A 55,826-nucleotide genomic window follows, 5' to 3' on the forward strand; every position below is an offset into this window, starting at 1 on the left:
CTTCCGGCGCTCCCGGACCCAAACGTCCGCTGCGCGCCGGTTCTCGAAACCACCGCCAGCCGACTCACACCAGCGCACTTCCAAACGGTCTCAGAGCGCGCCGGCCCATTGTTGTCCGCGGCGCGACGAATTGTTGTGCGATCGGCGGCTTGACCGCGGATCGCAAAAGCAACTCAATCGCAACGCTGCCACCGGGCCCGGAACGCGCCCACCGGGCCCGGCGCAGCGGGTGCAAGCCCCCGCGGCACCCTTCCCTCCCCTTTGATCCGGAGACGATCATGGCTGACCTGAACGACCAGCTCGACCGTACCTGGGCGCCGCGCGTGCTCAGCATCCTGCGCATCGCCACTGCCCTGTTCTTCCTGCAGCATGGCATGGCCAAGCTGTTCGGCTTCCCGCATGTCGCCTTTTTCGACGGGCTGCAGCTGTTCTCGCTGATCGGCCTGGCCGGCGTGCTGGAGATCGTCGGCAGCCTGCTGCTGCTGATCGGGCTGTTCACCCGCCCGGTCGCCTTCATCCTGTCCGGCCAGATGGCGGTGGCCTATTTCATGGCCCATGCGTCGAGCAGCTTCTTCCCGATCCTGAACCAGGGCGAGCTGGCGGCACTGTACAGCTTCGTCTTCCTGTACCTCGCTGCCGCCGGCGGTGGGGCCTGGAGCCTGGATGCCGTGCGCAACCCGCGCCTGGCGACGGCCTGATCCTTGGCAACGGCCGGCGTTACGCCGCCGGCTGCTGCTGGGTGATGCAGTGGATGCCGCCGCCGCCGAGGAAGATGTCGCGGGCATGGACCTGGACCACGCGGCGGTTCGGGAAGGCGTCGCGGATGATGCGGAAGGCGCGCTCGTCCTCGGCCACGTCAAAGGCCGGCATCACCACGCCGCCATTGGCGATGTAGAAGTTGACGTAGGACAGGCTCAGCCGCTTGCCGTTGTGCTCCTGCCGCGCCGGCTGGGGCACCTCGATCACCTGCAGCGGCCGGCCCTTGGCGTCCTTGGCCGAGCGCAGGATGTCGAGATTGGTCTGCAGCGTGTCGAAATTGCCGTCGCTCTTGTCGTCGGTCGACAGCGCCAGCACCACGCCCGGCCGCACGAAGCAGGCGATCTCGTCGACATGGCCGTCGGTCTCGTCGTCCTCGATCCCCTCGGGCAGCCAGATCACGGTGGAGATTCCGAGCCAGTCGCGCAGGTTCTGCTCGACCTGGGCCTTGGTGATGTCCGGGTTGCGGTTCGGGTTCAGCAGGCACTGCTCGGTGGTCAGCACCGTGCCTTCGCCGTCGACATGGATGGCCCCGCCCTCGAGCACGAAGGGCGCGCGGAAGCGCCGGGCGCCGACATGCTTCAGGATCCGCTTCGCCACCACCGCGTCGCGGCTGTAGGGCTGGTATTTCTGGCCCCAGGCGTTGAAGCGCCAATGCGCGCCGGCGAGGTGGCCGTTGCGGTCGAGCAGGAAGGTCGGCCCCGAATCGCGCAGCCAGCTGTCGTCGATCTCCATCGACACCACGTCGATCGCAGTGCCGTTGCCCAGGGTCAGCGACGCCTCGGCCACGTCCGACGGGTTGCAGACCAAGGTCACCGGCTCGAAATCGGCGATGGCCCGGGCGACGTCGGCATAGGCGGTGCGGGCGGCATCCATCTGCTCGCCCCAGACCTCGTCGCGGCAGGGCCAGGCCATCCAGCAGCGGCTGTGGGGCTCCCATTCCGCGGGCATGACGTAGCCGAGGGATGCAGGGACAGTCACAATGGGGTTCCGCTGTGGTTTAGGCTCAAGCGCCAGAGGCTAGCGTCCGCCGCGTCCGGATGAAAGAGCCGGTTTTCAGACCCCGGATATGGAACGGGCCCGACCAACCGGCCAGGCCCGAGAAACCGATCGTCCCGAAGGACTATGATGACAGCGCGACAATCAAATGCGGCGCTGAGAGATCGACTTTTCCCGCTTCGTCAAACGGCGGCCGAACGGCGCCAGACGAATGGTTCCAAAGATCGACAGAAACGACATGAGAAACTCATTTAATTGTTCTCGAACGCCGTAGATATAGTCGATCGGCCTGATTTTTGCTCTGGGGGCAAACGCCGAGGGTCACCTGCGCGCCGCGCATGACTCAGAGTCCTGCGCGGCGCAGCTTGAAATCGGCAGAAAACACCGTTTCGGCCGGGTCCGCCCTACGTTCCCGCAGCGAAAGCGAGCTGCTCGTCCCGCCGCCGCTTCTTCTCGTGCCGCACCAGGAGGGCGCCGGCAATCACCACACCGGTGGTGACGATGACGACGATGATGGTGGCCAGCGCGTTGATCTCCGGCGTCACCCCGAGCTTCACCTTGGAGAAGATGTAGACCGGCAGCGTGGTCGAGCCGGGACCGGAGACGAAGCTGGTGATCACCAGCGTGTCCAGCGACAGGGTGAAGGACAGGAGCCAGCCCGCGATCACCGCCGGCGAGATGATCGGCAGGGTGATCCAGAAGAACACGGTCAGCGGCCGGGCGCCGAGATCCATCGCCGCCTCCTCGATCGATTCGTCGAGGCTGACCAGCCGCGACTGCACGACCACCGCGACATAGGCCAGGCAGAAGGTGATGTGGGCGATGGTGATCGTCACCATGCCGCGGCCCTGCGGAAAGCCGAGCAGTCCCTCCATCGCCACGAACAGCAGCAGCAGCGACAGGCCGGTGATCACCTCGGGCATCACCAACGGTGCCGTGACCATGCCGGAGAACAGGGTGCGGCCGCGGAACCGGCCGAACCGGGCCAGCACCAGCCCGGCGACGGTGCCGAGAACGCAGGCGACGGTGGCGGCGATCGCCGCTATCTCCAGCGACCGCCGCGCCGCGTCCATCATCTGCGCATTGTCCAGCAGCGTGCCGTACCACTTGGTCGAGAAGCCGCCCCAGACCGTGACCAGCCGGCTCTCGTTGAAGGAGTAGATCATCAACAGGATGATCGGCACGTACAAGAAGGCGTAGCCGAACACCAGGCAGGTGAACAGGAACCAGGGCCGCCTCATCGTTCCGCCTCCTGCTGCTTCGCCTGGACGTACTGGAAGACCATGATCGGGATCACCAGCACCAGCAGCAGCACGATCGCCACCGCCGAGGCCACCGGCCAGTCGGTGTTCTGGAAGAACTCGTTCGACAGCACCTTGCCGATCATCAGCGTGTCGATGCCGCCGAGCAGCTCGGGGATGACGTATTCGCCGACCGCCGGGATGAACACCAGCAGCGAGCCGGCGATGATGCCAGGCAGCGACAGCGGCAGGGTGATCAGCAGGAACGCCTTCCACGGCCGGCAGCCGAGATCCTCCGCCGCCTCGAGCAGCGACCCGTCGAGCTTCTCCAGCGTCGCGTAGAGCGGCAGGATCATGAAGGGCAGGTAGGAATAGACGATGCCGATATAGACGGCGACGTCGGTGTGCAGGATCTCCAGCGGCTGGTCGATGATGCCGAGCCAGATCAGCAGGTTGTTGAGCAATCCCTGGCTCTGGAGGATGCCGATCCAGGCGTAGACCCTGATCAGGAACGAGGTCCAGAACGGCAGGATCACCAGCATCAGCAGCGGCACCCGCCACTGCTGGCTCGACCGGGCGATGGCATAGGCCATGGGGTAGCCGATCAGCAGGCTCAGCACCGTCGAGATCGCCGCGATCTTGATCGAGCTGAGATAGGCGCTGACATACAGCGGGTCGTCGAGCAGGAACTGGAAATTGCCGAGGGCGAGCGAGATGCCGAGATGGGCGTCGTCGATCCAGCTGAACAGCGGCGTGTAGGGCGGCTGGCCGATGATCTTGTCGGCGAAGGCGATCTTCAGGACGATGATGAACGGGACGAGGAAGAACAGGAACAGCCAGACATAGGGCAGCGCGATGACGCAGCTGCGGCCCAGCCGGCCGCTCAGCCGCCGCAGCAGCGACGGCCCCGCCGCGGCTTTCGGTGCGGCGGCGTCTGCCGCGTCGCTCGCCGTCACGGCGGTCATTGCGTCAGCACCACGCCGGCGAAGGGCTGCCAGGACAGCCAGACCTCGTCTTCCCAGGTGATCGGCATCTCGGTCAGGCGCGACACGTTCGGCGCCGTGACCCGCACCGTCTTCCCGTTCGGCAGCGCGATCAGATAGATCGAGAGGTTGCCGAGATAGGCGATCTCCTTGACCGCGCCTCGGGTGCTGTTGGTGCCGTCCTCGCCAGGCGGCTGCTTCGAGATGGCGATCTTCTCCGGCCGAACGGCGACCCAGACTTGGGTTCCGACCGGCACCGGCAGGCCATGGCTGATGTAGAGCCGGCAGCCGGCCTCCGGGCTGTCGATGATGACATGCTCCGGGTGGTCCTCGGCGATCCGGCCCTCGAACAGGTTCACCGAGCCGATGAAGTCGGCCACGAATTTCGATTGCGGGTACTCGTAGATCTCGGCCGGGGTGCCGAGCTGCGAGATGTAGCCGGAGTTCATCACCGCGATGCGGCTGGACATCGTCATCGCCTCCTCCTGGTCGTGGGTCACGACCACGAAGGTGATGCCGACCTTCTCCTGGATGTTGACCAGCTCGAACTGGGTCTGCTCGCGCAGCTTCTTGTCGAGCGCGCCCAGCGGCTCATCCAGCAGCAGGATCTTGGGCTTCTTGACCAGGCTGCGCGCCAGGGCGACGCGCTGGCGCTGGCCGCCCGAGAGCTGGTGCGGCTTGCGCTTCGAGAACCGGCCGAGCTGCACCAGCTCCAGCACCTCGGCGACGCGGGTCTTGATCTCGGCCGACGGCACCCGGTCCTGGCGCAGGCCGAAGGCGACGTTCTGCTCCACCGTCATATGCGGGAACAGCGCATAGGACTGGAACATCATGTTGACCGGCCGGTCGTAGGGCGGCACGGCGGTCATGTCGACGCCGTCGATGAAGATCTTGCCCTCGGTCGGCCGCTCGAACCCCGCCATCATCCGCAACAGCGTGGTCTTGCCGCAGCCCGACCCGCCCAGCAGGGCGAAGAACTCGCCGCGGTAGATCGACAGGCTGACATCGTCGACGGCGGTGAAGTCGCCGAACTTCTTGGTCACCTTCTCGATCCGGACGTAAGGCTTCTCGTCCGGATTGCGCCATGGCTGCGGCGCCGTCTGCTGCTTCGGCTTAGCTTGGCCCATCCGGCCCTCCGCCCCCTGTCCCATGCGGAACGGCCGCCGCCCCTCTCGGGTGCGGCGGCCGCGCGATTTACTGGCCGGTGCGGATCCGCGTCCAGGTCCGCGTCCGCAGTCGCTCGTAGCTGGGCGACGCCTCGGTGATCGCGAACAGGCGCTTCATCACATCCTCTGGCGGGAAGACGCGCGGATCGTTGGCGATCTCGGGGTCCATCAGCTCGCGGGCGCCCAGCACCGCATTGCCGTAGCCGACGAAATCGTCGATCCCGGCCATCACCTTGGGATCGAGGATGTAGTTGATGAAGGCATAGGCTTCGTCCGGATGCGGGGCATCCTTGGGAATGCCGATCATGTCGAACCACACCAAGGTCGATTCCTTGGGGATGATGTAGTCGATGTTGACGCCGTTCTTGGCTTCCTCGGCCCGGGCCCTGGCGATGCTGACGTCACCCGACCAGCCGATCGAGACGCAGACGTTGCCGCCGGCCAGGTCGTTGATGTATTGCGACGAACTTAGGTACTTCAGATAGGGCCGGAACTTCATGATCGCCTCTTCGGCGGCCTTCAGATCCTCCGGCTTCTGGCTGTTCGGGTCGAGCTTCAGATAGTTCAGCACCACCGGGATGATGTCGGTCGGGCTGTCCAGCGTGGTGATGCCGCAATCGGCCAGCTTCTTGGCGTTCTCGGGGTTGAACACCAGGTCGAAGCTGTCGAGCGGCACGTCGCCGAGCCGCTTCTTCACCTGGTCGACGTTGTAGCCGATGCCGACCGTGCCCCACTGGTAGATGGCGGCGTATTTGTTGCCGGGATCGGCGCCCTCCGCCGACTTCAGCAGCGCCGGGTCGAGATTCTTCCAGTTCGGGATCTTCGACTTGTCGAGCTCGAGATAGACCCCCGCCTTGATCTGACGCGACAGGAAGGGCTGCGCGGTCGGCACGACGAGGTCGTAGCCGGAGCTGCCGGCCAGCAGCTTGGCCTCCAGCACCTCGTTGTTGTCGTAGGTGTCGTAGACGGTCTTGATCCCGGTCGCGGCGGTGAAGTCGGCCAGGGTGGTCTCGCCGATATAGTCGGACCAGTTGTAGATGTTGACGACCTTGTCCTGCGCCAGGGCCGGCGCCGCCGCGGCGCACAGCGCGACGGTTGCAAGGAGGCTTTGCACGAGACGCTTCATGTAACCATTCCCTGTCTGTGATCGTTCGAGACCCGTCGAGCCGGCCCCATTCCTATTCATTGCACTCCAGCGCCGCGAAACCTGTCAATCGCGCCGATGGCGCAGCGCACAGGACGGGGCTCGAACCCGACCTCCCTGTGCCCTGCCTTCATGACATTCTCAATCCCGTCATCCCCAACGAAGAAGGGCGGCCGCATCACGACCGCCCTGCCCTTCACATCTTGCCGACGTCCCGCGCCGTGGCGTCGATCGCGAGCTTGGCCCGCCGGACCAGCTCGTCGACCTCGTCGCGCGCGATCACCAGCGGCGGCGACAGCACCATGGCGTCGCGCACCCCGCGCATCACCAGGTCGTTGGCGAAGCAATGGTTGCGGCACTGGGAGCCGACCGAGCCGTAGTTCGGGAAGCGGCGGCGGGTGGCCTTGTCCTGAACCAGCTCGATCGCCGCGATCAGGCCGACGCCGCGCACCTCGCCGACGATCGGATGGTCGGCGAAGGCTTCGCGCAGCCGGTCCTGGAAATACGGGCCGATGTCGGTCCGGGTGCGGTCAACCAGCCCTTCCCGCTCCAGGATCCGGATGTTGGCCAGCGCCACGGCGCAGGCCACCGGGTGACCGGAATAGGTGAAGCCGTGATAGAACTCACCGCCTTCCTCGATCAGCGTCTCGGCCACCCGGTCGCCGACCATGACGGCGGACAGCGGCAGGTAGCCCGAGGTGATGCCCTTGGCCAGGGTCATCAGGTCCGGCTTGATGCCGAACAGGTCGGAGCCGAACCATTCGCCGGTGCGGCCGAAGCCGGTGATCACCTCGTCGGCGATCAGCAGCACGTCGTGCTCGCGGCAGATGCGCTGCAGCTCCGGGAAGTAGCTGGCGGGCGGAATGATGACGCCGCCGGCGCCCTGGATCGGCTCGGCGATCACCGCGGCGACGCTGTCGGCGCCGAGCTCCTTGATCCGGTCCTCGACCGCCTTGGCGGCCAGCTTGCCGAAGGCCTCCGGCTCCAGGTCGCCGCCATTGTCGTACCAGTAGGGCGCCATGACGTGGTGGAAGCCCGGAAACGGCAGGTCGGCCTGGCGGTGCATCGCCCCCATGCCGGAGAGCGACACGGCGGCCATGGTCGAGCCGTGATAGCCGTATTGCCGGCCGATGATCGTCTTCTTGCGGTGCTTGCCCTTCAGGTCCCAGAAGTGCCGGACCATGCGGACGATGGTGTCGTTCGCCTCCGACCCGCTGTTGGCATAGAAGACGCGGCTGAGGCCGGCCGGCGTGATCTCGGCCAGCTTGGCCGACAGCTCGGCCGCGGCCGGCGTCGTGGTCTTGAAGAAGGTGTTGTAGAAGGGCAGCTCGAGCATCTGCTCATGGGCGACGTCGGCCAGCTCCTTGCGGCCGTAGCCGACATTGACGCACCACAGCCCGGCCATGCCGTCGATCAGCTGGCGGCCTTCGGAATCCCACAGCCAGACGCCCTCGGCGCGGGTGATGACGCGGCTGCCGCCTTCGGCGGCGAGCGATTTGTAGTCGGTGAAAGGGTGCAGGTGATGGGCGGTGTCCAGCGCCTTCCACTCGGCGGTGGTGCGGCTGGCGGCAAAACTGTTCATGACGCGACCTCGCGTGAATCCGGACGAGAAATGCGGAAACCGGGCCGCCTGTTGCAGCGGGCCCGTGGCAAACTCAGGCCCGCGGCGGGTTGTAGCCGATGCGCGCGCACAGCAGCATCAGCTGCTGCTTGCGCGATTGACGACTGCGATGGGGCCGTGGCCGTGTCATGGTGCCGCAAGCATATCGCTGCCGGCGCGCGGCGTCACTAGCCGAGCGACTCGGCCCCCGCTAGCTCATCGGCGCGCTGCGGTCGAACACGGCCAGGATCGGGCCGACCCGGATGCCCCAGCCGACCGACAGCCCGTCCGGCGCCGACAGGGCCGAGACCGAGCCGTCGAGATAGAGCGCGTTGCGGCAGCCCAGCGCGTCGCGGAACAGCCGGGCGAAGCTGCCGAAGCTGACCCCGTCGCGCGAGATGGCGAAGACCACGGTGTGGTCGTCGCGGATGCCGATTCCGTTGCGGGTCTTGCGCGACGGGCCGTCGTCGCTGAACAGCGGGTGCAGGGTGCCGTCGGCCACCAGCAGCGGGCCGGACTGGGTGGCGATGCCGGCGGCCGGGGCCTGGCGTAGAAAGGCCCCGGTCTCCAGGATCCCGGCGCGCTCGCCATCGGCATAGAAGACGCCGTTCGGCTTCATGAAGAAGTTGCCATCGCCATCCGCCTCGTTGGCCGGGTTCAGCTGCCGCCCGCCGGAGACGAACAGGCCGACCGGCGACAGGTCCTCGTGGTACATGCCGGCATTCATCGCCACCAGCGGCGGGTCGCCCGCCGCCGCCATCGCCCGCTTGAAGGCGTAGAGCGAGCCATAGGCCCGGCCGTCGCCGCCCTGCCAGAACAGGCCCAGGCGATAGCGGCGCAGGTCGACCTCGCAGACGGTGTAGTCGACCGCCTCGAAGGACGCCGGCCGGCACAGCGCCGCGGCGGTAGCCTCGGGCGCCGGAACCGGAGCGGCCTGGGCCGCGGGCGGCGGCGCGTGCTCGGAGACCGGGGCGGGCCGCGGCGTGCTGACGGCCGCGCCGCAGGCGGCGGTCAGCAGCAGCACCAGCAAGGAGAAAAGTCTCGCCATGTGACGTCGATCATGGGGCCGTTGACATATCAGCTTCATACAGACCGCCTAGCCTGCCGCGCATTCGCATCATTCATGCCGGGGGATTCGCACCAAATGATGACATGGCTTCGCCTCGGGCTGATCGGCTTCTTGGTGGCCGCAGCGGGCACCACGCAGGCCGCCGACCCGCTGACGGGCAAGGAATACAAGGTCCTGCTCGATCCGGCAAAGTTCCAGGCGCAGCCGGTCGCCACGGCCAACAGCTTCCTGTCCGAGCTGCGGACCAGGCTGACCGCCGCCGGCTTCGACCGCACCGTCGACGGCAGCTTCGCGGTCGATAAGGTCCGCACCGTCCGCTACTACGATTCGCCGGGCACCTGCCGGCTGAACAATCTCGGCTACAGCTTCCGCGAGCGGGTCGAGGGCACCGAGCGCGAGATCAACCTGATCTTCCGTTAGGTCTCGAAACCGGCAGAAAGCCTAGGGTTTCGCGAGGGTTTGTAAAAGGTTTGTAAAATCGGTGTCCGCTAGATGTTCCGTTTGTAAGGCCTGGGCAAAGCCGAATTAAGCGGCGTCGGCCTCTTCCGCTTCCCGCCGGAAGTGCTCCCGCATCTTGCGAGCCACGTTGCCGGAAAGCCGAAGCTGGTCGGCCATCTTGCAGTAGCGCTCGACTTCGCGGAGCGTCTTGTGCCCCGTGATCGACATGATCTCGTTTGCCGAGCAACCGGCCTCCGCGAGACGCCGGCAAGCCGCCTTCCGGAGGCCGTGCGGGACGCAACGGTCCGGGAGCTTGGCGTCGTCGATGAGGTTCGCCATCCAGTCGCCGAACGACTTCGCGATATAGTCGCCGCCAATCTCGGTCGTGATGATCGTCTGCTTGAGCGAGACCGGACGTTTCTCGACGAGGCACGTCGCCTTCCAGGCGGCGAGCGCGGCGGCGAGATCCGGATTGCAGACGATCTCAAGCGAGGTGTCGTTCTGCTCGGCTTGGGCCTTCGCCTGGGCGACGGTGATCGTCCCGCGCTCTTCGTTGAAGTGCCGCCAGGACATCTTGCAAACGTCGGATACCCGCTGGCCGGTATGGAGGAAGAGCTCGAAGGCGGTCCGCTCGCGCGTCCCGATCTCGAAGCGCTTCTCGAAGAGCTCAATCTCTTCCTCGTTCCAGGTATGCCACGTGCCGAGCTTCATCGGCTTAACCCGCTTGCTCGGATCGGTCTGCCGCCAGCCGAGATCGATCGCAAACTGGATCAGGATCCGGAACCGGCTGAGGAGATTGTTGTGGGCGCCGGGACGATCCTTCATCTTGCCGAACACCTCGGTAACGCAATCGTCGACGGACATCCGGACGACCGATTTCGTCCCGTGTTTCGCGACGAAGCGATCGAGGATCCCGGTAACGGTCTTCTTGCTCCGCGCGGCGTTGATGCTCGGGATCTCGGTCTCTTTGTACTTCGCGACGAGCGCGGCGAAGGTCCGATCGGACGCGGCGAATTTGGTCCGATCCGGCGCCGCCTCGATCTGCGGCGCGAAGCCGAGCGCGACGTTGTAGGCGGTCATGAAGTCCGGCGATCCGGGACGGCCGGGCAGGGAAACGGCCTTCTGGCCGGGAAACCGGAAATAAGACCGCAGCTTGCCGTGCCGGTCGGGGAAGGTGTTGACGTGTTTCAACTTGACGGCTGCCATCTGTTCGCTCCCTTCGAGGGCCTGAATTCAGGCCCTTCCAAGGAAGTCTTTACGGTGGCGAAAGATCGACTTCCAGCCCTCAACCCGGCAGGATGCCTAGGTTTGTAAATCCTACTCGTCGCCAGATCACCAGCCGCCGCCCTTGATCTCGCCACTCTTCGGCCGGTGGTCGCCGGAGTGCGGGAAGGTGGCGAAGGATCCAAAGTCTGGCTCTTTCGTCGAGTCTGCCAAGAACGGCCAGCAGTGTCAACAAAGGCGCAAGTTGCGTTCCCTTTGCCGAGATCGGTGCTTCTTCGGGCGTGCAATAATCGGACAAGGCGACCTAAGATCTCTCTGTACTTTTATTGCTCGATCTGTCGTCACTCTGTTCGGATGATCTTGCGATGGCGCTCCGGTCGATTGCCGATCGGCGCCGGGGAGCGCTGGGATCTCAATGGGTTAACTGTTGGGTCGTTTGCCCCGATTCCGAGTTTCGCGGCGCCCAAAGCGACTGTTCCCGCGCCGATCCCCAGCCGGGGGCGCCCAACTTTATTACCCCCGCCCCCCTGCGGCCGACCCGCTGTTGAGAATCAGTCTCGGGGCCGCTAAAATCCTCGGTTTCCCTGGGGTCCGCAGGGTCGATGGGGGTCGATCCTGCTCGGTCAGCCCCGCACGTCCTTGCCGTCCTTGCCCCGCTTGACCGCCAGCCGCCAGGGGGTCGGACCATCGCCGGGTCGGGCAGCGGTGTTCTCGGCCGCGATCCACACGCTGCCGTCGTGTGTGATCCACGTTCCGGCGGCGTAGCTCTGGCCAGACTTCCACGTGCCGGCGTAGGGGATCGCCTTTGCCTCCGCCAGGTCGTCGACCCGGACCTTGAGCTCGACGAGCTCACGCCGGAGCGCGCAAACCTCGCTTGCCACGGTACGGAGCGCCTGCGTGACCGCCAGCCCTAGCGCTTCGACGGCCACGCCGGCACCGGCGGCGGCATTCGGCCGGCTGCGGATCGCCTCGCGGAGGATGCCCTGCACGCTCGTCTCCGGCGCGGCCGTGGCCGCCGCGATCGTCCTGCTCGGCGTCGTCATGCCGGATCGCCTCCGCGTCGCCGTTCGAGTTCGCCGAGCCGCCGGATCATGTCCCGGTGGTCCCTCGACATTTTGTCGAGCTCCAGCCTGATGAGGCTCTGGACCGCCAGCAGGTCGCCCAGTCGTCGCTGGATTGCGATCAGCGCCTCCGAGTGAGGGTCGAGGCCGTCGTCGTCCATGTCGAGATCGTCGATCACGGCCACACCAACCCGCTCAGCTTCGCCGCGCCGTTCGCCCGGATCCGCTCCAGGGCGAACCACGTCTCGCAACGCAGGCCGACCAGATCCTGCTGAAACAACGAGGTCAGCGTCCCGGCGCCGGGCGGATCGGCCGGGTTGTCGTCCATCTCGATGGTCGCCGCCGTCGTGCCGTCCAATACGGCCAAGTCGATCATGCCGGCGAGGGCCGAGCCGTCGACCAATACCAGCTCGTCCGCCGCCAGACCGTCGCTGACCAGGAACGGCGTATTCAACAACTCGCCACCTGATGGCGACATAGTCGGGTAGGTGAAATCGCCGGCCGAAGAGACCGCGGTCGCGAAGCCGTTGGCCATTACGGCGGCGCCAATCCAGTAAAGCTTGCCGGCACCGCTCACATTGACGGTTGTCAACATCGACTTCAGATCGGCCGCGACTTGGGCAGGGCTGACGCCGGTCGACGCGATCGGCACCACGCCTTCGGTCGCGGTGGCCAGGAAGGCGCCGTCCAGCGCACTCGCACAGGCGCCCCGCAGCTCGGTGGCGAGCAAGGCGCCAGCGCCAGGCAAGAGCGACCGTGCCAGCTCGTTAGACACGATCAGGATCGCGCTGGTCTTCCGCGGCTCGGTCCGGTCGGCGGTCAGGCTCAGGCGGGAGATGAGCTTCGGCTTGTTCTCGGGTATCGCCGCGCCGACTGCGGCACCGGTGACGATGGCGATGGCGATGCCGATCGGGATCGGATGCAGGGCACCGTCTTCCGCGAGCCTGACGAAGACGGAATTCGGCCGCATCGACGCGATGAAGGCGTCGCTGACGGTTCGATACCCACTCAGCGCCGACGCCCAGCTCGGATCGGTCGTGGTGCCGGCGGCGATGGCGGCGCGCAAGATCATCGCGGCCTTCGACTGCGGCTGCCGGCCCTCCGCAAACAGGGCGCTGCCGAGCGGGTCGCCTCTGGCGGCCAAGATGGCGCGGGCCACCAAGAGAAACTCGGCGGCGATTGGGATGGGCACCATGCTCGGCCTCCGGTGGTCAAGGTTGAGCCAGGATGCGCCGGGCGCGGCGGCCGGTCATGTCGAGACCAACCCCATTCCATCCGTCGGCCCGCCGTTCTCGAAACGAGCGCTCTCGATCCAGGTGCCGAGGTCGCTCAGCCGATACGTCACGCGCGCCGAGCCCATGCCACGGGCGTAGTGGGCCGGGCCGAGATTATCCCGGCGCCAGCGGTCGAGCGTCGCGGTAGTCACGCCCAAGAGCCGCGCGGCGGTCGCCGCGTCGACCCTGTCGTCGCCGGTCAGTTCCACCCCACTCTCGCGCAGCGACCGGCGCAGCAGCGCGACAGTCTCGGCACCGCGCTCCGCCCGGCTGACCATCACCGGCTCCTTCTCCATGTTGCTCATATCGCTTCCCGCACGGCCAGGACGGCATCGACCAGCCGGCGCTCGTCGATCTCGCTCAGGCGCGCCTTGCCGGCCGCGACGGCGCGGACGCTGGCGCGGTCAAGGCCGGATGCGGCGCCGACCGCATCGATATCGATGCCGGCGGCCAGCTCGGCGTTCAGCCACCTGGCGAGGACCGTGACTTCCGGAACGTCGTCATGCTGGCATGAAAAACATTCATCCTGCCGGCCGGATGAGCCAAGCGAAGACGGAACATCGACGGCCAAGCAAAGCGCAGGCCGTCCGTCCGAACGTAGTGAGGACGGAATAGGTCCATTCGAGGGGTTATGGCTCAAGGGGTTCGGGTGGTCGCCGGAGCCATCCTTAAGGATGGCCGCAGGAGCCACCTCCCGGTGGTCGCCAGAGCCACTCTTAGCGTCGCTCTGACCCGGCACGTCATCGTCGCTAAGGGTGGTCGCAGGAGCCACCCTTGTGCTCTGCCCGTCGCCATACCGTTTGCGGTCCCACGCCCCAAGTCGGCCCGTCTCCATCAGCTTCAGCCAAGTCCCATTGATCCAGTCTCCGTTGAAGCCGTAGACGGTCGTACTGTGCGGCCCTTGGCCTCCGCCCGCAGCGACGTAGATGACGCCCTTCTGCACCAGCGCCTGGCGGATGCGTTTGACGGTACGCAGATCATAGCCGGTGACGCTGCCGAGGGTTGCGACGCTGAGCCAGCTTTCAAACAGTTCAGCCTCGGTCCAAGTCTTGCGATGGGTGCGCTCGACCATGAGAAGGGCGAGGCGCCGCTCCCGATCGGTCAGGTCAGGCGTCATCAGGATCGCCAAACGCAAATGCTCAAGCGCCTGACGGAAGCGCTTCTCCGTGTCTCCGCTCATGACCGCAGCGCCCGATCGAGTTGCGCCGCATCGACTTCGAATTCGGCATTGGCCAGGGCCGCGGCCTCGGCCTCGGCCTCGGCCAGCGTGCCACTCCATCCGCTGGCATGGTCAATCATCCAGCCGGCAGAGCGACCGCGTATGACGACCTCGACCCAGCCCTCCTGGAAGATTGCGATGCGGCCATCGAGCGCGACGCAGAGCGCGGTGCCGAAGAGCCGAACCGCCTCTGCCAGGACCGGGTTGCTCGGCGGGCAGTGGCGCCCGGCTTGTATGACCGGGTCAGCCCCCTTATCCTGTTGCTGACGTTCGCTCGCGTCGTCGTTCGTTTCGGTTCCCGCCGTCCGGCGCTCCCACGCCGGGCGGCTCTCGTTATGGGTCATCTCACACCTCCGCCGGCAACGGGTGCTTCCGCCGGCTGCCCCGCCTCCGTTTCGGCGGAGTCTCGAGCTGCGGCGTCTTGGTCCGTGCGGCCTGCTCTTCCGGCGACAGCATCCGCCCCATGTACCGGGCCGGGACATACGGCCTCCGCTCCGATCGGGACCCGTCGGGGTTGAGCCCCAGCATCCGCAGAAAGCTGTCGTAGTAGATCAACCGCCTGGCGCCGACCACGGTGGTTTCCAGCGAGCCGTCATTGATCCGGTCGTAGATCGTGACCATGCTCAGGCCGGACTCGGCCTGCGCGCGCTGCACGGTAATCGTGATCGGGATAACCTCGTCGCCCTGTGAAGGCGAGGCGTAGGCGAATTTTGAGGATTCCATTCCGTCACCTGCATTCTCAAAGATCAGATGACTCGGGATAGTATGCAGAACTTCGTCCCACGCAACAATGATGATAGTCGATATTTGATCTTACGTTTCTAGGAAAATCAATGACTTAGACTTACAAACCTCACCGCAACGACCTCATGGGAACTCACTGGCTCTCACGTGAAACAAAAATGCGTATTTTTCGAATTGAGCAAAATCAAGCGGTTACGATAAGGCGGCGGGATTGAGAACGCCGCCTCCGTCCCCTTTGCAGACGTTCGGCCCCTTCCTGAACTCCCCGAAAGCGGACATTCCCCGCGACCCATCCGCGCCGGAAAGCGGCCCCATCGCGTGGAGGTTCGAGTAGAGCACCCCGCAAAGTGATGGGTTTGGCCAATGCCGTGGGAAAGGAGCTTGGCCATGCTAATTGCGGCACGACACTATCGTTCCGTCACTCGAAGCTTCCCTCGTCTGCTTTCTCGCTCTCGCGTTCACGCGCGATCCAATCATCGATCAGCCGCATACTGTCATTCAACCACGCGTCGACGATCGCGTCCGGAAAGTCGGCGAGCTTGGCAAGATGAGTTTTGCGCTGCTCAAGTTGGTGTGCGAGAGAACCGCTCCAGCCATTTGGGTGGAGACGGTCAAAGGGGCTACCGAGGAACATCGCCTTGTCGGGCGCGCGGGCCAGTACCTTGAGGAACAGTGGAGACAGATCGGTCACATTTTCCTGGTTCTGGGTCATGAAGATCGAAAGGCTTTCGCCAAGCTGCGGGTAGCGCATATCTGGGTCACGATCAGCCCAAGCGCAGAGCGTCTCGGCTTCGACATTCTCGACCGGTGAGTCGAGTGCGGAACCGTGCTTGAACAAGCGCTGGCTGCGCCCCGACGGGCGTCTGGCGAGAAAGCAATCCAGCGCGACCTCGGGTTGCATCTCAAACAGTGCATTTAGCAGGTAACGTGCGGCATGTGCGCTCGCCCGGCGCGCTTCGAGCGCATCGCGGAGTCGCGCGCAGACGAATTGTGCGTGCTCGCGCGCCTCGGGTCCATTGAGGCACAGACTCACAATCTTGCCGAGACCGTAGTCGCGCGTAACCTGGAGATCGGTGAAGTCCATGCGCTTGAGCAGGTCGCGGCCATAAGCGATGAGCTTCGCGGGAACCTCCAGGCCATCGCTCCTCGCGCAGTCGAGACGCATATAGAGAATATCGAGCGCTTCGCGGACGCCGTTCTCGATAGCGGCAAGCGCATCGAGCATGGCGATCAGCGACTCTGCCGGCGCATCGCGGATCACACCGGAAGCAAGACAGCCGAATGCCCACGCGTCAATCAGTCCGCGCTTCGTCGCACGTTCCAGCCGATCGAGACCGTGTGCCTCAAGTGCCACCCGCCCCTGGAGATAGGGAAGGCGCGGCACCAGATCCGGGTTGTCTATGGCTGCTTCTAGTGCCGCATCCGCGAACGGCGCATCACGTTTCTGGGCTTCGGCGAGGAAGCCGCCTAGCGCGGTTGCGTTGCGCTCGGTGGCTGCGGCAGCGCTATACGCGTCAGACAGGACACGCCACGACCTGCCGAGATCGACGGTACCTCGGGCCAAGCCCTGCCCAAACTCATAGGCGCGTTCCGGCGGGTTCTGGCGCAGGACCTCGGGCAGGAACACCTTCAACAGCGTTTCGTCTGCCGCGAAAGCCATCCCAATGTCGACCGCCGCTTCGGATGCTCTATGCCACCCTTTTACCGGTTCGTCGTCGTCGTCGCCGTCGGCGACATCATAACCACCGGAGTGTCGCGACAGCACCAACGCCCGCGCACGATCAAGGAGATCGACCGGCTTCACGGCCTCGATTAAGTCGACCAGACGCAAGCGAGCCTCCTCGGCCATGCCACTCCCGTCGAAGCGTAGTGTCGCGCGAAGCCCGATCCATCCGTCGACCCAGCTTCCCGATTGTAGAAAGTGCCGGGCGGCGCGCTCGATGGTGTCTCGGCACGACTCGTTCAGCCACAGTCCGCGAACTTCTCGGCCGACTATTGCCTGAACGTTCTCAAATCGGTCCGAAACGCTCAGGGCAAGGTCGATCGCGCCGTCGAACCAGTCGACGATGTCGCGTCGGGTGGCCGGGTGCCAGCCGAAGTCACGCGAGCGCGCGCCGAAATCAAAGGTGGCACTTGATGAGAAGTGAGACGACTTGACCAGGGCACCGAGCGCCATCTCCCCGGCGACACGCTGGTCAGACGCGGCGCTGTCCATGAGCTCTCGGACAAGGCCACGACGCTGATCTGGGCTCGCCCTCGTGCCCGAGAAATAGAGGTGGAACAACTCTTCGAACGCTTCTCTGGCCTCCTTGAAGCTGAGATCGGCCGGCTCCGCCGCCACGAAACGCGCGAGCAGCCGCGCGGACTTACGAAACATTTCCGGGTCGTAGGCAAGGGCCTTCACGAGCGCGATCCAGCGTCCTCGCAACGCATTGTCCGTCGAGACGATCCTCGTGCCGTCGGGCCCGTCGATCTGGGCCAATATCGACTCGAGCACCATGTCGGGCAAGGCAGGCGCGATGTTGTGGAGGATCTCAAGCCCAGCTCCGCCCAGCTCGAATAGGTTGCCGAAAGGTCCATCCGGTCTAAGCCAGCGCGCGACAACCGCGCGCGCTTCACCGCAGTCGTGCAGATATCCGAGGCGCCGCGACAAGGACTTGATCATGCGCATCGGCAGGGTGCGGCAGAACGTATCGAGTTCGCCCGGCGGAATTCGAGCGAGCGCGCCGGCCGCAAGCCAGTTGGCAATCGCTTGCGGCAGGACGGCCCGCCAGCGCCCCCGCGACTGAATGACACCTCGGCGGCGGAGCTCAGCGACCGAGCCGAACAGATCCCGCACACTACGGCCGGCGAAAGCGGCGAGAATGGCGAGCTCACCTTCCGGTCCTTCGGTTTCGCCATCGAACGAATAAACCAGTGCCAGAATTTCAGCATTGTGAAGCAGCTGGCCATCGCGAACGTTGCGCTGGACGAAGATCCGCTCGAACAGCTCCTGGTTGCGCAGGCGCCCGAGCGTCTCGCCCCGCTTCAGCGTCTCTGCGAGCGCGCGCGCTACGCGGAAATTGCCGTTGCTGAAGTCAGCAATTGTCTTGCGATCGATCTGTGACACGTGAGGGAAGCTGCGCTTGATCCAGTCCTCGATCACGCCGCTCGACGTGCTGGCAAGCCGGAAGACATCCGTCCGCTCGGGCTCGTCGTCACGCACGTCATATTCGACCGTGAGCAGGCTAACCCGGCTCGCTAGCGCGGTGCAGATCGTTGCAAGCTCCGCGTGGATTGCGGGGTTGCAGTTGTCGACGATGAGGATTGCGCGATGTCCGGTGTCGACCAGCTGTCGGGCCATTTCCCGCGCGGACGGCGCAATATCTTCCGAATAGTCCGTGTACACCGAAAGCGCCGGGTCGAGCGGCAAGGCGCTTCCAACGCCGGCTTCAAACAGGGCCTGGACGAAGCGGGTCTTGCCGACGCCCGACATGCCAATCAGTCGAACACTTTTACGGGGAGACGACAGTATCGCGCGCAAACGGTCGAGTCCTGCGGGGATCGCGAGCGTCTCACTATCTCGGGACTGCTCGTCGGCGAGCAGTGCATCGTCGCCGACGAGATAGCCTTGGTCGTCGGCGATATCGGCTCCGGCCCAGTTGCCGATCGGACGCCATCCCGAAAGGATGCGGCCGGTCCGGGCACGTACCCAGGCGGCAGCGCCCGGAAAGTGGTTCGCCCAATTTGCCAGCCGGGCGCGATCGTAGAAATCGGTGTGTAGTTTGTCGGCGTCGGGACAATCGGAGAGTGAGGCACGCATCGCGCGGCGGCGGTTGGTAAGGGCGAGGCGGGAGACAGATCCGTGTCCGCTCACGAGGATATAGGCGCCATGCTTTGCGGCCAGTTCGCCGATCGCCTCTCGTAGCGTGCCTTTCGGGCGCATCTCCTGGCGGATGGCCTTGGGTTGCATGTCCGGCTTCTTGACTTGAAACCCCGTGGTCGATCGCGGGATGAAATCGGGTGCAGGAAGCGTGCCCTCTACCTCGACGTGTACGTCGATGCCCCCGTCCTTGGCATCCTGGTGCCCACCTGCAGTGACTGCCGCTCTGGGAAGACCTTGCGTCGCCAGTTCAGCCAAGGCGAGCCGGGTTACCAGGGTGCGAAGATCGGCGTCGGAAAGGCGGGCGATATCATCGCCAGTGATGTCGAACATCACAGGAACATAGTCGCTTCGGCGTCCGATTGGAAAGTACCTGCCAGCTTGAAAACAGTCGTCGGCTCGCTGCTCTCCATCGTGGCGGAACGGCGCCGACCGCCGACAGCCTCTGGAGGATCGAGGCTAGCAACGCTTCGAGGCGACACAGGATCGAACGCGGTCGGCGGACCATCCGAGCGGAGGATCGGCGCGGCGAGGACGACGAACTCGCCTTCGAGCTCGATTTCCGGCGACGACATGACGGGCGAAGATCCAGGCGAGAACGGCCAGTTCCGGCCTCTAGGGTTTGTAACTCGCCGCGAGAGCCCTTGAGTTCTCCTGAGAGCCCTTTTTCGGTTTGTAACCCCTAAGCCATTGATACACAAAAAAAACGGAAGACCAACCTGAAGTTCCGATCCGACAGCCAGTCGGCCGCGGCCAACACCGATGTCAGCGGCAGCGACGACGACGCCGAGACCAAGCTGGAGGCGGACATCACCCCGCCGTTCAAATGGGTCTACTCGCACTCGACCACCGAGCCGCTGTCGGCGACCAAGAACCTGAACATCCTCGACGACGTCGTCGACCTGTTCCCCCCGACCAAGTCGCTGAACCTGCCGAAGCAGGAGGCGCTGAGCATCGTCGGGGCCCTGTCGATCACCGAGCGCACCTATGACGGGCCGCAGAGCGACCTGGGCCAGCAGGACGCCGAATTCGACCTGACCCTGTGGTACGCTAACGGGTCGTCGACCGTCGCCAGCGCCGAGGTGTCGTTCAAGGTCGAGGACAAGGACGGCGACTTCACCGACAAGGTCGACCAGCGCTCGAAGCTGATGTTCGACACCATCCGCGGCATGACCGGCTGGGTGTCGACCAACCCGACCACCAAGACCCAATGGGTCTACCAATACCAGCCGAACTTCTGCAGCTGACCGAAACGGCGGGCCGGATGCGGAACATCCGGCCCGCTTCGTATCAAATTGTGCGATGCAGCATTCCTGAGACAATTCGCGACAATCCCCGACCGGCCCCGACACAGTTCCGAGACAACCGGCCCGCACTCTGCGCTCCAGGCCATATGGAGCGCAGGCATGGGACGCCCGGTGATTCGGACGTTGGCGGGAGTTGTGGCACTGGCCCTGGTCGGCGGGCTGGCCGGGCTGGGATGGCAGGCGTCGCGGAGCACCGCGGCGACGCCGGCCCAGGCGGCCATGCGGCCGGCCCCCAGCGTGATCGTGTCGCCGCCGCTGCTGCGGCGGGTGGTCGACCAGCGGGAATATGCGGGCCGGTTCGAGCCGACCGCGAGCGTCGAGATCCGCGCCCGGGTCTCCGGCTACCTGCAGACGATCGGCTTCGAGGACGGCCACATCGTGCAGGCCGGCCAGACCCTGTTCACCATCGACCCCCGCCCCTACCAGGCCGCGGTCGCCGAGGCCCAGGCGCAGCTGTCCAGCGCCCGGGCGCAGCGCGACCTGTCCGATCTGGAGCTGCGCCGGGCCGAGCAGCTGGCCGGCACCGCCGCCGTCTCGCGCTCCACGCTGGACCAGCGCCGGCAGCAGAAGCAGGGGGCCGACGCCGCCTTCGAGCTGGCCCAGGCCGGGCTGACCCGGGCGCAGCTGGACCTCGACTTCACCGAGATCAAGGCGCCGATCAGCGGCCGGGTGTCGAACCGGCGGGTCGATGCCGGCAGCCTGGTGTCCGACACCGGCACCCTGCTGACCACCTTGGTCGCGCTCGACCCGATCTACTTCGTCTTCGACATGAGCGAGCGCGACTTCGTCGCCTATGAGCGAGCGGTGAAGTCGGGCGACCTGCGGCCGATCCGGGACCGCGACGTGCCGATCGAGGTGCGGCTGCAGGACGATGAGGGCTGGCCCTATCAGGGCACGATGAGCTTCGTCGACAACCGGCTGGAGAGCGGCGCCGGCACCATCCGCGCCCGCGCCGTGCTGGCCAATGCCGACCTGTTCATCACCCCCGGCCAGTTCGGCCGGCTGCGCCTGGCATCGTCCGGCGAGCGCGACGCCCTGCTGGTGCCGGAGACGGCGCTGCTGACCGACCAGGCCAGCCGCATCGTCATGACGGTGGCCGAGGACGACACGCTGCGGGCCACGCCGGTCCGCCTCGGCGCTCGCCTGCCGGGCGGCCTGCGCGTGGTCGAAAGCGGGCTGCGGCCGCAGGACCGGGTGGTGATCAACGGCCTGCTGCGCGCCCGCGCCGGCCAGAAGGTGGCGCCGCAGCCCGGCGAGATCGCGCCGGCCGCCACCGCGCTGATCAACTGAGCCGACGACCATGCGCCTGCCCCATCTCTGCATCGAGCGGCCGATCCTGGCGACGGTGATGTCCGTCCTGATCGTCCTGATCGGCATCGCCGGCTATCTCACCCTGCCGCTGGCCCAGTACCCCGAGATCACGCCGCCCACCGTCGTCGTCCGCGCCCAGTATCCCGGCGCCTCGGCGGAGGTGGTCAGCAGCACCGTCGCCGTGCCGATCGAGCAGGAGATCAACGGCGTCGAGAACATGCTGTACATGTCGTCGCAGTCCACCGGCGACGGCCAGCTCAGCATCACCGTCACCTTCACCCTCGGCACCGACCTCGACGAGGCGCAGGTGCTGGTGCAGAACCGGGTGGCGGTGGCCGAGCCGCGGCTGCCGGAGGAGGTCCGCCGCCTCGGCGTGACGGTGCGGAAATCGTCGCCGGACATCCTGCTGGTGGTGCAGCTGTTCTCGCCGGATGGCTCGCGCGCGCCGCTTTACCTCTCGAACTACGCCACGCTGCGGATCCGCGACGCGCTGCTGCGGGTCGACGGCGTCGGCGACGTCCGCATGCCCACGGCCCGCGACTATGCCATCCAGGTCTGGCTCGACCCCGACGCGGTGGCCGCCCGCAACCTGACCGCCGGCGAGGTGCTGGCGGCTTTGCGGGCCCAGAACGTCCAGGTCGCGGCCGGCGTGGTGAACCAGCCGCCGGTGGCGTCCGACGGCGCCTTCGAGCTGAATGTCGAGACGCTGGGGCGCCTGTCCGACCCCGCCGAGTTCGAGAACATCATCGTCAAGACCGACGCCGATGGCCGCGTCACCCGGATCCGCGACCTTGCCCGGGTCGAGCTGACGGCGCAGAGCTTCCGCGGCGGCGCCCTGTTCGACGGGCGCATCTCGCAGCCGATCCAGGTGTTCCAGCAGCCCGGGTCGAACGCGCTGGAGACGGCCGACCGCGTGGTCGCGGCGATGGCGCAGCTGGGCCGCAGCCTGCCGGCCGGCGTCGACTACGCCATCCCGTTCAACCCGACCCGGTTCATCGCCGAGTCGGTCAGCGAGGTCTACAAGGCGATCCTCGAGGCCATCGCGCTGGTCGTGCTGGTGGTGATCCTGTTCCTGCACAGCTGGCGGGCGGCGATCATCCCGATCCTGGCGATCCCGATCTCGCTGATCGGCACCTTCGCCGTGATGGCCGGGCTGGGCTATTCGCTGAACAATCTGTCCCTGCTCGGGCTGGTGCTGGCCATCGGCATCGTCGTCGACGACGCCATCGTGGTGGTCGAGAATGTCGAGCGGCACCTGCGCGCCGGCCTGTCGCCGAAGCAGGCGGCGCACAAATCGATGGAGGAGATCAGCGGCGCGCTGATCGCCATCGCCCTGGTGCTGTGCGCGGTGTTCGTGCCGGCGGCGATGATGTCCGGCATCTCCGGCCGGTTCTTCCGCCAGTTCGCGGTGACCATCGCCGCGGCCACCGCGATCTCCGCCTTCGTGTCGCTGACCCTGAGCCCGGCCCTGTGCGCCCTGCTGCTGCGGCCGCACAGCGATCACGCCGCCAGACCGCGCAACCCGTTGCTGCGCGGCCTGGCCGCCGGCGCCCGCGGCTTCAATGCCGGCTTCGACCGGCTGTCGCTCGGCTATGGCGGGTTGACCCGCCGGCTGCTGCGCGTCGGCCTGCTGATGCTGGTCGCCTATGCCGGGCTGCTGGGCCTGACCGGCTGGCAGTTCAGCCGGGCACCGACCGGCTTCATCCCGGTGATGGACCAGGGCTATTTCCTGACCGCGGTGCAGCTGCCGCCCGGCGCCGCCCTGGTCCGCACCGACCTGGCGATGAAGGCCGTCTCCGACCGGCTGGACGCGACCCCGGGCGTGGCCCACACGGTCTCGATCGCCGGGCTGGACGGCGCCACCTTCACCAACGCGTCGAACAGCGGCGTCGTCTTCGCCATCCTCGAGCCCTATGAGGCGCGGGCGGGGCGCGGCCAGACCGTCGACCGGATCATCGCCGACCTGACCGCCCGCCTGGCCGATGTGCCGGAGGCGCGGGTGATCCCGATCAAGCCGCCCTCGGTCCGCGGCATGGGCAACACCGGCGGCTTCAAGCTGATGGTCGAGGACCTGGCCGGCGGCACGCCGGAGGAGCTGGAGGCGGCGGTGCGCCAGGTCGTGGCCGCGGCCGGCCAGTCGCCCGAATTCGCCAATGTGTTCAGCCCGTTCAACACGGCGACGCCGAAGCTGTACGCCGATATCGACCGGGTGAAGGCGGAGATGCTGGGCGTGCCCGCATCCCGGGTGTTCGAGACGCTCGAGATCTATCTCGGCTCGGCCTATGTGAACGACTTCAACCTGCTGGGCCGCACCTTCCAGGTCCGGGCCCAGGCCGACGCCCGGTTCCGCCAGGACCCGGCGGCGCTGGAGGGGCTGAAGACCCGCAGCGACTCCGGCGCCATGGTGCCGATCGGGTCGGTCGCGACCTTCGAGGAGCGGGCCGGCGCCTACCGCATCCCGCGCTACAACCTGTACCCCGCGGCCGAGGTCCAGGGCGCCGCGGCGGCCGGCGTCTCCACCGGCACCGCGCTGGACCGGATGGAGCAGATCGCGGCCGAGGCCCTGCCCGACGGCTACGGCTTCGAATGGACCGAGGTGGCGCTGCAGGAGCGGCTGGCCGACACCAGCGCCCTGCTGATCTTCGCGGCCTCGGCGGTGTTCGTCTTCCTGCTGCTGGCGGCGCTGTACGAAAGCTGGACCCTGCCGCTGTCGGTGGTCCTGATCGTGCCGATGTGCCTGCTGGCGGCGCTGACCGGCCTCCTGGCCGCCGCCATGGACGTCAACATCCTGGCGCAGATCGGCTTCGTGGTGCTGATCGGGCTGGCCGCCAAGAACGCGATCCTGATCGTCGAGTTCGCGCGCCAGGCCGAGGCGGCGGGCGCCGACCGGTTCGCGGCCGCGATCGAGGCGGCGCGGGTGCGGCTGCGGCCGATCGTGATGACCTCGCTGGCCTTCATCCTGGGCGTGGTGCCGCTGGTGCTGGCCACCGGCGCCGGGGCGGAGATGCGCCAGTCGCTGGGCGTGGTGGTGTTCTTCGGGATGATCGGCGTCACCGCCTTCGGCCTGATCTTCACCCCCGCCTTCTATGTCGCCTGCCGCGGGCTGGAGCAGGCGGCCGGGCGCCTGGCCGGCCGCGCCGCCGTGCCGTCGCTGCAGGAGGGCCGTGAATGAGCACGGATGTGATGACCGCCGCCGCGCCCAGGGCCGCCACCGGGCGCTACACCACCCCGGCGCAATGGCTGCACTGGGTCTCCGCGGCGCTGATGCTCGCCGTCCTGGTCCTGGCCTGGGTGATGGAAAGCCTGCCGAACGGCGACGCCTCGCGCGCCACCGTGGTCATGCTGCACAAATCGGTCGGGCTGACGATCCTGGGCCTGACCGCCGTTCGGCTGGTCTGGCGGGCGATCCACCCGCCGCCGCCCACGGCACGGTGGGCGGCCTGGGAGTCGATGGCGGCCACGGCGAGCCATTGGCTGCTGTACCTGGTCCTGCTGGCGATGCCGCTCAGCGGCTATCTGATGTCCGCCGGCCGCGGCCGCGCCATCCCGTATTTCGGCCTGTTCGAGGTGCCGCTGCTGACCCCGGCGACCGACGCGATCTGGCGGATCGGCAGCACCGTGCATTGGGCGGGGCAATGGGCGCTTTACGCCCTCGTCGCCCTGCACATCGCCGCGGCGGTCTGGCACGTCGCCGTCCGACGCGACGGCACGCTGGACCGGATGCTGCCGGAGCAGACCGGCGGGTAATCGGTCGACTTCAAACTGACCTTCGAACTATTGATCCGTCATGGCGAGGAGCGAAGCGACGTGGCCATCCAGGGGCCGGTGCGAGCGGCCCTGGATGGCCACGCCCCTTCGGGGCTCGCCATGACGGAGAGGAACCGGAGAGTCGATCTCGAGGACTGCTGGAATGACCCCGGACCTCAGGGCCCATACCGGCGCCGCGCCTCGATCGCCAGGCCGACCCCGACCGCGCCGAAGCTGTCCCCCTCCACCACCCGGGCGGCCGGCGCCTCGGCCAGCGCCGCTGCGCGGAAGGCCGGCAACAGGGCCGAGCCGCCGGTCAGGAACACGGCGTCGAGCCGGTCCGGGGTGAGGCCGGCCGCCTGGATGCAGCGCCGGATCAGCGCCGACAGCCGGGCGACGGCGTCGCCGATCGCCGCATCCAGCACCGCCCGGCCGGCGCGCAGCCCGAGCTTGGGCTCGACCAGGCGCAGGTCGATCACAGTCGGGTCCTGGCTGCCGAGCGTGATCTTCGCCGCCTCGACCCGCAGCGCCAGGCTGTGGCCGAGATTGCCCTCCAGCACCCGCAGCAGCCGGTCGAATTTCTGGGGATCGCGCGATTCCCGGCGCACGTCGCGCACCTCCGCCACCACCTTGGGGGCGTAGAGCGCGTTGATCCGGCTCCAGGTCGCCAGCATGTGGAAGTAGCGGCTGGGCGCCACCGCACCCTGGCGCTTCATCTTGGTGCCCAGGCCCAGCGCCGGCATCACCGTGGCCAGGCTGAACAGCCGGTCGACATCGGTGCCGCCCAGCCGGATGCCGTCATTGGCCAGGATGTCGGCCGCCCGCTCCGGCAGCGCCTTGCGCAGCGGCCCCAGCCGGACGATCGAGATGTCGGAGGTGCCGCCGCCGATGTCGACGATCAGGGCCACCTCCTCCCGGTCCAGCCCGGCCTCATAGGCGCGCGCGGCGGCGATCGGCTCGTATTCGAAGGACACCTCGGCGAAACCGGCCTCGCGCGCGATCCCCTGCAGCGTATCCTGGGCGGCGCGGTCGCCGGCCGGGTCGTCATCGACGAAATGCACCGGCCGGCCATGCACCACCCGCTCCAGCGCATGGCCGCAGGCGGCCTCGGCGCGCGCCTTCATCTCGGCCAGGAAGATCCCGATCACCTGCTTGAAGCCGATGCGCTCGCGCCCGACCCAGGTGTCCTCCTCGATTAGCGGCGTGCCGAGCACGGATTTGATCGAGCGCATCAGCCGCCCGTCCAGGCTGTCGACATAGGAGTCGATGGCCGAACGGCCGAAGCGCGGCGCGCCGCCGACCAGGTCGAACCAGATGGCGCTGGGCAGCGTGGTCGCCGAGTCCTCGAGCGGCAACAGCCGCGCGCCCTGCGAATCGACGATGCCGAGGGTCGAGTTCGAGGTGCCGAAATCCAGGCCGCAGACCGCCATCTCCGCCTCCGCCGCGCAACGCCGAAAAGCCCCGGGTCCGGTCGGACGGGGCTGGGAAAGGGCGGCGCTTTTAGCGCATGTGGAGATCGAGGGGAAGGGGCCGCGGCGGCGTCACGCCGTCGCGGTGCCCTGCAGGTCGAACGCCTCCGCCACCAGCTCGTAGCTGCGCAGCCGGGCGGCGTGGTCGTGGATCATGCTGGTGATCATCACCTCGCTGGCCACGGTCTCGCCGGCCAGGCGCTCGATCTCGGCCTTCACCGTCTCCGGCGTGCCGACGATCTGGTTGCGGCGCGAGGTCTCGGCGACGCGCTTCTCCTCCGGCGTGTAGGGGTAGGACAGCGCCTCCTCCGGGCTCGGCAGCGGGCTTGGCCGGTTGCTGCGCAGCCGCACCCAGGACAGCTGGTGCGGCGCCGCCAGCCGCTCGGCCTCCGCCGCGTCCTCGGCGCAGTAGACCGAGACGGTCAAGATCGAATGCGGTGCCTGCATCGCCGGCGAGGGCTGGAAGTTCGTCCGGTACAGATGCATCGCCGGCATGGTGTATTGCGGGCTGAAATGATGGGCGAAGGCGAAGCCGACGCCGATATGGGCGGCGAAGCGGGCGCCGAAATCGCTGGAACCGAGCATCCAGACCGGCGGCAGCGGCACATCCTCCGGCACCGCTCGGACGGCCCGGAAAGCGTGGTCCGCCGGGAAGGTGCCGTCGGCGAAGGCGCGCATCTCGGCAAATTGCTCGGTGAAGTCGTCGGCGACGAGGGCGTCGCGCGACCGGCGCATCGCCAGCGCCGTCAGCTGGTCCGAGCCCGGAGCGCGGCCGAGGCCGAGGTCGATCCGGCCCGGATGCAGCGATTCCAGCATCTTGAAGGCCTCGACCACCCGCAGCGGCGCGTGGTTCGGCAGCATCACCCCGCCGGAACCGACGCGGATCCGCTGCGTCACCTGGGCGACATGGCCGATCAGCACCTCCGGCGCGGTCGAGGCGACGCCGGGGATCGAGTGGTGCTCGGCCACCCAGTAGCGGGTGAAGCCCAGCCGATCGGTCAGCCGGGCAAGATCGAGCGAGTTGCGGACGGCCTGGCCGGGCTGGGAGCCGGAGGCGATCGGCGCGAGGTCGAGGACCGAGAGCGGCAATGTCATCTCCTGAACTTTGGCGGCCGCGGCCCCGGTTCAAGGCGCGAGGCGATCCGGCACGGCTGCGCCGGCCGCATGGCGGTCACCCGCAGTGGACGCCCGACGGCTGTGGACACGGGCGAGACTCGGGCCGGGCGCAAAGTCCCGAATTCAATCTTTACGGCCTCTGCGGGTAGGACAGCCGCCGCCCTGGAACCGTAGGAGTGACAGAGATGAAGCCAGAACATGCCCCGCGCCGCGCGATCATCCGGGATTGGATGACACTGCCGCGCGAGCAGCGGCAATCGGTGGAGCAGGCCGCCGCCTTCGCGGCGCGGTCGGCCGCGGCGCGCGACTTCCACTGCGTCGGCGACCGTTCGGCCAGGATCCTGGTCTGGCTGAAGCCCCGCATCGGCCGGTCCTGATCGGGGGCGTCAGGCCCCTGCCCCGCGGCGCGCCGCCACGCCCGGCGCGACCGCGCAGAGCAGTTCGAACATCAGGGTCGCCCCGGTCACGGCGGTCAGGCCCGACGGATCGAAGGGCGGCGCGACCTCGACCAGGTCGGCGCCGACCAGGTCCAGCCCGGCCAGGCGGCGCACCATGCGCTGCGCCTCGCGGGTGGTGATGCCGCCGATCTCCGGCGTGCCGGTGCCCGGCGCCATCGAGGGGTCGATCGCATCGATGTCGAAGGTCGCATAGACGGGCCCGGCGCCGAGGATCTCCAGCGCCTCGTCCATCACGTCGTCGGGGCCGCGGCGGTCGAACTCCTCGATGAAGACCATGCGGATGCCGCAGGCCTTGGCGAAGTCATAGTTGCCGGCATCGGAGATCGAGCCGCGCAGCCCGATCTGGACCATCCGCTTCGGGTCGACCAGCCCCTCCTCGATGGCCCGGCGGAACGGCGTGCCGTGGTTGTAGGGGTTGCCGAAGAAGCTGTCATACGTGTCGGAGTGGGCGTCGAACTGAATCAGCCCGACCGGGTGGCCCGTGGCCAGGCCGCGCAGGATCGGCAGCGACACCAGATGGTCGCCGCCGGCCGAGACCGGCACCGCGCCGGCCTCGCGCAGATCGGCGTAGAAGCCGGCGATCGACTCCAGCGACTTTGCCAGGTTGATCGGGTCGACCGGGGCGTCGCCGCAATCGCCGACCCGCGCCAGGTCGTAGGGCGAGACGCCGGTGACGTGGTGCACCCGGCGCATCAGGCTGGACTGGTTGCGCAGCTCGCGCGGGCCGTGCCGGGCCCCGGCGCGGTTGGTGACGCCGCCGTCGAACGGCACGCCGACCAGGGCGATGTCGACCTCGGCCGGCGTCGCCACCGGCAGGCGCATGAAGGTCGGGATGCCGGCGAAGCGCGGCACCTGGCCCGAATCCAGCGGCTCGAACTTGCCCACCAAGCCCACCTCCCGATCATCCCCGCCCGCCCCGGCGCTGGGCCGGAGCGGGCGGTCCGGCTCAGACGTTCAGCAGCAGGTTCTCGCGTTCCCAGGAGCTGATGACGCGGTGATAGGCGTCGTACTCCTTGTTCTTCACCCACCACACCGCGTCGACCAGCTTCTCGCCCAGCACCTCGCGCAGCGGGCGCGAGGCGGAGAACTTGTTGAGGCTGTCATAGAGGTGGCGCGGCAGGGTGAAGGCCAGGCGCTTGGCCGAGCCCTCGACCGGATTCGACGGCTGCATCTCGTTGACGATGCCGAGATAGCCGCAGGCCAGCGAGGCCGCGAACATCAGATACGGGTTGCAGTCGGCGCCGGCGACCCGGTTCTCGACCCGCTTGGCCTGCGGCTCGTCGATCGGCACGCGGAAGCCGACGGTGCGGTTGTCCATGCCCCAATGGACGTTGATCGGCGCGTCGCTCTCGGGGTCGAGGCGGCGGTACGAGTTCACGTTCGGCGCGAACAGCGGCATCGCCGCCGGCACGAATTTCTGCAGCCCGGCGATATAGGACAGGAACAGGTCGCTGTTGCCGCCGTCCTTGGTGGCGAACAGATTCCGGCCGGTCTTGGCGTCGTTCACGCTCTGGTGCAGATGCATGGCGCTGCCGGGCTCGTTCTGCAACGGCTTGGCCATGAAGGTGGCGTAGACGTCGTGGCGCATCGCCGTCTCGCGCACCGTGCGCTTGAAAATCAGCACCTGGTCGGCGAGGTCGAGCGGGTCGCCATGGTTGAAGTTGATCTCGATCTGCGCCGCCCCGGCCTCATGCGCCAGGGTGTCGACGTCGAGGCCCATCGCCTCGCAGTGATCGTAGATCTCCTCGAAGATCGGGTCGAATTCGTTGACCGCGTCGATGCCGTAGGACTGGCGCCCGGTCTCCGGCCGGCCGGACCGGCCGATCGGCGGCTCCAGCGGGTAGTCCGGGTCGATGTTCTTCTTGACCAGGTAGAATTCGAGCTCCGGCGCCACCAGGGGCTTCCAGCCCTTCGCCTCGTACAGCTTCAGCACCCGCCGCAGCACGTGGCGGCAGGACAGCTCGCAGGGACTGCCGTCGACATATTCCGCGTCGCAGATCACCTGCGCCGTCGGCTCCTCGTACCAGGGCACGATCCGGATCGTCTCTCGGTCGGGCACCATGTAGATGTCGATGTCGGCCGCATTGGTGACGTCGTCGTCGGGGTATTCCCCGGTCACCGTCTGCATGAAGATCGATTCCGGGATTCGCATCCCGCGGGTCTTCAGGCCCTTGATGAACTTCTCGGCGGGCAGGATCTTACCCCGGGCGATCCCGTTGATGTCCGGGACCAGGCACTCGACTTCGGTCACGCCATGGTCGTGAATGAAGTCCACCATTTTTTGCATAGATCATGGCCAGCCCCTTTAGGCGGACCCCGCTTCTCGTTTCAGCCGGGTCACCATAGCCGAGCCCCCCGGGGGGGTGGGAAGCGGAAACGGGCGGCGACATACCCGCCCCGACTCGGCCCGGCTTGACACTTCCAGGCCGCCTGCGAGGATGAAAGCCTCTCGGCAACAATTGCGTGACCAAATGCATGAACACACATCGAACGACATCGTAAGGAATTTCCGCGCGCAATTTCCTGACATCACCCACATCGACGCCCTGGTCTGCGACACGTGCGGCGTCCTGCGCGGCAAGAAGGTTCCCGTCACCGCCCTGGACAGGATCTTCCGTGATGGCCTGACCTTCCCCGGCTCCCTCTTCGCCACCGACATCACCGGCGAAACGGTCGAAGAGACCGGCCTCGGCTTCGCCGATGGCGACGCGGACCGCGACTGCTTCCCCGTCCCGCACACCCTCGACCCCGTGCCCTGGCTGTCGCGCCCGACCGGCCAGGTGCTGCTGGCGATGCAGGACCTCGACGGCTCCCCCTTCTTCGCCGATCCGCGCACCGTCCTGGCCAACATCGTCCAGCGCCTGCGCGACGACGGGCTGCACCCGGTGGTGGCGGTGGAGCTGGAATTCTACCTGGTCGACCGCAAGCGCGGCGAGGACGGGCGGCCGCGGCCGCCGGTGTCGCCGATCAGCGGCAAGCGGCAGGACACCACCCAGGTCTACGGCATCGACGAGCTGTACGATTTCAACGACCTGCTGCACGAGATCTACGACACCTGCGTGGCGCAGGGCATCCCGGTCGACAGCCTGGTCTCGGAATATGCCCCCGGGCAGTACGAGATCAATCTGCGCCATGTCGACGATCCGCTCGAGGCCTGCGACGACGCGGTCCTGTTCAAGCGCGTGGTCAAATCGGTGGCGGCCAAGCACGGGGTCGAGGCGACCTTCATGGCCAAGCCCTACCCGGACCAGGCCGGCAGCGGCTTCCACATCCATATGAGCCTGCTGGACGCGGCCGGCGCGAGCCTGTTCGCCGCCGAGGACCCGCACGGCACCCCGATGCTGCGCCACGCCATCGGCGGGCTCGGCGCCACCATGGCCGAGGGCATGGCGGTGTTCGCCCAGAACCAGAACGCCTTCCGCCGGTTCCAGCCGAACTCCTACGTCCCGCACGCGCCGACCTGGGCCGCCAACAACCGCAGCGTGTCGCTGCGCATCCCGCCGGGCAAGCCGAAGGACCGCCGGGTCGAGCACCGCGTCGCCGGCGCCGACAGCAACCCCTATCTGGTGGTGGCGGCGGTGCTGGCCGGGGCGCATCACGGCATCAAGCGGCAGATCGACCCGGGCCCCCCGGTCCAGGGCAACGCCTACGACAAGATCGAGTCGACCCTGACCCCGTCCTGGATCGTGGCGCTGGAGCAGCTCGACGGCTCGGCCTTCTTCAACGAGTATTTCGGCCGCCGATTCCTCGACGTCTACCTGGCCCTGAAATGGGCCGAGCGGGACAAGTTCTTCTCCCAGATCAGCCAGCTCGAATACGACTGGTACCTGAGCAAGGTCTGAGAATCAGGCGCGGCTGCGACGTTCCTGGCTGGCTTCTGCCGGCCGGGACTGCCGCCGCTTCGGCGCCTCCGGCGGCGGGGCAGCGGCCGGCTCGGCCGGGCGGCGCTGCCGCTTGGCCACAGCAGTCTTGCGGGCGTGCACATAGATCTCGAGCAGCTCCGCCAGCCGCTCCTCATTGCCGGCGGTCATCTCCGCGCGGGTCGCGAAGGCCAGCTCCCGCGCGTCGTGCTCGCCCAGCTGGGTGATCGAATACTTCTTCTGGCGGCGCACGCCGTCCTGCGTCCAATAGGCGGTCCAGAAGGCGGAGGTCCCGCCGGGGCGGACATAGCGCGCGACCCCCGGGATGCCGTGCGGCGTGTTCCGGCGTGGCAGCAGCCGCGTCCGCAGCGACCGGATCTCCTGGTGATCGGGCAGATGCTCCAGCGCGAAGGCCTCGGCGGCGACCTTCGCCTTCTTCGAGGATCCGCCATGGGCCAGGTCGGAAAAGAACCTGCGCGTGTGCCGCCCGGCGACCGAATACCGCACGAGCCAACCGAGCATTCGCTTTGCGGGGTTGTCAATCCGGCTGACGCGCATCGAGATCTCCATGTTGATCATGAGATACTGACACAGCGCGCACCGCTTTTGCAGCAGTTGTCGAGGCATTAACCATTTGTATGATTCCGGCAGCGCCGGATCCGCCGCCCGGGCGGGACTCCCGACCGGAATCCTTCGAGGAGAAGCGAATGCTGGAGCTGCGACCGAACTGCGAATGCTGCGACAAGGATCTGCCGCCCGACTCGCGGGAGGCAATGATCTGCAGTTTCGAATGTACCTTCTGCGCCGGCTGCGCCGAGACGGTGCTGGGCAGCCGCTGTCCGAATTGCGGCGGCGGCTTCGCCCCGCGCCCGATCCGGCCGCCGGCGGCGCTGGCCCGCCACCCCGCCTCGACCGTGCGTGTGCTCAAGCCGGAGGGATGCCGGCCGGCCGGCTGAGTCCGGGATCGATTTCCGGGGTGCGGCAACGACGATCACAACGCCGGTCGACAGGAGGCCTGCGTCCGGGTTTTAATTGTTATGATATAACATTGAAATCATCGGACGAGAGCCATGCCAGACCAGCCGCACCAGACCCTCGAACAGATCGCCCCCGGCGTCCACACCCCGGCCGGCTTCACCCGCGCGACCGGCGAGATCCGCCGCCTGATGGCCGAGTTGGAGGCCGTCGGCCTGTCCCCGGCCGCTTTGGCCTCGGCGCTGTTGACCGAAGCGATGCCGCGCCTGGTGGCCGTGCACGGCACGTCGCGCTGCGCCGAGCTGCTCGGCTCGCTGGCGCTCGGGCTGCGGCTGGACGAGGCCGCGGCCGTCCCCGCCCCGCGCCGGTGGGTGTCGTGACCATGCGGCCGGACGCCCGCCTGCCCGTCACCGTCCTGTCCGGCTTCCTCGGCGCCGGCAAGACGACGCTGCTGAACCACATCCTGCGCAACCGCGAGGGACGCCGGGTCGCCGTCATCGTCAACGACATGAGCGAGGTGAACATCGACGCCGAGCTGGTTCGCGCCGGCGGCGCCGATCTCAGCCGCACCAGCGAGACCCTGGTCGAGATGACCAATGGCTGCATCTGCTGCACCCTGCGCGACGACCTGCTGCGCGAGGTCCGCCACCTGGCCGAGCAGGGCCGCTTCGACTGCCTGGTGATCGAATCGACCGGCATCTCCGAGCCGCTGCCGGTGGCCGCGACCTTCGACTTCCGAGATGAGGACGGCGCCTCGCTGGGCGACGTCGCCCGCGTCGACACCATGGTGACGGTGGTTGACGCCGCCAACCTGCTGGCCGATTTCGGCTCGACCGATTTCCTGCGAGACCGCGGCGAGACCGCCGGCGACGGCGACGGCCGCACCCTGGTCGACCTGCTGGTCGACCAGATCGAGTTCGCCGACGTGGTGGTGATCAACAAGATCGACACGGCGACGCCGGAGCAGCGGCAGATGGTCCGCCGCATCGTCGCCGGGCTGAACCCGGAGGCGGCGATCGTCGAGGCGAATTTCGGCGCCGTCGCGCTCGATTCGATCCTCGGCACCGGCCGCTTCGACTTCGACCGGGCCCGCGAGCATCCGCTCTGGTTCAAGGAGCTGTACCAGTTCGCGGACCACAAGCCGGAGACGCTGGAATACGGTGTCGAGAGCTTTGTCTACCGGGCCCGCCGCCCGTTCCACCCGGCCCGGCTGCATGCCGCCTTCCAGCGGCCCTGGCCCGGGGTGATCCGCTCCAAGGGGCATTTCTGGCTGGCGACCCGGCCCGGCTGGGTCGGCGAGATGAGCCAGGCCGGCGCCGTGCTGCGGCACGAGGCGATCGGCTTCTGGTGGGCGGCGGTGCCGCGGGAGCGCTGGCCCCAGGACCCGGAGATGCGCGGCATGATCGAGGGCCGATGGGACCCGGTGTTCGGCGATCGGCGGCAGGAGCTGGTGTTCATCGGCATCGGCATGGACCAGGCGGCGATCCGGCGCGATCTCGACGCCTGCCTGCTCGACCCACCGGCGGCGGGCGGCTTCGACCCCACGGGCTGGGCCGACCTGCCCGATCCCTTCCCGGCCTGGCGCCGCGCGGCGTAGCCCGATCAGCTAGGCCGAGGCCCGCGACGGCGGCTCCGGCCGCCGGAGCCGTTGCTTCGCCGCGTAGAGCCTGGCGTCGGCCACGGTGGCCAGCCCCTGCTCGTCCTCCGCGTCCCCGGGCAGGAACGCCCAGCCGATGCTGGCACCGACCAAGACCGTGCCGGTGCCCACCGGGATCGGAACGGCCAGGGCCGCCCCGATCCGGCCGGCCAGAGCCTCGATCTCTCCGGCTTTCACCTCGCCGCCGATCACGGCGAATTCGTCGCCGCCGACCCGCGCCACCATCATGTGCGCGGGCAGAACCTGCGTCAGGCGCTCCGACAGGGCGCGCAGCACGGCATCGCCCGCCAGGTGGCCGTGCCCGTCATTGACCGCCTTGAAGCCGTCGAGATCGATCACCATCAGCACCGCGCCCGCCGACCGGCGGCGATAATCCGCGATCCGGTCGCGCAGCGCGGCGTCGAGCGCGTGCCGGTTCGCCAGCCCGGTCAGCGCGTCGTGATTGGCCATGTACTCGATCTTCTGCTCCAGCGCCTTGCGGGCCGAGACGTCCATGAAGGAGCCGACGATGCGCAGCGGCCGCCCGGCCTCGTCGCGCTCGACCGTCCGGCCTCGCGCCAGTTGCCAGATCCAGCCGCCGTCCGGGGCAGGCCAGCGATATTCGGCGACGCAGTCCGGGGACCGGCCGGCCAAGTGCTCCTCCAGCACCGCCACCGCCCTCTCACGGTCATCCGGATGGATCCGGCCCAGATAGTCGTCAAGCGGCCGCTGTGGGGCCTCCGTGGTGCGCTTGGCCAGCGAGCTCGAGTCGAGGGCAGACATCAGGCGGGACGGCACCTCGAGATCCCAGATGCCGTCATTGGTGCCCTCGAAGGCCAGGGCCAGCCGGTTCTCGCTTTCGGCCAGGCGCAGCTCGATCCGGCGGCGCGTCGACATGATGCTGGCGACCAGCACGGCGGCCAGCGCGATCAGGGCGACGGAGAGCCGGGTCGACAGCAGGATCCGCAGCGGGTCCTCGGCCAGCGTCTGCGACGGCAGCCGGTCGAGGCCGAGGCCGAGGGCCGCGAAGATCCACAGCCCGACCAGCGCCGCCATGACCGTGGTCGCGAAGATGCCGGCCCGCATCGCCGACCAGATCAGGGGCAGCAGCAGGTATCCGGTGGTGCCGATGCCGCCGGTGGCCACGCCCAGCGCCGCCATCAGGACCAGCAGGGCCACGGGACCCGCCAGCTCCGGCAGCTCCAGGCGGATGGCGCGGGAGAGCCAGCGGGCCGGCCAGGGCCGCGACGGCAGGGTCAGCGCCACCGGAAGCACCGCCGCCAGGGCGGCGATCTCCGACATCCACCAGGTCCCGGTGTTCAGCAGGATCGCCGGGTCGCCGCGCAGGGCGAAGCCGAGTGCCGAGACGATGCCGCCGGCCAGGGCCGCCACGACGCAGGCGACCCCGACGCGCAGCACCGCGGTGGGATGGGCGAGGTCCCGGTCCTGCGGCCGCAGCGGCGCCAACACGACCAGCCCTGCCGCAATCTCGGCGAGATTGGCCAGCAGCAGCACTGCCGCGAAATCGAGGTCGCGCCCGTAGCACAGGTCGGCCGCGACGAAGGCCACGGCCACCCCGGCCCAGCAGAGCGGGCTGCGGCGGGTGGAGCGGCGCAGGAACCAGCCGATCAAAGCGCCGTTCGCCGGCCAGAACAGGGCGAGCGGCTCCAGCCCCCGGGTGGCGATGCCGAGCACCGCCAGGACGAAGGTCAGGACCGCCGCCTCCACCACCTCGCGAATCTGCATGCGCACCGGCAAGGGCCACACCCCGGGGTCACGGTATATGGTCCTATTTTCACCCTTCGCTCCGGCCGCGACAAGCGAACAGCCGTCGGTGCTGCCTTGGGCTGGCGTCATGCGGGCAGGACATGACGGACCGGGCGTCCGCCCGGCTGGCCGCCCCGGTCCGGCCCGGGCTATTGAAGGCGGCATCCGAGGCCATCAAAACCGTGTCATGCAATTCGCCAGCCCGGGCGGCCATGTCCGCTCCTGGTACGCCGCCACAGCCAACCGCGATCTCCGGTTCCCCTCGCTGGACGGGGACCTGCGCTGCCATGTGCTGGTGGTCGGCGGCGGCTATACCGGCCTCAGCACCGCGATCGAGCTGAGGGAACGCGGCCTCGACGTGGTGCTGGTCGAGGCCCAGCGGGTCGGCTGGGGTGCCTCCGGCCGCAACGGCGGCCAGGCGGTGACCGGCTTCAACAAGGACATCAGCACCATCGCCGGCTGGGTCGGCCGCGACGACGCCCGCAAGCTGTGGGACATGTCGGAGGAGGCCAAGACGCTGCTGCGGCAGCGCGTCGAGCAGTACGGCATCGATTGCGACCTGCGCTGGGGCTATGTGCTGGGCGCGCTGAAGCGCCGTCAGATGGAGGAGCTGGAGGCCCATGTCGCCGAATGGGACGGGCTCGGCTACCACCAGGGCCGGATGCTGTCGCGGGCCGACATCCGGGCGCTGGTCGATGCCCCCGGCTATGTCGGCGGGCTGCTCGACAGCGGCAGCGGCCAGCTCCATCCGCTGAACTACGCGCTCGGCCTGGCCGATGCGGCGCGGGCGCTGGGCGTGCGGATCTTCGAGGACACGCCGGTCACCCGGCTGGACCAGGCCAGCCCGGCGGTGGCGACGACGCCGAAGGGCCGGATCACCGCCGATTTCGTGGCGCTCTGCGGCAACGCCTATCTGCCGGCGCTGTCGGCCGATGTCGACCGCACCATCCGCTCGCGGGTCATGCCGGTCGGCACCTACATCATCGCCACCGAGCCGCTGGGCGAGGCGCTGGCGCAGCAGACCGTGCCGTCGGGCTTCGCCGTCGCCGACATCAACTTCGTGCTGAACTATTACCGGCTGGGGCACGACACCCGGATGCTGTTCGGCGGCGGCGTCAGCTATTCCGGCTACGAGCCGCGGCGCCTGGCCGAAGCCATGCGCAGGACCATGGCGCGCACCCTGCCCCGCCTGGCCGGCAAGACGGTCGAGTTCTGCTGGGGCGGCCATGTCGGCATCACCCTGAACCGCACGCCGCATTTCGGCCGGCTGGCGCCGCACATCTTCTTCGCCCAGGGCTTCTCCGGCCACGGCGTGCTGCTGACCGGCATGGCCGGGCGGGTGATGGCCGAAGCAATCCGCGGCCAGGCCGACCGCTTCGACGTCTTCGCCCGGATCCCGCACCGGCCCTTCCCCGGCGGCCGGCTGCTGCGCATGCCGGCGCTGGTGCTGGCGATGGCCTGGTACCGGCTGCGCGACCTGCTCTAATACGCGGTGGCCCACTGCCGCAGGAGCTCGCGCTCGGCCGCCCGGGCCCGGCCGAGCCAGCGCCGGGCCGGCTGCGACACGGCGAGGACGTAAGGGTCGGTCGCCGCGTCGGCCGCGGCGCGCTGCGCCTCGTCGACGATGAAGATGGCGAAGCCGAGCTGCCGGCCGCTGTTGGCCGACAGGTAGCCGGCCAGGCCGCGGACATAGCCCATGGTGCCGGTCTTCGCCCGCAGCCGGCCGGCCGCCAGCGGCGGCGGCTCGCCGGCATCGGCCTCGGCCCCGCCGTCGGGCCGTTCCGGCATCAGCGCCGGCAGGCCGATCCGGTTGCCCTCGATCAGCACCGCGGCCATCTGCACCGGCGAGATCCGGGCGGCGGTGCTGAGGCCGGATGCCCCCGGGATCGACAGCCCGCTCCAATCCACCTGCGGCTGCTTCTGCGCCCACCAGGCGGCCAGCGTCCGGCCCGCCTCCCCCTGGGTGATGCTGCTGCGGCCCAGCGCCTGCCGCGCCGCCATCATGCCGATCATCTCGGCCGACAGGTTGTTGCTGTACTTCAGGACGCGGGTGACGATCACCGGCAGCGTCTCGCTGTCGTGCCGGGCGATGATCGTCCCCTCGGCCGTGCGTGGCCCGATCGACGGGGCCGGCAGGGCGATCCCGGCGTCGCGCGCGAAGCTGCGGAAGATCTCGGCCGCGGTCGCCGACGGGTAGCGGATCGGCAGCAGGTCGGAGCCCTTGTCCGGCAGCCGCGACGACAGGATCCAGCCCTCATGGCCGTCGACCGGGCGGTAGGGCATGGCCGCGCCCTCGCTGACATCGACCCAGGGCAGCGTGACGTTGCGCCCCTCCGCCACCGCGTCGGCCCGGGCGTCGAGGCGCCCCTGCCGCGTCTGCCAGCTCACCCGCAATGCGTTGAAGTTGACGGCGAGGCCGGTGAGGCCGGGATTGTAGGAGGCGGCCAGGGGCTGCAGCGGGTCGAGGAACGGCAGGGCCTGCAGCACCGTGTCGTCGACGATGAAGCGGCCGGTCACCCTGGTGATGCCGGCCTGCCGGACCTGGCGCACGAGGTCGGCCAGGTCGTTGATGTCGAGGGTGGGATCGCCGCCGCCGATCAGGGCCAGGTCGCCGTTCAGCACGCCCCCCGCGATCGAGCCGCCGGCGGTGACGACGGTGGTGAAGCGGTGGTCGGCGCCGAGGATCTCGATCGCCGCCAGCATGCTGGCGACCTTCATGGTCGACGCCGGAATCATCGGCCGCGTCGGCTGCGCCGCGTCGATCAGCTGGCCGCTCTGGGCATCGAACAGGATGTAGGCGACGTCCCCGGCGGGGAGGCCGCTGCGGGTTGCCGCCGCCCCGGCCTGGGCGCTGGCCGCATGGGCCGGCAGGGAGGCCGCCAGCACCAGCAGCAGGAACAGGCGGAACAGTCTCATCATGGGCACGGGCCGGCATCCTCCGCATCGGGTCGCGCCCTCCTATAGCTCCAGGCGCGGCGAGTCGGAAGCCGTGGCGAGGCCGAAACGGGCACGGCCCCCGCGAGGGGGCCGTGTCGATCGCTCTCCAGACGGGCCGGTTCGGCTAGTAGGCGCCGGCGCCGGGCAGGAAGACCCTCGGGGTCTTGAACAGGATCACGATGTCCCGCCACAGGGTCCAGGTCCGCACATAGTCGACATTGAGGCGGATCTTGGTCTCGTAGCTGGTGTCGCTGCGACCGGAGATCTGCCACACGCCGGTCATGCCGGGCCGGGTGCTGTGGTAGTAGCGGATCGCCGCGCCCCAGCGCTCCTGCTCCTCCTCGAACATCGGCCGCGGGCCGACCAGGCTCATATCGCCCTTCAGCACGTTCAGCAGCTGCGGCAGCTCGTCGAGGCTGGTCTTGCGCAGGAAGCGGCCGATCGCGGTCACCCGCGGGTCCTTCTTCAGCTTGAAGCCGGATTCCCACTCACGCCGCATCTCGGGATTCTTCTGAAGAAGATCCGCCAACAGCTTGTTCGCGTTGGGAACCATCGTCCTGAACTTGTGGCAGTAGAAGATCTTGCCGTGGCGACCGACACGGCGGTCGCTGTAGAAGATCCCCCGGCCGGAACGCCGGATCATCGCCGCGCAGACCAGGAACAACGGCGAAAACAGAATCAGAAAGACGATCGACAATACGATATCCATCAACCGCTTCGCCGCCATGCCCGCCCGCGCCGTCCGGATCGGCGTCTCCGCGGAAATGTCTACGGCGGCAGTATCGACGAGGCTGTCGGACTGCATATTCCTGTACCCCCAGAAAACTGAAACAAAGGAGCAGATCATGTCCCGCCGCCGCAACCGGCAGAACACCCCACGCTGAAATTTCGTCTGACTCCCCGCCCCCTAGTCACTAGGGCCGCGCACATCATAATTGCCTGAAACATGGCAATTTTTAGTGTGGCCTATCGGCCATTGAATGCGCCTCCTATGTATACCGAATGCCGCCAGGGGAGACAATCCATTTATTGCCATGTGTTGCCGCCACGAGCGTGGATAGATCAAGGGCAGAGACAGATAAATTAAACTAATACGAAAGTTATGTTATCTAATCCATTGTTTCTAACCATCTTTCCCGCGAAGAAGCCGGGCCACCAGCTCGCTTTCCCCGACCTTGCCGATCAGCCGGCCGTCATCGTCGAGCACCAGGATCGGCTGCCGTGTCGCCTCGTGCGCGGCGACGAAGCGGCGCATCGAGGCATGCACCGGCATGGTCGCGATCTGCCCCGGCGCCACGCCGTTGATGATGCCGTCGGCGATCTCCAGCGGCCGGTCGTCCTGGGTCACCTGGACCGGCCGGCCGAGATCGTCGACCCGGCAGCGGCAGGTCTTGGCCTTGTCGACCAGGATCGAATCGCCGTCGCGCGGCAGCAGGTCGAGCGGCGTCATCAGCGCTTCGGCGCGCAGCACGTTGAGCGGGTTCACATGGGCGACGAAGTTGGCGACGTAGTCGTCGGCCGGCCTGGTGACGATCTCCTCCGGCGTGCCGACCTGGACGATGCGGCCGGATTCCATGATCACGATCCGGTTGCCGATCTTCAGCGCCTCGTCGAGGTCGTGGCTGACAAAGATGATGGTCTTCTTCAACCGGCGCTGCAGCTCCAGCAGCTCGTCCTGCAGATGGGTGCGGATCAGCGGGTCGAGGGCCGAGAACGGCTCGTCCATCAACAGGATGTCGGCATCGGTGGCGAAGGCGCGGGCCAGGCCGACGCGCTGCTGCATGCCGCCCGACAGCTCGCGCGGATACTTGCCGGCCCATTTGTCGAGATGGACCAGGGCCAGCTTCTCGTCGACCACCCGGTCGCGCTCGGCCTTCGGCATGCCGCGCAGCTCGAGCCCGAGGCCGACATTCTCGCGGATGGTGCGCCAGGGCATCAGCGCGAATTGCTGGAACACCATCGACACCCAGTCGGCCCGCAGCTTGCGCAGGGTGGTCTCGTCGCAGCTGGCGACGTCGACCTCCTCGCCGTCGCAGCGCACCACCATGCGGCCGCGGGTGACCTTGTTGAGGCCGTTGACGCAGCGCAGCAGCGACGACTTGCCGGAGCCGGACAGGCCCATCAGCACGCACAGCTCGCCCGGCGGGACCGAGAGCTCGGCCCCCGCGACCGCCAGGGTGTCGCCGGTCTCGGCCTGGATCTCGGCCCGGCTGCGGCCCTGGTCGAGCAGGGCCAGCGCCCGCTTCGGCGTCGGCCCGAAGATCACGTCGATGGCGTTGAAATGGACCGCGGGAAGGGTGTCGGACATCAGTGCGCCCCTCCGACGGGCCGTTCGCTTTTCACCAGACGATCTAGGATCACGGCCAGGATGACGATGCAGAGGCCGGCTTCGAAGCCCATGGGGACGTTCACCGAGTTGAGGGCGCGCACCACCGGCTTGCCCAGGCCGTCGGCCCCGACCAGCGCGGCGATGACGACCATCGACAGCGACAGCATGATGCATTGGGTCAGCCCGGCCATGATCGTCGGCAGGGCGTGCGGCAGCTCGACCTTGAACAGCAGCTGCCGCCTGGTGGCGCCGAAGGCCTCGCCGGCCTCGAGCAGCGGGCTCGGCACGCCGTGGATGCCGAGATAGGTCAGGCGGATCGGCGCGGCCACGGCGAAGACCACGGTCGAGATCAGGCCCGGCGCGACGCCCAGCCCGAACAGGATCAGGGTCGGGATCAGATACACGAAGGTCGGCAGCGTCTGCATCAGGTCGAGGATCGGCCGGATCACGGCGTAGACCAGCGGCCGGTGGGCGCAGAGGATGCCGATCGGGATGCCGATCACCAGCGACAGGAAGGTGGCGCTGATCACCAGCGCCAGGGTCTGCATCGTCTCGGTCCAGTAGCCGAGATTGAGGATCAGCAGAAGGCCGATCACCACCAGCGCCACCAGCTGCCAGCGCCGGTGCAGCACATAGGCGAGGACGGCGACGAGGGCGATGAAGACCAGCGGCGGCGGCCACAGGAAGACGTCGATCAGCCACTCGATCCCGGTGCCCAGGCCGATCGAGATGGCATCGAAGACGCTGGCGAAATTGTCGGTCAGGAAATCTGTCAGGTGCTTGATCCACAGCCCGAGCGGAATCTTCTGGGACAGCAGCGCGCTCAGTTCGTCCATGCGGCGTCCTTCTTGTTCTGGCCTTTTGGACGACGCGCCGCCCCGGCGGCGGCGCGCCTGTCGGGAAGTCTCAGAGGCCGAGCGACGCCTTGACCGCGCCGAGGCCGTCCTTGCCATCGAAGGTGGTCACGCCGGCCAGCCAGGGGGTCAGCGCATCCGGGTTGGCCTTGAGATAGGCGGTGGCCGCCTTCTCGCGGTCCTCACCACCGGCGATCGCCTCCATCACCGCGGCCTCCATGTCGAGGCTGAAGGCCAGGTTCTGCAGCAGCTTGCCGACATTCGGGCATTCGCCGACATAGCCGGCCCGGACATTGGTGTAGACGGTGGCGCCGCCGAAATTCGGCCCGAAATAGTCGTCGCCGCCAGTCAGGTACTGCAGCGGGTAGGTCTTGTTCATCGGATGCGGCGCCCAGCCGAGGAACACGATCCACTCCTTGCGGCGGACGGCGCGGTCGACCTGGGACAGCATGCCCTGCTCGCTCGATTCGACCAGCTGCCAGGCCTTCAGGCCGAAGGCATCCTTGTCGATCATGCTCTGGACCAGGCGGTTGCCGTCGTTGCCCGGCTCGATGCCGTAGATCTTGCTGGTGAACTTGTCGGCATTCTTGGCCAGGTCGGCGAAGTCCTTGACCCCGCCCTGGTACACGTAGTCGGGCACCGCGAGGGTGTATTTGGCGCCTTCGAGATTGGCCCGGAGGCTCTCGACCGACTTGTCGTCGAAATAAGGCTTGGCGTCGGCGGCCATCGACGGCATCCAGTTGCCGAGGAACACGTCGATGTTCTTGTTCTTCATCGAGACATAGGTCACCGGCACCGACAGCAATTCGTCCGAGGGCTCGTAGCCGAGGCCCGTCAGCACCGTTTTGGTCAAGGCCGTCGTCGCGGTAATGTCGGTCCAGCCGACATCGGAGAACCGCACCTTCTGACAGCTCGCCGGATCGGCCGCCTGGACCGTCCCGGCAGCCAGGGCCAGCCCCAGCACCAGCCCGCTCAAACGCCACGACATCATGATGCGACTCTCCTGTTTGCCCGCCTGTTCGACAATTTTCTTTCGTTACGGGGCTGCCTCGGCCGCGGACCAGCGGCAAAGCGCCTCCGCGCGAGTCTAACGATGGCCCGCGCGCCGCCGCTGGCCGATTTCCGGCATGGCATGACGCAAACCGGACTCATTGCCCGCTGCGGCCCCGCTAGCATGCGGCCGCGGCCGGAGGAGTGGAAGCCATGACGACAGAATTCGACTACGTGATCGTCGGCGCCGGCTCGGCCGGCTGCGTCCTCGCCAACCGGCTGTCGGCCGAGCCCGGCACCCGCGTGCTGGTGCTGGAGGCCGGGCCCGAGGACCGGACCTGGAAGATCCACATGCCGGCGGCGCTGACCTACAATCTCGGCGACGACAAGTACAACTGGCACTACGAGACCGAGCCGCAGGCGGCGATGGACGGCCGCCGCATGTACTGGCCGCGCGGCCGGGTGCTCGGCGGCTCATCCTCGCTCAACGCCATGGTCTATGTCCGCGGCCATGCCTATGACTACGACCGCTGGGCCGAGGAAGGCGCCGCCGGCTGGTCCTATGCCGAGGTGCTGCCCTATTTCCGCCGCGCCGAGACCCGGGCCAAGGGCGGCGACGATTATCGCGGCGCCGACGGGCCGCTCAACGTCTCGACCGGCAGCCAGCCGAACCCGCTGTTCGACGCCTTCGTCCAGGCCGGGCAGCAGGCCGGGTACCCGTTCACCGCCGACATGAACGGCCACCAGCAGGAAGGCTTCGGCAAGATGGACATGACGATCCATCAGGGCGAGCGCTGGTCGGCCGCCAAGGCCTATCTGAAGCCGATCCGGTGGCGGCCGAACCTGACCATCGAGACCGGCGCGCTGAGCACCCGGATCCTGTTCGAGGGCACCCGCGCCGTCGGCGTCGAATATGCCCAGGCGGGCCAGGTCCGCATCGCCCGCGCTGCCCGCGAGGTGATCCTGTGCGGCGGCGCCATCAACTCGCCGCAGCTCTTGATGCTGTCCGGCGTCGGCCCGGCCGACCAGCTGCGCCGGCACGGCATCGCCGTGGTCCACGACCTGCCCGGCGTCGGCCGCAACCTGCAGGACCATCTGGAGCTGTATGTTCAGTACGAGTGCACCAAGCCGATCACCCTCTACAGCGTCGAGAATCCGCTCTACAAGGCGAAGGTCGGGATCGAGTGGTTCCTGTTCCACAGCGGCCTGTGCAGCTCGGCCCATCTCGAGGCCGGCGGCTTCATCCGCTCCCGCCCCGGCATCCGGCACCCGGACATCCAGTACCATTTCCTGCCGTCGGTGGTGAACGACCACGGCCGCCAGCCGGGCGACCGGCACGCCTTCCAGGCCCATGCCGGGACGATGCGCGCCACCTCGCGCGGCTGGGTCGAGCTGCGCTCGGCCGACCCGCGGGCCAAGCCGATCCTGCAGCCGAACTACCTGACCACCGAGGATGACCGCGCCGACATGCGGGCCTGCGTCAGGCTGACCCGCGAGATCTTCGCCCAGGGCGGCTTCGACCCCTATCGCGGATCCGAGATCGCGCCCGGCGCCGCGGTGCGCACCGACGACGAGATCGACGCCTTCATCCGGGCCAGGGCGGACAGCGCCTACCACCCGTCCTGCACCTGCAAGATGGGCGTCGACGAGATGGCGGTGGTCGACCCCGAGACCCGGGTGCGCGGGCTGGAGGGGCTGCGAGTCGTCGACGCCTCGATCATGCCGTCGATCGTCAGCGGCAACCTGAACGCCCCCACCATCATGATCGGCGAGAAGGCGGCCGACATCATCCTGGGCCGCCCGCCCTTGCCCCCGTCGAACGCCCCGGTCTACGAAGCGCCGAACTGGCGGACAGCGCAGCGCTGAAACAGGAGAAAGCCATGGCCATCGGGCTGCATATCGGCGGATTCGCGGTCGACGGAAGCGGCACGGCCTTCGACACCGTCAACCCGGCCACCGGACAGGTCATCGGCCGGGTCGCCGCCGCCTCCCCCGCCGATGTCGACCGCGCCGTCGCGGCGGCCAAGGCCGCCTTCGACGGCTGGGCGGGCATGACCGGCACCCAGCGCGGCCGCATCCTGCGAGAGGCGGTGCGCCTGCTCCGCGCCAACCGCGACCGGCTGGCGCGGATGGAGGTCGAGGACACCGGCAAGCCGATCGCCGAGGCGCTGTCGGTCGACATCGATTCCGGCGCCGACGCGATCGAGTATTTCGCCGGCTTGGCGCCGTCGCTGCACGGCACCCATCACGATTTCGGCCGCGCCTTCGCCTATACGCGGCGCGAGCCGCTGGGCGTGGTCGCCGGCATCGGCGCCTGGAACTACCCGCTGCAGATCGCCTGCTGGAAGTCCGGCCCGGCCCTGGCCTGCGGCAACACCATGGTGTTCAAGCCGTCCGAGCTGACGCCGATGACGGCGGTGGCGCTGGCCGGGATCTTCGCCGAGGCCGGCTTGCCGCCGGGCGTGTTCAACGTGGTCCAGGGCAAGGGCGATGTCGGCCAGGCGCTGGTCACCCACCCTGACGTCGCCAAGGTGTCGCTGACCGGGTCGGTGCCGACCGGCCGCAAGGTCGCGGCGGCCGCCGCCGGGGCGATGAAGCACGTGACCATGGAGCTGGGCGGCAAGTCGCCGCTGATCATCTTCGCCGACGCCGATGTCGAGAACGCCGTGAAGGCGGCGATGATGGCGAACTTCTACACCCAGGGCGAGGTCTGCTCGAACGGCACCCGGGTGTTCGTCGAGGCGCCGCTGCACAACCGTTTCATGGACCTCCTGCTGGCCCGCACCGAGACCATGCGGATCGGCGACCCGATGGACCCGGCGACCCAGGTCGGCGCGTTGATCTCGGCCGACCACCGGGCCAAGGTGCTGGGCTATGTCGAGGCCGGGGTGAAGGCCGGCGCCCGGCTGATCTGCGGCGGCCGCGCCCCGGCCGACCCGGCGCTGGCGGGCGGCTACTTCGTCGAGCCGGCGATCTTCGACGCCTGTCACGACGAGATGTCGATCGTGCGAGAGGAGATCTTCGGCCCGGTGATGACGGTGCTGACCTTCACCGACGAGGATGAGGCGGTGCGCCGCGCCAACGCCACCGAGTATGGCCTGGCTGCCGGCGTCTTCACCCGCGACCTGGCCCGCGGCCACCGCGTCGTGGCCCGGCTGCAGGCCGGCACCTGCTGGATCAACAATTACAACATCACCCCGGTGGAGATCCCGTTCGGCGGGTACAAGCAATCCGGCCTCGGCCGCGAGAACGGCCTCGCCGCGCTGGAGCACTACACCCAGCTGAAGAGCGTCTATGTCGAGACCGGGGACGTCGACTGCCCGTATTGAGGCCCCGACGAGATCGCAGGCCGGCGCCTTAAGGTCGCGGCCGGCCTGCAATCTTGCCCGTCCAGGCTCTCCGGCGCATAGTCCGGCCGCCGTCACGGCGACGGCGGATAGCCCTGGTTCATGAGCAGCTTCCGGATTCGCGACGACACCCCGCACTACACCATCCTGACCAAGCTGCAGCTGATGAGCTGGGGCCTGGTGGTGCTGGTCTGCGCCATCGCCGCGGTCGGGGTGATGCTGCTGTATTCCGCCGGCGGCGGCTCCTGGGATCCCTGGGCCAGCCGGCAGCTGACCCGCTTCGCCACCGGCTTCGTCGTCATGCTGCTGCTGGCGATGGTCGACATCCGGGTCTGGATGAAGCTGGCCTACCCGATCTACGCCATCGTCTTCGCGCTGCTGATCGTGGTCGAGATGATGGGCCATGTCGGCATGGGCGCCGAGCGCTGGATCAATCTCGGCCCGCTGGTGATCCAGCCCTCCGAGCTGATGAAGATCGCCCTGGTCCTCGCCCTCGCCCGCTACTTTCACGGCTTCTCGCTGGTCGAGGTGCGCAACCCGCTGGTGCTGATCGTGCCGCTGCTGCTGATCCTGGCGCCGGTCGGGCTGGTGCTGATGCAGCCGAACCTCGGCACCGCCATGCTGCTGATCCTGACCGGCGGCGCGGTGCTGTTCGCCACCGGCGTGCGGCTGTGGAAATTCGCCGTGGCCATCACGCTCGGCCTGTCGGCGATCCCGATCGGCTGGGAGTTCCTGCACGACTACCAGAAGAACCGCATCTACACCTTCCTGGAGCCGGAGCGCGACCCGCTGGGCGCCGGCTACAACATCATGCAGTCGAAGATCGCGCTCGGCTCCGGCGCCCTGTTCGGCAAGGGCTTCACCGCCGGCACGCAGAGCCAGCTGATGTTCCTGCCGGAGAAGCACACCGACTTCATCTTCGTGGTGCTGGCCGAGGAGTTCGGCATGGTGGGCGCGCTGATCCTGCTGTTCCTCTACACCATGCTGTTCGTCTACGGGCTGATGATCGCGCTCAGCGCCCGCAGCCATTTCGCCCGGCTGGTCGGCATCGGCCTGACCACGACCTTCTTCCTCTATGTCTTCGTCAATGTCGCGATGGTCACCGGGCTGATCCCGGTGGTCGGCATCCCGCTGCCTCTGGTGTCCTATGGCGGCACCGCGATGCTGACCCTGCTGATGGGCTGCGGCATCCTGCTCAGCGTCTGGATCCACCGCGAGGTGCGGGTCCCGCGCAGCGGCATCACGGATTACTGAGAGCCCGGGCTCTCAGGCGTCGCCGCGCAGGGCGGCCTGCAGGCGCTTCAGCTCCGCCAGCAGCACGGTCAGCTCGTCGCGCAGCTCGGCCGAGATGCCCTGGGCGCGGCCCTCGCGGCCGGCGCCGGCCAGGAGCGAGAGCTGCATCTCGTCGCGCGGCTTGCCCGGCTTGGTCCGGGTGACCGGGAGGGGATGCGCCGGACCGGAGGAGGCCGCCTCGCCCGATGCCGCGGCCGGCGCATCGGCCTCGGCCGATTTGCCTTCCTTCAGCAGACGCTGCACGCCCTTGATGGTGTAGCCCTCCTCATAGAGGAGGCGCTGGATCCGGCGCAGCAGCTGGACGTCCTCGGGGCGATAGTACCGGCGGCCGCCGCCGCGCTTGAGCGGGCGGACCTGGGAGAACTTGGTCTCCCAGAACCGCAGCACATGCTGCGGCACGGCGAGGTCGTCGGACACCTCGCTGATCGTGCGATAGGCCGTCGCCGATTTGCGCAGCGGCGCGGGCTTCGCTTCCGATCCTCCCATTCCGGCCATGGCTTACTCGTCGTCGTCCAGGGGAGGATTGGTGCCGTTGATGCGCCCCTTCAGCACATGCGAGGCGCGGAACACCAGCACCCGGCGCGGCAGGATCGGCACCTCCTGCCCGGTCTTCGGATTGCGCCCGACTCGCTGCCCCTTCTGGCGCACGCCGAAGGTGCCGAAGGACGAGATCTTCACCGTCTCGCCGCGTTCGAGCGCTTCGGAGATTTCTTCAAGCACCGTCTCAACAAGGTCAGCGGACTCGTTGCGAGACAAGCCGATTTCTTGATAGAGCGATTCGCTGAGCTGCGCTCGTGTCACCGTTTCCGCCATGCCGCCCCCCCGACGGGCAATTGCGAAGAAGACCGTCGAAGGACGGTACCCTCCACAAAATAATCCGTCAATTCCAAAGCGTTGGGGGAATTTCCTCACGAGCCCCTCCGGCGAGGCCCGCTAACTGCTTAGCAGCAGGCTACCAGCGCACCAGGGCGGCACCCCAGGTCAGGCCGCCGCCCATGGCCTCGAGCAGGACAAGGTCGCCGGCCTTGATGCGGCCGTCGGACACCGCCTCGGCCAGCGCCAGCGGGATCGAGGCGGCGGAGGTGTTGGCGTGCTTCTGCACCGTCAGCACCACCTTCTCCATCGGCAGGTCGAGCTTGCGGGCGGTGGCGTCGATGATGCGCTTGTTGGCCTGGTGCGGCACCAGCCAGTCGATGTCGCCCGGGGTCAGGCCGTTGGCGGCCAGCGCCTCCTCCACCACCTCGGCCAGGTTGATGACCGCGTGCTTGAACACCTCGCGGCCTTCCATCCGGACATGGCCGACCGTCCCGGTCGAGGACGGCCCGCCATCGACGTACAGCTTGTCCTCGTGGCGGCCGTCGGAATGCAGGTGGGTCGACAGGATGCCGGGGTCGTCGGTGGTGCCGCCGCCCTCGACCGCGCGCAGCACCACGGCGCCGGCGCCGTCGCCGAACAGCACGCAGGTGCCGCGGTCGGTCCAGTCGAGCAGGCGGGAGAAGGTCTCGGCCCCGATCACCAGCGCCGTGCGCGCCTGGCCCAGCCGGATCATGTTGTCGGCGACCGCCAGGGCGTAGACGAAGCCGGAGCAGACGGCCTGGACGTCGAAGGCGGCGCCGCGGGTCATGCCGAGCGCGGCCTGGACCCGCACCGCGGTGGCCGGGAAGGTCTGGTCCGGGGTGGTGGTGGCCAGCACGATCAGGTCAAGGTCACTGCCTTCGACCTTGGCCATGGCCAGGGCCTTGCGGGCGGCGGCCAGCGCCAGGTCGGAGGTCTTCTCATCCGGCCCGGCGATGTGGCGGACGCTGATGCCGGTGCGCTGGACGATCCATTCGTCTGAGGTGTCGACCGTGCGGGCCAGTTCGGCATTGGTGACGACGCGGTCAGGCAGGGCAGAACCGCATCCAATGATGCGCGCGCGGCGGACTGTCATTGCGGTTGTTCGATCCCGATCGGAGCAGTCGTTGAAGCCGTCGAAGCAGCGTCGTCGCCGTTCCGACTGCCTTCGAAACGGCTGAACTCCTGCTTCACCTTATCATTGAAACCGTGGATGACCAGATCGACCCCGACATCGATGGCGTTGGCGAAGCCCTCGCCGTCGGTACCGCCGTGGCTCTTCACGCAGATGCCGTTGAGGCCGAGGAACAGGGCGCCGTTGTACTGGCGCGGGTCGGTCCGGTGGCGCAGCCGGCGGAAGGCGCCGCGCGCCAGCAGGTAGCCGATCGAGGCGAGCCAGGAGGATCGGAAGGTGTGGCGCAGCCAAGTCGCGTAGAGCTTGGCCGTGCCCTCGGCGGTCTTGAGCGCGATGTTGCCGGAGAAGCCGTCGGTGACGACCACGTCGACCTTCCCGGCCGGGATGTCGTCGCCTTCGACGAAGCCCTCGAACCGGCCGGGGAACTCCAGCTCGCGCAGCCGCGCGGCGGCATCCCGCACCGCATCCGGTCCCTTCAGCGCCTCGGATCCGACATTGAGCAAGCCGACCGTCGGATCGACCAGGCCGAGCACCGCCTTGGCGAAGACCGAGCCCATGATCGCGAACTGGACCAGGTTCTCGGCGTCGCATTCGATGTTGGCGCCGAGGTCGAGCATGACGCTCTCGCCGCGCAGCGTCGGGAAGAACGACGCGATCGCCGGCCGGTCGATGCCCGGCAGCGTTTTGAACACGACCTTCGCCGTCGCCATCAGCGCACCGGTGTTGCCGGCGGAGACGACGCATTGCGCCTCGCCCGCGGCCACGGCGTCGATGGCCAGACGCATGCTTGAGTTGCGCCCGCCGCGCAGCGCGGCGGAGGGCTTGTCCTCGTTGGTGATGACGTCGGCGGCATGCCGAATCGTCGACACCGCGGCCAAGGCCGGCCGTTTCGCCAGAAGCGGCGCGATCCGCGCCTCGTCACCGACGATCAGGAAGTGCACGTCCGGATGGTGCGTGCGGGCGATCTCAGCCCCTTCGAGCACCATCTCTGGCGCCCGATCGCCCCCCATGGCGTCGAGCGCAATCGTCACTGGGCCAGAGGCCGCCGGGTCGGACATTCCCTATGCGGGCGCAGTCGATCAGGCGGTCGCCGTCGTCTCGGTGACGACCTCACGGCCGTGATAGTGGCCGCAGGCGTCGCAGACATGGTGCGGACGGGCCAGCTCACCACAATTGGCGCATTCGACATAGGAGGCGCCGGCCAGAGCGTGGTGCGAACGCCGCATGTCGCGCCGCGACTTCGACGTCTTCTTCTTCGGAACAGCCATTTGCTTGAACTCTCGATACGAAAAGGCGGCACCAGGGGGGCCGCCTCGGACGGGCGTTACTTAATGGAAAAGGGGCTACGGGGCAAGGAAAAGCGATCCCTTGCCCATCACTGGCCTGCCTTGTCGCCGCCGCCGCCCTTGAGCACGGCGAAGGGGCGGCGCGTCTCCGTCTCGCCCTGCGGCGGCTCGGCCGCGGGCTCCGGCGCGTCGGGCGCGCGCGGATAGGGGTCGGGCGCGCGCGGATAGGGGTCGAGGGCGAGCGACAGGTGCTGCGCCGCCAGCTCGCCGAGATCGATGCGGCCGTCGGCCAGCGGCTCGACCTCCGCCGCCAGCGGGTCGACCTCGATCTCCGCCTCGTCCCGCCCCGCCGCCTGGGCGAAGACCGCCTCGATCTCGTCCTCGACCGCGGCGGGCACGGGGTCCAGCGTCACCACGCAGCGCTGCACCACCGCGGCGGTCAGCGTGCCGGTCACCACCACGGTGTCGCCGCGACCGGGCGTCAGGGTGAGTCGGGCCTTGAGCTGGTCCAGCGCCAGCAGGTCGAAGCGGCGGGCGAGCGCGGCGCGCTCGGCCTCGTCGGCCTCGATGGCGATGGTGCGGCCGCCGCGCGGCAGGGTGTTGACGCCGACCACGCGGCTGAATTCGGGGGTCGTCATCAGGCTGCCTCCATCATCCCGGGCGCCGGGCCGAACCGGACCTCGCCGGCCAGGAACGCCGCCACCGGCTGCGCCGCCAGGCCGGCCACCTCGCGGCGCAGATAGGCGGCAACCGCCCTCACCTGCCCCGGCTCGGGCTCGATCGTGCCGTAGAGGTTGCGCCGCAGCGCCGCCTCCAGCTCCTGCGGATCAGGGGTGGCCAAGCCATGGTCATAGGCGACGACGCGGCCATAGAAGCCGCGCCCCATCGCCTTCACCTTCTTGCCGATGCTGAAATCGGTGACGCCGATCTCACGCAGGCTGAGGTCCATGTCGCTGACCATGTGGTCGAACAGGGCCTGGGCGAAGTCGGGCGCCGGCGGCGCCTCGCGCTTCAGCCGGTGCAGCACCAGGAAGGCGTGCAGGGCCAGCGCCTCGAACCGGCCGTCCAGCGTGTCCGGCACGCCGCAGGCGGTGTAGAAGGCGGGGCTGCGCGCCTGCTCGACCAGCTTGACGTAGAGCTCGGCGGCGACGCGTTCGCGGCGGTGGCGGGTGAACAGCTTGGACAGCACGGGATCGATCGGTTTTGCGCAAAGGACGGCGATATTGGTCGAACTCGACGTGGTGTGCTAGAGGGAAGCCTTCAATTGGGAGCCCTCCGGGGCGCGGAGACATGAGGCGATGACGGAAAGAGCAAGGGTCGTCCGGACCATGGCGGCCGGCCTGCTCGTGGCGGCGGCGCTGACGGCCTGCACGCCCCGGGTGGCGACGCGCGGCAACCTCGTCGAGGATTACCGGCTCGAGCAGGTCCACACCGGCACCAGCACCAAGGCGGATGTGGCGACGATCCTGGGGACCCCTACCACGGTGTCTACCTTCGACGACAACACCTGGTACTACATCGGCCAGCGGGTCGAGACGGTGGCCTTCTTCGCCCCCGAAGTGACCAAGCGCCGGGTTCTGCGCATGCAGTTCGACCCGACCACAAGCACGCTGACCGAACTGAAGGAGCTGAACCTGGACGATGGCGAGCAGGTGGCGCTGGTGTCGCGGGAGACGCCGACGCTGGGCCGCCGCATCGGCATCCTGGAGCAGTTCCTGGGCAATATCGGCCGGTTCAACAGCGACGGCAGCGGCACCGCCACCGCCGCCCGGGGCCGCCCGGTCGGGGCCGGCGGCACCGCCAGCTCGGTCGCCGGCGGCAACTACTAGCCGCCAGCCGAGGGCATGAAAAAACCCCGGCGCCGACGGCGCCGGGGTTTTTGTCATGAGCGCGGCGATCAGTGGGCGAGGATCGCCAGCAGCAGCAGGGCCACGATGTTGGTGATCTTGATCATCGGGTTGACCGCCGGGCCGGCGGTGTCCTTGTAGGGGTCGCCGACGGTGTCGCCGGTGACAGCCGCCTTGTGCGCGTCCGACCCCTTGCCGCCGTGATTGCCCTCCTCGATGTACTTCTTGGCATTGTCCCAGGCGCCGCCGCCCGAGGTCATCGAGATGGCGACGAACAGCCCGGTCACGATGACGCCGAGCAGCATCGCCCCGAGCGCCGAGAAGGCGGCGGAGCGGCCGGCGATCACCTCGATCACGAAGTACAGCACGATCGGCGCCAGCACCGGCAGCAGCGACGGCACGATCATCTCGCGGATCGCCGCCTTGGTCAGCATGTCGACCGCGCGCTTGTAGTCCGGCCGGCTGGTGCCGGCCATGATGCCGGGATCCTCGCGGAACTGGCGGCGCACCTCCTCCACCACCGATCCGGCGGCGCGGCCGACCGCGGTCATGCCCATTGCACCGAACAGATAGGGCAGCAGGCCGCCGAGCAGCAGCCCGACGACGACATAGGGGTTGGCCAGGGAGAAATCGAGCGTCAGGCCCTGGAAGTAAGGGTGTTCGCCCGGGTTGGAGATGAAGAAATTCAGGTCCGAGGTGTAGGCCGAGAACAGCACCAGCGCACCGAGGCCGGCGGAGCCGATGGCATAGCCCTTGGTCACCGCCTTGGTGGTGTTGCCGACCGCGTCGAGCGCATCGGTGGTGACCCGGACCTCCGCCGGCAGGTCGGCCATCTCGGCGATGCCGCCGGCATTGTCGGTGACCGGGCCGTAGGCGTCGAGCGCCACGACCATGCCGGCCAGCGCCAGCATGCTGGTGACCGCGATGGCGATGCCGAACAGGCCGGCCAGCAGGTAGGTGACGATGATGGCGACGCAGATGATCAGCGCCGGGATCGCGGTCGATTCCATCGAGATCGCGAGGCCCTGGATCACATTGGTGCCGTGGCCGGTGGTCGAGGCCTGGGCGACCGACTGCACCGGCCGGAAGTTCGTGCCGGTGTAGTACTCGGTGACCCAGATCAAGAGGCCGGTGACGACCAGGCCGCTGACCCCGCACAGGAACAGCGACAGGCCGCTGAAGCTGCCGCCGCCGACGGTGTAGCTGCCGCCGAAGCCGATCACCACCCAGGTGACCAGGAGGATGCCGACCAGCGACAGCACGGCCGAGACCACGAAGCCGCGGTACAGCGCCCCCATGATGTTGTTCGAAGGCCCGAGCTTGACGAAGAAGGTGCCGGCGATCGAGGCCGGGATGCAGATGCCGCCGATCGCGAGCGGATAGACCATCATCCACGACATCACGCTGCCGAGCTGGGCGAAGAAGATCGAGGCCAGCACCATGGTGGCGACGGTGGTCACGGCATAGGTCTCGAACAGGTCGGCGGCCATGCCGGCGCAGTCGCCGACATTGTCGCCGACATTGTCGGCGATCACGGCGGGGTTGCGCGGGTCGTCCTCGGGGATGCCGGCTTCGACCTTGCCGACCAGGTCGGCGCCGACATCGGCGCCCTTGGTGAAGATGCCGCCGCCGAGGCGGGCGAAGATCGAGATCAGCGAGGCGCCGAAGCCGAGCGCCACCAGCGGATCGATCAGGCCGCGGCCGCTGGCGCCGGAGGCGAGCAGGATCGAGTAGTAGCCGGCGACCGCGATCAGGGCCAGGCCGGCCACCAGCATGCCGGTGACGGCGCCGGAGCGGAAGGCGATGGCAAGGCCGGCGGCCAGGCCCTGGCGGGACGCCTCGGCGGTGCGGACATTGGCGCGCACCGAGATGTTCATGCCGATGTAGCCGGCGGCACCCGACAGGACCGCGCCGATGATGAAGCCGATGCCGACCGAGATGCCGAGAAGCAGCGAGACGATGATGGCGATGACCACGCCGACCACGCCGATGGTGAGATACTGCCGGTTCAGATAGGCGCCGGCGCCTTCCTGAATCGCGGCGGCGATAGCCTGCATTCGGGCATCGCCCGGACTGGCCGACAACACGCTCCGTGAAGCCCACACGCCATAGGCTAACGCGCCGAGGCCGCAGGCCAGCACGAAGACAAGGACCGCTGACATCATTTTCTTGAGTCCCTCGCCCCTGTTGATGACGCACCGGCCCGCTTCAGGCCGGCTCCGCTTCTTTTGCGCGCAAACGATGCCAGAGCAGGAAGGTCAGGGCAATCAGCGTGAAATTTCTTTGCTTTGTGGCACTGGAGAGGGCTTGCAAGGCAGCGATTCGGGCCGTTTGAGGGCGTTTTGAAGCGGCGCCGCGCTCAGAAATGCCGCCAGCCGGTCAGCGACTCGACAGGGCTGCCCTGCGGGTCGAGCAAACGCGCCCCCTGCCCCGCCGCGACCCGGCCGATCCGCGTCACCGGCGTGCTCGCCCCCGCGGCCGCCGCCTCGATCGCGGCGCGGGCCGAGACCGGGGCGCTGAACAGCAGCTCGTAATCCTCGCCGCCGCC

Annotated in this window: 54 protein-coding genes (1 of these 54 running past the window's edge); 17 read left to right on the forward strand and 37 right to left on the reverse strand. The window is 68.0% G+C overall.

Going from position 1 to position 55,826, the window contains the following annotated elements; all coding sequences use genetic code 11:
• Positions 1–278: 278 nt before the first annotated feature.
• Positions 279–698, forward strand: a complete 420-nt coding sequence (locus tag ACTOWL_RS10310; protein ID WP_441321133.1) for a DoxX family protein — start codon at positions 279–281, stop codon at positions 696–698.
• 19 nt (positions 699–717) lie between these two features.
• Here ACTOWL_RS10310 and aguA read toward each other — a convergent pair whose 3' ends face one another.
• The 7 genes from aguA to ACTOWL_RS10345 form a co-directional block, all read right to left on the reverse strand.
• Positions 718–1,737 carry an agmatine deiminase gene (gene aguA, locus ACTOWL_RS10315; RefSeq protein WP_441321134.1) on the reverse strand — a complete coding sequence of 340 codons (1,020 nt, stop codon included), beginning with the start codon at positions 1,735–1,737 and terminating at the stop codon, positions 718–720.
• Between the two features lie 422 nt (positions 1,738–2,159).
• On the reverse strand, positions 2,160–2,996 hold the full coding sequence (locus ACTOWL_RS10320; protein ID WP_441321135.1) for an ABC transporter permease subunit: 837 nt from the start codon (positions 2,994–2,996) through the stop codon (positions 2,160–2,162).
• Entirely contained in the window at positions 2,993–3,961 is a 969-nt protein-coding gene (locus ACTOWL_RS10325; RefSeq protein ID WP_441321136.1) for an ABC transporter permease subunit, read from the reverse strand. Before ACTOWL_RS10325 ends, ACTOWL_RS10320 begins: the two co-directional genes overlap by 4 nt.
• Complete coding sequence (locus tag ACTOWL_RS10330) at positions 3,958–5,106, reverse strand: ABC transporter ATP-binding protein (RefSeq protein ID WP_441321137.1); 1,149 nt, start codon at positions 5,104–5,106, stop codon at positions 3,958–3,960. The genes ACTOWL_RS10325 and ACTOWL_RS10330 overlap by 4 nt, the downstream gene beginning before the upstream one ends.
• A 67-nt stretch (positions 5,107–5,173) precedes the next feature.
• Positions 5,174–6,271 carry a polyamine ABC transporter substrate-binding protein gene (locus ACTOWL_RS10335; RefSeq protein ID WP_441321138.1) on the reverse strand — a complete coding sequence of 366 codons (1,098 nt, stop codon included), beginning with the start codon at positions 6,269–6,271 and terminating at the stop codon, positions 5,174–5,176.
• A gap of 214 nt (positions 6,272–6,485) precedes the next feature.
• Positions 6,486–7,871: an aspartate aminotransferase family protein gene (locus ACTOWL_RS10340; protein ID WP_441321139.1), complete on the reverse strand. Its 1,386-nt coding sequence runs from the start codon at positions 7,869–7,871 to the stop codon at positions 6,486–6,488.
• A 229-nt stretch (positions 7,872–8,100) separates the two neighbouring features.
• On the reverse strand, positions 8,101–8,937 hold the full coding sequence (locus ACTOWL_RS10345) for a phosphodiester glycosidase family protein (protein ID WP_441321140.1): 837 nt from the start codon (positions 8,935–8,937) through the stop codon (positions 8,101–8,103).
• Between the two features lie 96 nt (positions 8,938–9,033).
• Here ACTOWL_RS10345 and ACTOWL_RS10350 point away from each other — a divergent pair, with 96 nt between their 5' ends.
• Positions 9,034–9,378 carry a hypothetical protein gene (locus ACTOWL_RS10350; protein WP_441321141.1) on the forward strand — a complete coding sequence of 115 codons (345 nt, stop codon included), beginning with the start codon at positions 9,034–9,036 and terminating at the stop codon, positions 9,376–9,378.
• 105 nt (positions 9,379–9,483) lie between these two features.
• Here ACTOWL_RS10350 and ACTOWL_RS10355 read toward each other — a convergent pair whose 3' ends face one another.
• From ACTOWL_RS10355 to ACTOWL_RS10400, 10 genes are all read right to left on the reverse strand, one after another.
• Positions 9,484–10,602, reverse strand: coding sequence for a tyrosine-type recombinase/integrase (locus ACTOWL_RS10355; protein WP_441321142.1), 1,119 nt, complete (start codon positions 10,600–10,602; stop codon positions 9,484–9,486).
• Between the two features lie 641 nt (positions 10,603–11,243).
• On the reverse strand, positions 11,244–11,663 hold the full coding sequence (locus ACTOWL_RS10360) for a hypothetical protein (RefSeq protein ID WP_441321143.1): 420 nt from the start codon (positions 11,661–11,663) through the stop codon (positions 11,244–11,246).
• On the reverse strand, positions 11,660–11,860 hold the full coding sequence (locus ACTOWL_RS10365; protein WP_441321144.1) for a hypothetical protein: 201 nt from the start codon (positions 11,858–11,860) through the stop codon (positions 11,660–11,662). The genes ACTOWL_RS10360 and ACTOWL_RS10365 overlap by 4 nt, the downstream gene beginning before the upstream one ends.
• Positions 11,857–12,876 carry a hypothetical protein gene (locus tag ACTOWL_RS10370; RefSeq protein ID WP_441321145.1) on the reverse strand — a complete coding sequence of 340 codons (1,020 nt, stop codon included), beginning with the start codon at positions 12,874–12,876 and terminating at the stop codon, positions 11,857–11,859. Before ACTOWL_RS10370 ends, ACTOWL_RS10365 begins: the two co-directional genes overlap by 4 nt.
• 54 nt (positions 12,877–12,930) lie before the next feature.
• Positions 12,931–13,260, reverse strand: a complete 330-nt coding sequence (locus ACTOWL_RS10375; RefSeq protein ID WP_441321146.1) for a helix-turn-helix transcriptional regulator — start codon at positions 13,258–13,260, stop codon at positions 12,931–12,933.
• Positions 13,257–14,135 carry a hypothetical protein gene (locus ACTOWL_RS10380; protein WP_441321147.1) on the reverse strand — a complete coding sequence of 293 codons (879 nt, stop codon included), beginning with the start codon at positions 14,133–14,135 and terminating at the stop codon, positions 13,257–13,259. The genes ACTOWL_RS10375 and ACTOWL_RS10380 overlap by 4 nt, the downstream gene beginning before the upstream one ends.
• Positions 14,132–14,518 (reverse strand): hypothetical protein, encoded by a 387-nt coding sequence (locus ACTOWL_RS10385; protein WP_441321148.1) that lies wholly within the window; start codon positions 14,516–14,518, stop codon positions 14,132–14,134. The genes ACTOWL_RS10380 and ACTOWL_RS10385 overlap by 4 nt, the downstream gene beginning before the upstream one ends.
• A 1-nt stretch (position 14,519) precedes the next feature.
• Entirely contained in the window at positions 14,520–14,897 is a 378-nt protein-coding gene (locus ACTOWL_RS10390) for a hypothetical protein (protein WP_441321149.1), read from the reverse strand.
• A gap of 439 nt (positions 14,898–15,336) precedes the next feature.
• Positions 15,337–19,113, reverse strand: coding sequence for a hypothetical protein (locus tag ACTOWL_RS10395; RefSeq protein WP_441321150.1), 3,777 nt, complete (start codon positions 19,111–19,113; stop codon positions 15,337–15,339).
• A complete protein-coding gene (locus tag ACTOWL_RS10400; RefSeq protein WP_441321151.1) occupies positions 19,113–19,355 on the reverse strand; it encodes a hypothetical protein in 243 nt (80 codons plus the stop codon). The genes ACTOWL_RS10395 and ACTOWL_RS10400 overlap by 1 nt, the downstream gene beginning before the upstream one ends.
• 507 nt (positions 19,356–19,862) lie before the next feature.
• Between ACTOWL_RS10400 and ACTOWL_RS10405 the strand changes: the two genes are divergently transcribed.
• From ACTOWL_RS10405 to ACTOWL_RS10420, 4 genes are all read left to right on the forward strand, one after another.
• Positions 19,863–20,027, forward strand: a complete 165-nt coding sequence (locus ACTOWL_RS10405; protein ID WP_441321152.1) for a hypothetical protein — start codon at positions 19,863–19,865, stop codon at positions 20,025–20,027.
• A 159-nt stretch (positions 20,028–20,186) separates the two neighbouring features.
• Positions 20,187–21,377 (forward strand): efflux RND transporter periplasmic adaptor subunit, encoded by a 1,191-nt coding sequence (locus ACTOWL_RS10410; protein ID WP_441321153.1) that lies wholly within the window; start codon positions 20,187–20,189, stop codon positions 21,375–21,377.
• Positions 21,378–21,387: 10 nt separating this feature from the next.
• The gene (locus ACTOWL_RS10415; RefSeq protein WP_441321154.1) at positions 21,388–24,570 is read left to right on the forward strand and encodes an efflux RND transporter permease subunit; all 3,183 of its coding nucleotides are present in this window, start codon (positions 21,388–21,390) and stop codon (positions 24,568–24,570) included.
• Positions 24,567–25,145 carry a cytochrome b gene (locus ACTOWL_RS10420; RefSeq protein ID WP_441321155.1) on the forward strand — a complete coding sequence of 193 codons (579 nt, stop codon included), beginning with the start codon at positions 24,567–24,569 and terminating at the stop codon, positions 25,143–25,145. The genes ACTOWL_RS10415 and ACTOWL_RS10420 overlap by 4 nt, the downstream gene beginning before the upstream one ends.
• A 176-nt stretch (positions 25,146–25,321) precedes the next feature.
• On the opposite strand, the gene ACTOWL_RS10425 is transcribed toward ACTOWL_RS10420, so the two are convergent.
• On the reverse strand, positions 25,322–26,575 hold the full coding sequence (locus ACTOWL_RS10425; RefSeq protein ID WP_441321156.1) for an Hsp70 family protein: 1,254 nt from the start codon (positions 26,573–26,575) through the stop codon (positions 25,322–25,324).
• Between the two features lie 111 nt (positions 26,576–26,686).
• On the reverse strand, positions 26,687–27,703 hold the full coding sequence (locus ACTOWL_RS10430) for an LLM class flavin-dependent oxidoreductase (protein WP_441321157.1): 1,017 nt from the start codon (positions 27,701–27,703) through the stop codon (positions 26,687–26,689).
• Positions 27,704–27,915: 212 nt separating this feature from the next.
• Between ACTOWL_RS10430 and ACTOWL_RS10435 the strand changes: the two genes are divergently transcribed.
• Positions 27,916–28,107, forward strand: coding sequence for a hypothetical protein (locus tag ACTOWL_RS10435; RefSeq protein ID WP_441321158.1), 192 nt, complete (start codon positions 27,916–27,918; stop codon positions 28,105–28,107).
• Positions 28,108–28,116: 9 nt separating this feature from the next.
• Here ACTOWL_RS10435 and speB read toward each other — a convergent pair whose 3' ends face one another.
• Positions 28,117–29,073 carry an agmatinase gene (gene speB, locus ACTOWL_RS10440; RefSeq protein WP_441321159.1) on the reverse strand — a complete coding sequence of 319 codons (957 nt, stop codon included), beginning with the start codon at positions 29,071–29,073 and terminating at the stop codon, positions 28,117–28,119.
• 61 nt (positions 29,074–29,134) lie between these two features.
• Positions 29,135–30,475 carry a glutamine synthetase family protein gene (locus ACTOWL_RS10445; RefSeq protein ID WP_441321160.1) on the reverse strand — a complete coding sequence of 447 codons (1,341 nt, stop codon included), beginning with the start codon at positions 30,473–30,475 and terminating at the stop codon, positions 29,135–29,137.
• A gap of 184 nt (positions 30,476–30,659) precedes the next feature.
• On the opposite strand from ACTOWL_RS10445, the gene ACTOWL_RS10450 reads away from it, so the two are divergent.
• Positions 30,660–32,030: a glutamine synthetase family protein gene (locus tag ACTOWL_RS10450; protein ID WP_441321161.1), complete on the forward strand. Its 1,371-nt coding sequence runs from the start codon at positions 30,660–30,662 to the stop codon at positions 32,028–32,030.
• 3 nt (positions 32,031–32,033) lie between these two features.
• Here ACTOWL_RS10450 and ACTOWL_RS10455 read toward each other — a convergent pair whose 3' ends face one another.
• Positions 32,034–32,570, reverse strand: coding sequence for a hypothetical protein (locus ACTOWL_RS10455; protein WP_441321162.1), 537 nt, complete (start codon positions 32,568–32,570; stop codon positions 32,034–32,036).
• A 185-nt stretch (positions 32,571–32,755) separates the two neighbouring features.
• On the opposite strand from ACTOWL_RS10455, the gene ACTOWL_RS10460 reads away from it, so the two are divergent.
• The 3 genes from ACTOWL_RS10460 to zigA all read left to right on the forward strand — a co-directional run bounded on the left by ACTOWL_RS10460 (position 32,756) and on the right by zigA (position 34,620).
• Positions 32,756–33,004 carry a DUF1272 domain-containing protein gene (locus tag ACTOWL_RS10460; RefSeq protein WP_441321163.1) on the forward strand — a complete coding sequence of 83 codons (249 nt, stop codon included), beginning with the start codon at positions 32,756–32,758 and terminating at the stop codon, positions 33,002–33,004.
• 114 nt (positions 33,005–33,118) lie between these two features.
• Positions 33,119–33,403: a hypothetical protein gene (locus tag ACTOWL_RS10465; RefSeq protein WP_441321164.1), complete on the forward strand. Its 285-nt coding sequence runs from the start codon at positions 33,119–33,121 to the stop codon at positions 33,401–33,403.
• Between the two features lie 2 nt (positions 33,404–33,405).
• The gene (gene zigA, locus ACTOWL_RS10470) at positions 33,406–34,620 is read left to right on the forward strand and encodes a zinc metallochaperone GTPase ZigA (RefSeq protein WP_441321220.1); all 1,215 of its coding nucleotides are present in this window, start codon (positions 33,406–33,408) and stop codon (positions 34,618–34,620) included.
• 9 nt (positions 34,621–34,629) lie between these two features.
• Here zigA and ACTOWL_RS10475 read toward each other — a convergent pair whose 3' ends face one another.
• Positions 34,630–36,405 carry a diguanylate cyclase domain-containing protein gene (locus ACTOWL_RS10475; protein WP_441321165.1) on the reverse strand — a complete coding sequence of 592 codons (1,776 nt, stop codon included), beginning with the start codon at positions 36,403–36,405 and terminating at the stop codon, positions 34,630–34,632.
• 208 nt (positions 36,406–36,613) lie between these two features.
• On the opposite strand from ACTOWL_RS10475, the gene ACTOWL_RS10480 reads away from it, so the two are divergent.
• On the forward strand, positions 36,614–37,912 hold the full coding sequence (locus ACTOWL_RS10480) for an NAD(P)/FAD-dependent oxidoreductase (RefSeq protein WP_441321166.1): 1,299 nt from the start codon (positions 36,614–36,616) through the stop codon (positions 37,910–37,912).
• Here ACTOWL_RS10480 and dacB read toward each other — a convergent pair.
• The gene (dacB, locus tag ACTOWL_RS10485; protein WP_441321221.1) at positions 37,909–39,345 is read right to left on the reverse strand and encodes a D-alanyl-D-alanine carboxypeptidase/D-alanyl-D-alanine endopeptidase; all 1,437 of its coding nucleotides are present in this window, start codon (positions 39,343–39,345) and stop codon (positions 37,909–37,911) included. The two genes, ACTOWL_RS10480 and dacB, sit on opposite strands and share 4 nt — an antisense overlap.
• A 142-nt stretch (positions 39,346–39,487) precedes the next feature.
• Entirely contained in the window at positions 39,488–40,060 is a 573-nt protein-coding gene (locus ACTOWL_RS10490; protein ID WP_441321222.1) for a sugar transferase, read from the reverse strand.
• Between ACTOWL_RS10490 and ACTOWL_RS10495 the strand changes: the two genes are divergently transcribed.
• A complete protein-coding gene (locus tag ACTOWL_RS10495) occupies positions 39,950–40,192 on the forward strand; it encodes a hypothetical protein (protein WP_441321226.1) in 243 nt (80 codons plus the stop codon). The two genes, ACTOWL_RS10490 and ACTOWL_RS10495, sit on opposite strands and share 111 nt — an antisense overlap.
• Positions 40,193–40,486: 294 nt before the next feature.
• On the opposite strand, the gene choV is transcribed toward ACTOWL_RS10495, so the two are convergent.
• The 3 genes from choV to ACTOWL_RS10510 all read right to left on the reverse strand — a co-directional run bounded on the left by choV (position 40,487) and on the right by ACTOWL_RS10510 (position 43,537).
• Complete coding sequence (choV, locus tag ACTOWL_RS10500; RefSeq protein ID WP_441321167.1) at positions 40,487–41,671, reverse strand: choline ABC transporter ATP-binding protein; 1,185 nt, start codon at positions 41,669–41,671, stop codon at positions 40,487–40,489.
• Complete coding sequence (gene choW, locus ACTOWL_RS10505; protein ID WP_441321168.1) at positions 41,671–42,528, reverse strand: choline ABC transporter permease subunit; 858 nt, start codon at positions 42,526–42,528, stop codon at positions 41,671–41,673. The genes choV and choW overlap by 1 nt, the downstream gene beginning before the upstream one ends.
• 70 nt (positions 42,529–42,598) lie before the next feature.
• Entirely contained in the window at positions 42,599–43,537 is a 939-nt protein-coding gene (locus tag ACTOWL_RS10510) for a choline ABC transporter substrate-binding protein (RefSeq protein WP_441321169.1), read from the reverse strand.
• Between the two features lie 212 nt (positions 43,538–43,749).
• On the opposite strand from ACTOWL_RS10510, the gene betA reads away from it, so the two are divergent.
• The 3 genes from betA (at position 43,750) to rodA (ending at position 48,137) form a co-directional block, all read left to right on the forward strand.
• Complete coding sequence (gene betA, locus ACTOWL_RS10515; protein WP_441321170.1) at positions 43,750–45,402, forward strand: choline dehydrogenase; 1,653 nt, start codon at positions 43,750–43,752, stop codon at positions 45,400–45,402.
• A gap of 14 nt (positions 45,403–45,416) precedes the next feature.
• Positions 45,417–46,865, forward strand: coding sequence for a betaine-aldehyde dehydrogenase (gene betB, locus ACTOWL_RS10520; protein WP_441321171.1), 1,449 nt, complete (start codon positions 45,417–45,419; stop codon positions 46,863–46,865).
• A 120-nt stretch (positions 46,866–46,985) separates the two neighbouring features.
• Complete coding sequence (rodA, locus tag ACTOWL_RS10525; protein WP_441321172.1) at positions 46,986–48,137, forward strand: rod shape-determining protein RodA; 1,152 nt, start codon at positions 46,986–46,988, stop codon at positions 48,135–48,137.
• Positions 48,138–48,149: 12 nt separating this feature from the next.
• On the opposite strand, the gene ACTOWL_RS10530 is transcribed toward rodA, so the two are convergent.
• From ACTOWL_RS10530 to ACTOWL_RS10560, 7 genes are all read right to left on the reverse strand, one after another.
• Positions 48,150–48,671, reverse strand: a complete 522-nt coding sequence (locus tag ACTOWL_RS10530; protein WP_441321173.1) for a MerR family transcriptional regulator — start codon at positions 48,669–48,671, stop codon at positions 48,150–48,152.
• A 3-nt stretch (positions 48,672–48,674) separates the two neighbouring features.
• Entirely contained in the window at positions 48,675–48,989 is a 315-nt protein-coding gene (locus ACTOWL_RS10535) for an integration host factor subunit alpha (RefSeq protein WP_138890980.1), read from the reverse strand.
• A 139-nt stretch (positions 48,990–49,128) separates the two neighbouring features.
• Positions 49,129–50,106, reverse strand: a complete 978-nt coding sequence (locus ACTOWL_RS10540; protein WP_441321174.1) for a beta-ketoacyl-ACP synthase III — start codon at positions 50,104–50,106, stop codon at positions 49,129–49,131.
• Positions 50,103–51,203: a phosphate acyltransferase PlsX gene (gene plsX, locus ACTOWL_RS10545; protein ID WP_441321175.1), complete on the reverse strand. Its 1,101-nt coding sequence runs from the start codon at positions 51,201–51,203 to the stop codon at positions 50,103–50,105. Before plsX ends, ACTOWL_RS10540 begins: the two co-directional genes overlap by 4 nt.
• Positions 51,204–51,224: 21 nt before the next feature.
• Positions 51,225–51,413 carry a 50S ribosomal protein L32 gene (gene rpmF / locus ACTOWL_RS10550; protein ID WP_429229779.1) on the reverse strand — a complete coding sequence of 63 codons (189 nt, stop codon included), beginning with the start codon at positions 51,411–51,413 and terminating at the stop codon, positions 51,225–51,227.
• A gap of 107 nt (positions 51,414–51,520) precedes the next feature.
• On the reverse strand, positions 51,521–52,069 hold the full coding sequence (locus ACTOWL_RS10555; RefSeq protein WP_441321176.1) for a YceD family protein: 549 nt from the start codon (positions 52,067–52,069) through the stop codon (positions 51,521–51,523).
• A complete protein-coding gene (locus ACTOWL_RS10560) occupies positions 52,069–52,620 on the reverse strand; it encodes a ubiquinol-cytochrome C chaperone family protein (RefSeq protein WP_441321177.1) in 552 nt (183 codons plus the stop codon). Before ACTOWL_RS10560 ends, ACTOWL_RS10555 begins: the two co-directional genes overlap by 1 nt.
• A gap of 109 nt (positions 52,621–52,729) precedes the next feature.
• On the opposite strand from ACTOWL_RS10560, the gene ACTOWL_RS10565 reads away from it, so the two are divergent.
• Positions 52,730–53,260, forward strand: a complete 531-nt coding sequence (locus ACTOWL_RS10565) for an outer membrane protein assembly factor BamE (RefSeq protein ID WP_441321178.1) — start codon at positions 52,730–52,732, stop codon at positions 53,258–53,260.
• Between the two features lie 68 nt (positions 53,261–53,328).
• On the opposite strand, the gene ACTOWL_RS10570 is transcribed toward ACTOWL_RS10565, so the two are convergent.
• Both ACTOWL_RS10570 and thiL read right to left on the reverse strand, forming a co-directional pair.
• Positions 53,329–55,440 (reverse strand): sodium-translocating pyrophosphatase, encoded by a 2,112-nt coding sequence (locus ACTOWL_RS10570; RefSeq protein WP_441321179.1) that lies wholly within the window; start codon positions 55,438–55,440, stop codon positions 53,329–53,331.
• A gap of 197 nt (positions 55,441–55,637) precedes the next feature.
• On the reverse strand, positions 55,638–55,826 hold the 3' end of the coding sequence (gene thiL, locus ACTOWL_RS10575; protein ID WP_441321180.1) for a thiamine-phosphate kinase. The gene runs 786 nt beyond the window's last position; 189 of the gene's 975 nt are visible here — the last part of the coding sequence; its start codon lies off the right edge, out of view; the stop codon is at positions 55,638–55,640.

Source organism: Inquilinus sp. CA228, assembly GCF_052078665.1.
In the GTDB taxonomy this organism is placed as follows: domain Bacteria; phylum Pseudomonadota; class Alphaproteobacteria; order DSM-16000; family Inquilinaceae; genus Inquilinus.

Bases quoted from the DNA above. Each gene is read 5' to 3' on its own strand.
- ACTOWL_RS10310 (WP_441321133.1), top strand. From the start codon at position 279: ATGGCTGACCTGAACGACCAGCTCGACCGTACCTGGGCGCCGCGCGTG.
- ACTOWL_RS10320 (WP_441321135.1), bottom strand. From the start codon at position 2,996: ATGAGGCGGCCCTGGTTCCTGTTCACCTGCCTGGTGTTCGGCTACGCC.
- ACTOWL_RS10325 (WP_441321136.1), bottom strand. From the start codon at position 3,961: ATGACCGCCGTGACGGCGAGCGACGCGGCAGACGCCGCCGCACCGAAA.
- ACTOWL_RS10330 (WP_441321137.1), bottom strand. From the start codon at position 5,106: ATGGGCCAAGCTAAGCCGAAGCAGCAGACGGCGCCGCAGCCATGGCGC.
- ACTOWL_RS10335 (WP_441321138.1), bottom strand. From the start codon at position 6,271: ATGAAGCGTCTCGTGCAAAGCCTCCTTGCAACCGTCGCGCTGTGCGCC.
- ACTOWL_RS10340 (WP_441321139.1), bottom strand. From the start codon at position 7,871: ATGAACAGTTTTGCCGCCAGCCGCACCACCGCCGAGTGGAAGGCGCTG.
- ACTOWL_RS10345 (WP_441321140.1), bottom strand. From the start codon at position 8,937: ATGGCGAGACTTTTCTCCTTGCTGGTGCTGCTGCTGACCGCCGCCTGC.
- ACTOWL_RS10350 (WP_441321141.1), top strand. From the start codon at position 9,034: ATGATGACATGGCTTCGCCTCGGGCTGATCGGCTTCTTGGTGGCCGCA.
- ACTOWL_RS10355 (WP_441321142.1), bottom strand. From the start codon at position 10,602: ATGGCAGCCGTCAAGTTGAAACACGTCAACACCTTCCCCGACCGGCAC.
- ACTOWL_RS10360 (WP_441321143.1), bottom strand. From the start codon at position 11,663: ATGACGACGCCGAGCAGGACGATCGCGGCGGCCACGGCCGCGCCGGAG.
- ACTOWL_RS10370 (WP_441321145.1), bottom strand. From the start codon at position 12,876: ATGGTGCCCATCCCAATCGCCGCCGAGTTTCTCTTGGTGGCCCGCGCC.
- ACTOWL_RS10375 (WP_441321146.1), bottom strand. From the start codon at position 13,260: ATGAGCAACATGGAGAAGGAGCCGGTGATGGTCAGCCGGGCGGAGCGC.
- ACTOWL_RS10380 (WP_441321147.1), bottom strand. From the start codon at position 14,135: ATGAGCGGAGACACGGAGAAGCGCTTCCGTCAGGCGCTTGAGCATTTG.
- ACTOWL_RS10385 (WP_441321148.1), bottom strand. From the start codon at position 14,518: ATGACCCATAACGAGAGCCGCCCGGCGTGGGAGCGCCGGACGGCGGGA.
- ACTOWL_RS10390 (WP_441321149.1), bottom strand. From the start codon at position 14,897: ATGGAATCCTCAAAATTCGCCTACGCCTCGCCTTCACAGGGCGACGAG.
- ACTOWL_RS10395 (WP_441321150.1), bottom strand. From the start codon at position 19,113: ATGTTCGACATCACTGGCGATGATATCGCCCGCCTTTCCGACGCCGAT.
- ACTOWL_RS10400 (WP_441321151.1), bottom strand. From the start codon at position 19,355: ATGTCGTCGCCGGAAATCGAGCTCGAAGGCGAGTTCGTCGTCCTCGCC.
- ACTOWL_RS10410 (WP_441321153.1), top strand. From the start codon at position 20,187: ATGGGACGCCCGGTGATTCGGACGTTGGCGGGAGTTGTGGCACTGGCC.
- ACTOWL_RS10415 (WP_441321154.1), top strand. From the start codon at position 21,388: ATGCGCCTGCCCCATCTCTGCATCGAGCGGCCGATCCTGGCGACGGTG.
- ACTOWL_RS10420 (WP_441321155.1), top strand. From the start codon at position 24,567: ATGAGCACGGATGTGATGACCGCCGCCGCGCCCAGGGCCGCCACCGGG.
- ACTOWL_RS10425 (WP_441321156.1), bottom strand. From the start codon at position 26,575: ATGGCGGTCTGCGGCCTGGATTTCGGCACCTCGAACTCGACCCTCGGC.
- ACTOWL_RS10435 (WP_441321158.1), top strand. From the start codon at position 27,916: ATGAAGCCAGAACATGCCCCGCGCCGCGCGATCATCCGGGATTGGATG.
- ACTOWL_RS10445 (WP_441321160.1), bottom strand. From the start codon at position 30,475: ATGCAAAAAATGGTGGACTTCATTCACGACCATGGCGTGACCGAAGTC.
- ACTOWL_RS10450 (WP_441321161.1), top strand. From the start codon at position 30,660: ATGCATGAACACACATCGAACGACATCGTAAGGAATTTCCGCGCGCAA.
- ACTOWL_RS10455 (WP_441321162.1), bottom strand. From the start codon at position 32,570: ATGCTCGGTTGGCTCGTGCGGTATTCGGTCGCCGGGCGGCACACGCGC.
- ACTOWL_RS10460 (WP_441321163.1), top strand. From the start codon at position 32,756: ATGCTGGAGCTGCGACCGAACTGCGAATGCTGCGACAAGGATCTGCCG.
- ACTOWL_RS10465 (WP_441321164.1), top strand. From the start codon at position 33,119: ATGCCAGACCAGCCGCACCAGACCCTCGAACAGATCGCCCCCGGCGTC.
- zigA (WP_441321220.1), top strand. From the start codon at position 33,406: ATGCGGCCGGACGCCCGCCTGCCCGTCACCGTCCTGTCCGGCTTCCTC.
- ACTOWL_RS10475 (WP_441321165.1), bottom strand. From the start codon at position 36,405: ATGCAGATTCGCGAGGTGGTGGAGGCGGCGGTCCTGACCTTCGTCCTG.
- ACTOWL_RS10480 (WP_441321166.1), top strand. From the start codon at position 36,614: ATGCAATTCGCCAGCCCGGGCGGCCATGTCCGCTCCTGGTACGCCGCC.
- dacB (WP_441321221.1), bottom strand. From the start codon at position 39,345: ATGATGAGACTGTTCCGCCTGTTCCTGCTGCTGGTGCTGGCGGCCTCC.
- choV (WP_441321167.1), bottom strand. From the start codon at position 41,671: ATGTCCGACACCCTTCCCGCGGTCCATTTCAACGCCATCGACGTGATC.
- choW (WP_441321168.1), bottom strand. From the start codon at position 42,528: ATGGACGAACTGAGCGCGCTGCTGTCCCAGAAGATTCCGCTCGGGCTG.
- ACTOWL_RS10510 (WP_441321169.1), bottom strand. From the start codon at position 43,537: ATGATGTCGTGGCGTTTGAGCGGGCTGGTGCTGGGGCTGGCCCTGGCT.
- betA (WP_441321170.1), top strand. From the start codon at position 43,750: ATGACGACAGAATTCGACTACGTGATCGTCGGCGCCGGCTCGGCCGGC.
- betB (WP_441321171.1), top strand. From the start codon at position 45,417: ATGGCCATCGGGCTGCATATCGGCGGATTCGCGGTCGACGGAAGCGGC.
- rodA (WP_441321172.1), top strand. From the start codon at position 46,986: ATGAGCAGCTTCCGGATTCGCGACGACACCCCGCACTACACCATCCTG.
- ACTOWL_RS10530 (WP_441321173.1), bottom strand. From the start codon at position 48,671: ATGGCCGGAATGGGAGGATCGGAAGCGAAGCCCGCGCCGCTGCGCAAA.
- ACTOWL_RS10535 (WP_138890980.1), bottom strand. From the start codon at position 48,989: ATGGCGGAAACGGTGACACGAGCGCAGCTCAGCGAATCGCTCTATCAA.
- ACTOWL_RS10540 (WP_441321174.1), bottom strand. From the start codon at position 50,106: ATGACAGTCCGCCGCGCGCGCATCATTGGATGCGGTTCTGCCCTGCCT.
- plsX (WP_441321175.1), bottom strand. From the start codon at position 51,203: ATGTCCGACCCGGCGGCCTCTGGCCCAGTGACGATTGCGCTCGACGCC.
- rpmF (WP_429229779.1), bottom strand. From the start codon at position 51,413: ATGGCTGTTCCGAAGAAGAAGACGTCGAAGTCGCGGCGCGACATGCGG.
- ACTOWL_RS10555 (WP_441321176.1), bottom strand. From the start codon at position 52,069: ATGACGACCCCCGAATTCAGCCGCGTGGTCGGCGTCAACACCCTGCCG.
- ACTOWL_RS10565 (WP_441321178.1), top strand. From the start codon at position 52,730: ATGACGGAAAGAGCAAGGGTCGTCCGGACCATGGCGGCCGGCCTGCTC.
- ACTOWL_RS10570 (WP_441321179.1), bottom strand. From the start codon at position 55,440: ATGTCAGCGGTCCTTGTCTTCGTGCTGGCCTGCGGCCTCGGCGCGTTA.